Below are 45,908 nucleotides of genomic sequence, written 5' to 3'. Positions count from 1 at the left end.
GCAGCGAGCGAAGCTAAATGGACGGCGCGCCCCCAAGCCGAGGACCGCAGCGGAGTCGGCCCCCCCGGGGCCGACCGCCGGACTCGGCCCGCTGTGCCCGCAGCCCGAGCCGCTCGGGCGCTCCGCTTTCGGAACGTCCAGCGGCTCGACATCGAATGACCGCAACGGGCCGAGAACCGCGCACTGTTCCTAGGCCTTCAAGTACTCGGCCCGCGATTCCAGCCAGCGCTCGACATGCGCCCGCGCCACGGTCGGGTGCCGCTCCAGCAGCAGCGCCGCGCTGCGCCGCGCCTCGCGCAGCAGCGGTGCGTCTTCGGTCAGGTCGGCGAAGCGCAGCAGCGCGTCGCCGCTCTGGCGCGCGCCCATGAATTCGCCGGGGCCGCGGATCTCGAGGTCGCGGCGCGCGATCTCGAAGCCGTCCTGGGTCTCGGCCATCGCGCGCAGGCGCTCCTTGCCCGCCGGCGACAGCGGCGTGCCGTACAGCAGCACGCAGACGCTGGCGGCGGTGCCGCGGCCGACACGCCCGCGCAGCTGGTGCAGCTGCGCCAGGCCGAAGCGCTCGGCGTGCTCGATGACCATGAGGCTCGCGTTCGGCACGTCGACGCCGACCTCGATCACCGTCGTCGCCACCAGCACCGCCATCTCGCCGCCCTTGAACAGCGACATCACCGCCGACTTCTCGGCCGCCGGCATGCGCCCGTGCAGCAGGCCGACCATCCGGCCCGGCAGCGCGGCGCTGAGCTGCGCATGCGTCTCGGTGGCGTTCTTGAGGTCCAGCGTCTCCGATTCCTCGATCAGCGGGCAGACCCAGTAGACCTGCCGGCCCTGCGCCAGCTCGTCGCCGATGCGGGCGATCACGTCGGCGCGGCGGTTGTCGGCGAAGAGCTTGGTCAGCACCGGCGTGCGGCCCGGCGGCAGCTCGTCGATCGTGCTGACCTCGAGGTCGGCGAAGTAGGCCATCGCCAAGGTGCGCGGGATCGGCGTCGCGCTCATCATCAGCAGGTGCGGCTCGAGCTTCTGCGTCCCGTCGCCCTCGAGCTTGCGGCGCAGCTGCAGGCGCTGCGCGACGCCGAAGCGGTGCTGCTCGTCGATCACCGCGAGGCCGAGCCTGGCGAACTGCACGTCGTCCTGGATCACCGCGTGGGTGCCCACGACCAGCGCCGCCTCGCCCGACGCCACCCGCTCGACCATGCGCTGGCGCGCCTTGCCCTTGCGGCTGCCGGTGAGCCACGCGACACCGACGCCCAGCGGCTCCAGCCACTGCACCAGCTTCGCGAAATGCTGCTCGGCGAGGATCTCGGTCGGCGCCATCAGCGCGCATTGCCAGCCGGCGTCGATGGCCACCGCCGCGGCGAGGGCGGCGACCACGGTCTTGCCCGAGCCGACGTCGCCCTGCAGCAGCCGGTGCATCGGCTGCGGCCGGGCGATGTCGGCGGCGATCTCGTCGGCGACGCGCCGCTGCGCGCCGGTCAGCGCGAAGGGCAGCGCGGCCAGCAGCTTCTCGTGCAGCCCGCCGCGCGCGGCCTGCAGCGCCGGCGCCTTCAGCCGCGCGCGTTCGCGCTGCGCCTGCAGCTGTGACAGCTGCTGCGCCAGCAGCTCCTCGAACTTCAGCCGCTGCCACGCCGGGTGCTGCTTGTCCTCCAGTGCCGACAACGACGCGCCGGCCGGGGGGTGGTGCAGGCACTGCAGGGCTTCACGCAAGCTCGGCAGGTTCTCATGCCCCTGCGGCAGCGCCTCGGCCGGCAGCAGCTCGTGCAGCGGCGCGCGCTTCAGCGCGCTGGCCACGGCTTTTCGAAGGTAGGCCTGCGGCAGCTGCGCGCTGGTCGGGTAGACGGGCGTCAGCACGTCGGCCAGGGGCGCGCCGGGCTCGACCGTCTTGAAGGCCGGATGCACCATCTCCAGGCCGAAGAAACCGCCGCGCGGCTCGCCCCGTGCGCGGATGCGCGCACCGGGCTGCAGCGCCTTCTGGTGCGACGGGTAGAAGTGCAGGAAGCGCAGCACGATCACGTCGCCGTCGTCGTCGACCAGCCGCGCGACCAGCTGCCGCCGCGGCCGCAGCTCGATGCGCGCATCGCGCACCGTGGCTTCGATCTGCGCCGGCTCGCCGTCGCGCAGCTCGGCGACCGGCGTCAGCCGCGTCTCGTCCTCGTAGCGCAGCGGCAGGTGCAGCGCGAGGTCGATGTCGCGGTGCAGCCCCAGCTTCTCCATCGCGCGCTGCGGCGCCGACTTCGGCGGCGCCGCGGGCGGGCTGCTCTGGCTGCTGTCGGCCGGGGGCGCTTTGGGCATCAGCGCCCGCCCGGCCGCCCGAAGGGCGCTGAGTTCCCCTTGGGGGGAGCGAACGGCGTGAGCAGGGGGCAGACCATCCGGCGATTCTGCCGAAGCGCCCGCGACGGAACGTGGTGGTCAGTCGTGCCAGTGGCGCGGCTCGACGCCGTAGAAGCCGGCCAGCACCGCATACAGCGCCGGGTACTCGCCGCGCAGCAGCGCCGGCTGCTCGAAGAAGCGTTCGGTGGCCACCGCGAAGAACTCGGCTTCGTTCAGCGCCGCGTATTGCCCCAAGCAGCCCGGCTCGCCGCGCGCGAGGCCCTCGTGCAGCTGCGCCCAGGCGGCGCGGAACACCTGCTGCCACTGCGCCGCATGCGCGCGGCTCGGCAGCGCGGGCGCGCCGTTGGCCGGGCCGGTGGCCTGGTCGAGCTGGTGGGCGAACTCGTGCAGCACGACGTTCTCGCCGTCGTCCGGCACCGCGCCGCCGTCGCGCACCGCGTCCCACGACAGGATCACCTGGCCCTGCTGCCAGCTCTCGCCGGCGAGGTGGCGGCGCTCGTCCTGCACCACGCCGCCGGGCAGCGGCGCCGGGCGCTCGACGACGAAGTGGCCCGGGTACAGCAGCACCTGGCGCAGGTTGACAAAGCGGTCGGCGCGGCCGAACAGCAGCAGCGCGGCCTGCGCGGCGATCGTCACGCGCATCTCGTCGGTGACCACCAGCCCGCGGCAGCCGATGATCGGCACTTCGGCCAGGAAGGCCTGCACCTGGCCCTTCAGCTGCTGCTGCAGCGCCGGCGGCAGCCTGGCGACCAGCGGCACGCGCTTGCGCAGGATGCGGCGCCACGGCGCGGGGAAGGGCTGGGCGCGCCAGCGCGCGCGGCGCCAGCGCTCGAAGCGCCCCTGGAAGATCCACCACAGCACCAGCAGCGCGGCGGCGGCGGCCAGCATGGCCATCACCATGGAGCGTCCCCAAGCATTGATCGAATCTTGCACATGGATGCGTGCGTCCGATCTTTCAAGCCATGCGCGAGATCGCTATTTCGCCGGCTTCGCGAGCTTCGCCTGCTCGAGGTCCAGCGCGTCGATCGGGATGCGGCGCACCGCATCGCCGAGCGGCTTCAGCGAGTCGCCCGCGGCCTTCAGGTCGCCGGCGATCACGCCGCGCAGCTGGCCGGCCTGCCAGTGCTGCTTCGCGAAAGCCTGCACCTGCTCGGGCTTGACCGCCATGATCTCGTCGACCGTGCGCGACAGCTCCGCCAGCGGCCGTTCGAGCACCAGCTGCGACAGCACCAGCGAGGCCAGCCCGCCGGTGGTTTCCAGCCGGCGCGAGAAGCTGCCGACCAGCGTCGCCTGCCGTGCCGCGAGCTCGTCGGCCGACGGCGGGGCCTCGGCCAGCCGGGCGATCTCGCCGCGCAGCAGCTCCAGCACCTGCACGGCGGTCGGATGGTTGGTCTGCGTCGACGCATGCAGCATGCCGGCGTCGGGATGCACTTCGGTCTCGCTGAAGGCCCCGTAGCTCAAGCCCCGCTTGATGCGCACCTCCTGGTTCAGCCGCGCCGAGTAACCGCCGCCGAGCACCGCGTTGGCGACCTGGCCGATGCGGCGCTCGGCCGAGCGTGTCGCGACGAAGGGCGCCGTGACCATCACGCCGCTCTGGCCGCTGCCGGGCATGTCGATCAGGAGCAGCGGCTCGGGCAGGGGCTGCGGCGCGGTGGCCGGCGTCGCCGACGGCGCCGGCGCGTGCACGCGCCAGTCGCCGAAGAGGCGCTCGGCCAGCGCGCGGCCGCGGGTCTCGTCGACGTCGCCGGCCAGCACGACCACCGCGCGCTCGGGCCGGTACCACGCGGCATGGAAGGCCGCGACGTCGGCGCGTGTGATGCGCTTGAGCGTGGCCGGCGCGACGAGGCGGCCGTAGGCGCTGTCGCCCCAGAACTGGCGCCGGCCGGCGAGCACCGACACCTGCGCCGGATCGCCCAGCGTCACGCGCAGCGCATCGAGCGACTGCGCACGCGTGCGCTCGAGCTCGGCGGCGGCCAGTGTCGGCCGGCGCACGACGTCGGCCAGCAGCGCGGCCGCCGCATCCAGCTTCGGCGTGGTGACGGTCATCGACAGCGTCGACGAGTGCGCGCCGCTGCCGGCTTCCAGCGTCGTGCCCAGCGCTTCGGCCTGGCGCGCGAGCTCGGTCGCCGACACCGGCTTGCCGTGGCGCCGCGCGCCCTTGCCGAGCAGCGCGGCGGTCAGCGCCGCGGTGCCCGAGCGGCCCGCCGGGTCGAGCTCCGGCCCGGCCCGCACCAGCACGGCCAGCGTGACCACCGGCGCCTGGTGGCGCGGCGCGATCACCACCGTCACGCCGTTGGGCAGGCGGTGCTGGTGCAGCGGCGGCACGACCACCGGCCGCGGCGGTTGCGGCGGCGGGGGCGCGTCGACGCCCGGTGTCGCGCCGTGGGCAGCGCCCAGCAGGACCACGGCGGCGAGGGCCGCGAGACAACGTCGCATCACTTGCCGCCCTCCTGCGTGTAGTGGATCGTCACGCGCTTGCCGGCGAGCATCTGCTTCAGCACGCGCTGCACGTCGGCCGCGGTCACCGCCTGCAGGCGCTGCAGCTCGCGATCGGCATCGCGCGGATCGCCCCGTTGCAGCACGGCCTTGCCGATCGCACCGGCCTTGCCCTGCGGCGTCTGGCGGCCGACCAGCGCGGCGGTCAGCAGCTGCGTGCGCACCTTGTCGAGCTCGGCCGCGGCGATCGGGCCGGTCGCGAGCCGGCTGATCTCGCGCAGCAGCGCGGCCTCCAGCCGCGGCAGCGGCTCCTTGCTGGCGGCGATCGCGTAGGCGGCCAGCATGCCGGCGTCCGCGTACAGCTCGCTCGCGAAACCCACCGCCTGCGCGGCCTGCGCGCGGTAGACCAGCGCTTCGTTGAGCCGCGATGAATCGCCGGCCGACAGCAGGGCCGATGCGATGTCGTAGGCCGCCGCGTCGGCATGCGCCGCGTTCGGCCCCTGCCACAGCACCGCCACCGCCGGCAGCGGCACGTTCGGCCCGTGCATCGTCACGCGGCGGTCGGCGGCGCGTTGCGGCTCCTTCACCGTCACGCGCGGGATCGGTTCGGCCGGCGGCTTCAGCGGGCCGAAGTACTTGTCGACCCAGCCGTCGAACTGCGGCGGATCGAAGTCGCCGACGACGATCAGCACCGCGTTGTCGGGCCGGTAGTAGGTGGCGTGGAAACGCGTGACGTCGTCGAGCGTGGCGGCGGCGAGGTCCTCGATGCTGCCGACCACCGGGCGCCGGTACGGATGCAGGACGAACTGCTCCATCGGCAGCGCGTTGAACAGGCGCCCGTAGGGATCGGCCAGCACGCGCTGGCGCAGCTCTTCCTGCACGACGGCGCGCTCGCTGTCGAGGTTGGCCTGGTCGACGTTCAGGTTCGCCAGCCGCTCGGCCTCGGCCCACAGGATGCGTTCGAGGTGGTTCGACGGCACCTCGCTCTGGTAGGCCGTCATGTCCTCGGCGGTGAAGGCGTTGTTGTTGCCGCCGACGTCCTCGGTCAGGCGGTCGAACATCTCGTTGGGCATGTGGCGCGTGCTCTTGAACATCATGTGCTCGAAGAGGTGCGCGAAGCCCGAGCGGCCCTGCGGATCGTCCTTGCCGCCGACGCGGTACCAGACCTGCACGCTGACCGTCGCGCTGGCGCGGTCGGGCACGCTGACGACGTGCAGGCCGTTGGGCAGGCGGCGCTCGCGCAGCGCGAGCGGCGGCAGCGCGATCGGTGCCGCGGTTGTCGAGGCGAGGGACGCGGCGGGCGCCGCGCACAGCGGCAGCGGCGCGAGGCCGGCGCCGGCGAGTGCGATCCAGGCGCGGCGGTTCAGGAGGTGCGGCATGCGGCAGGTCGACGGAGCGCGAATAAGGCCGGCGGCCTTTCTATCACGCCACCGTCGCGGGGTGCTGCCGCGCCGGCAGGCCGCGTGCCCGCCAGGCTGCCGGCGGGCGTGCGCCGATCAGAAGCCTTCGAGCACGCCCTTGCCGATCGCCTGGCCGCTCTCGATCCACGCGTGCGCGGCCTTCAGGTTCGCCGCGTTGATCGTGCCGAGGCGGCGCGTCAGCGTCGTGCGCAGCTCGCCGGCGTCGACCGCGCGCGCGACCTCCGCCAGCAGCCGTCCCTGCTCGGCGACATCGGGCGTGCCGTGAAGCGACCGCGCGAACATCATCTCCCAGTGCAGCGACAGGCTCTTGCCCTTCAGCGGCCGCGCGTCGAGCGGGCCCTGCGGGTCGTCGATCAGCGCCAGCTTGCCGAAGGGCTTCAGCGCGTCGATGAGTGCCGGGTAGTGCTGGTCGGTCGCGGTCAGGCTGGCGACGAACGCCACGCTGTTCACGCCGCCGACGCCGATGCGGTCGAGCTCGGCCCGCAGGGGCTTGTGGTGGTCGACGATGTGGTGCGCGCCGAGCGTGCTCACCCAGTCGATCGTCTGCGGCCGCGACGCGGTGGCGATCACTTCCAGCTGCGTATAGCGCCGCGCCAGCTGGATCAGCACCGAGCCGACGCCGCCCGCCGCGCCGGTGACCAGCAGGCGCTGGCCGGCGCCGCCGCCTTGCGGCACGCCGAGGCGGTCGAACAGCATCTCCCACGCGGTGATCGTGGTCAGCGGCAGCGCGGCGGCGGCGCCGAAGTCCAGGCTGCGCGGTTTCTTCGAGACGATGCGGTGGTCGACCAGCTGGCGCTCGGCATTGCTGCCCGGGCGATCGATCGCACCGGCGTACCAGACCTCGTCGCCGGGCGCGAAGCCCTGCACGCCCGAGCCGACCGCACGCACGATGCCGGCGGCATCCCAGCCCAGCACCTTGGCCGCGCCGTCCTTCGGCGCGACGCCGGCGCGCACCTTGGTGTCGACCGGGTTGACCGACACCGCGCGCACCTCCACCAGGAGGTCTAGCGGGCCAGGCGCCGGCGGCTCCGGCAGATCGAGGTCGAGCAGCGCGCGCTCATCGGCGAGCGGCAGGTTCAGGTGGTAGCCGACGGCTTTCATCGCGGAGTCCTTTCGGGCAATTCGGTGATTCGATGGCCGTCACTGTGCCGGCGGCCCGGCATCGAAACCAGCCGTGCCAGACTGCGCCAGCGACAAACGGCATTTGTCGATCGAGGACTCGAATGGCGAAGACCACCGGCGCCGCGGCGTCCGTGCCGACCCCCGAGCTGGCGGCCCTGCGGCTGGCGCTGCGCGTGGCCGACCTGGGCGGCGTGGCCGCCGCCGCGCGCGAGGCGCAGCTGCTGCCGGCGACTGCCACCGCCGCGGTGCGGCGGCTGGAAACGCAGCTGGGCGTGCGCCTGTTCACCCGCTCCAGCCGCGCGCTGCGGCCGACGCCCGAAGGCGCGGCCTTCCTCGCGCGCAGCCGCGAGGCGCTGACCCTGATCGAGCAGGCGCTCGGCGAGCTGCACGCGCCGATGACGCAGGTGCGCGGCACGCTGCGGCTGAGCGTGTCGGTGGACCTCGGCACGCAGCTGATCCGGCCGCTGCTCGATGAGTTCCTCGATGCCCACCCGCAGCTGCAGCTGGAGCTGCGGGTCAGCGACCGCATCAGCGATCTCGGCCGCGAGCCGGTGGATGCCGCGCTGCGCTACGGCGTGCCGGCCCACGAGGGCCAGATCGTGCGCCACCTCGTCGACAACCGCGCGATCCTCGTCGCCGCGCCGTCGTACCTGAAGCGCGCCGGCACGCCGCGGCGCATCGAGGACCTGGCGCAGCACGAGGCGATCGACCTGCACATCGCCAGCCGCGCCGGCCAGCGCTGGCGCCTGCTCGATGGCGGCCGGCCGGTCGACGTGCACATGCGCTCGCGGCGCAGCGTCGACAACGGCCTCGTCGCACGGCTGTGGGCCATCGACGGGCTGGGCATCGCGTTGAAGTCCGAGCTCGATGTCGCCGCCGACCTCGCGGCGGGGCGGCTGGTGCGCGTGCTGCCGAAGGTCGAGACGCCACCGTACCCGCTGCAGCTGGTGCTGGCGCGCGTCACGCACCTGAGTGCGCGCATGCGGGCGCTGGGCGACTTCCTGCAGCCGCGGCTGGCGGCGCTGCTGGACCGGCGGCGCTGACGCCCGAAAGGCGCGGCTGTGCCAACGATGGGCGATCCCCCTGCTGACAAGCCGCTGTCAGCAGGACCGGCGCAGCATGCGCTCCTCGTTTTCAACCGCAGGAGCCCCTCATGACCACCGAAGCCGTCCACAACGCCATCAACTGGTTCGAGATCCCGGTGCGCGACCTCGAGCGCGCGCAAGCCTTCTACGAGAAGGTGCTGACGAAGCCGCTGCGCCGCGAGCAGATGGGGCCGCAGACGCTGGCGGTGCTGCCCTATGACCAGGCGGGGGTCGGCGGCGCGCTGCTGGCCGGCGCCGAAGCGCCCGAGCCCAGCGCCGTCGGCACGCTGATCTACCTGAACGCCGAGCCCTCGCTGGACGCGGCGCTCGAACGCGCCGTCGCCGCCGGCGGCCGCGTCGCGACGCCGCGCATCGAGCTGCCCGACGGCATGGGCGCCTTCGCGCACGTGATCGACACCGAGGGCAACCGCATCGGTCTGCACGCGATGCGCTGAAGCCGGGCACGGGCAGACGCGAACGCACGATGACGACGCTGACCGCCGCCGCCTGGGTCGACGTGCTGGCGCCTTCCGAAGAGGTGCTGCGCAGCGTCGACGCGCCGTGGTCGCGCGACGAGGCGCGCAACGAGCCGCTGCTGCAGGCGGCCGAGGCCAGCGCCGGCCGGGGCGACAATGACCGCCCCGACCTGGCCGCCCCCGTCCCGATGCGCCGTGCCGACCGCCTCTTCCAGCTGGTGCAACTGATCCGCGGCCGACGCCTGTCGACCGCGGCCTTCCTGGCCGAGCGGCTGCAGGTCTCGCTGCGCACCGTGTACCGCGATGTCGCCGACCTCGCGGCGCAGGGCGTGCCGATCGAGGGCGAAGCCGGCGTCGGCTACCGCATGCGATCGGGTTTCGACCTGCCCCCGCTGATGTTCACCGCCGACGAAGCCAAGGCCCTGGTGGCCGCCGTGCGGCTCGCACAGCCGCGCCTCGATGCGGCGCTGTCGCAGCAGGCGGACAGCGCGCTGTCGAAGATCCTGTCGGTGCTGCCGCCGGCCACGCGTGCGGCCGCCGAGAGCCTGGCGGTCTACGCGCCGTCGCTGGGCCTGGACGAAGCGACGCGCAGCCGCCTCGAAGCCGCCCGCGTGGCGACCGAGGGCCGCCGCAAGCTGCACCTGCGCTACGTCGATCTCAAGGACGCCGCGAGCGAACGCACCGTGCGCCCGCTGGGCTGCTTCTTCTGGGGCCAGGTGTGGACGCTGGCCGCGTGGTGCGAAGCGCGCAACGGCTTCCGCAGCTTCCGCGTCGACCGCATCGCCGAGCTGCAGGTGCTCGACGAGCGCTTCCGCGACGAGCCGGGGCAGACGCTGGCGGACATGTTCCGGGCGGTGGAGGCGGACCGGGGTTGAGGGCCGCGGTCCGCTGGCCGCTCACTTCGTCTGCAAGTGCGTGGCCAGGAACCTCTCCATGCGGGTGTAGAAGTCGTAGCGGTTCGCGGGCTTCGACCAGCCGTGGCCTTCCTCGGCGTACTGGATCCACTCGACATCGCGGTTTCCGGCCTTCTGCAGCGCATCGCGGAACCGGGTGCCGTGCTCCAGCGGCACGCGCCGGTCTTCGCCGCCGAAGGCCAGCAGCAGCGGTTGCTTCAGGCGATGCGCCTGCTTCAGGGGCGACGTGGCCTCCAGCTGCGCTGCGTCCTTGACCGGGTCACCGACCAGCACGGGCATGCCATGGTGCTTCCAGGTCTCCGACAGGTCGCTCCAGTGCAGGTCGTACATCAGCGCGATGTCGGTGACGGCCACCCAGGCGACGCCGCATCGGTACAGCGCGGGGTCCTTGATCAGGCCCATCAAGGTCGCATAGCCGCCGTAGCTGGCGCCGGCGATGCAGATGCGCCCGGCTTGCGCGAGCTTCTGGTCGATCGCCCAGTGCGCGGCGTCGGCCAGGTCGTCCTGCATGCCGAGGCCCCATTGCTTCCAGCCCGCGCGGAACAGCCGCTGGCCGTAACCTTCGCTGCCGCGGAACTCCGGCTCGAGCACCAGGTAGCCGCGCGAGGCCAGGAACTGCGGCAGCGGCTCCCACTGCCAGGACCCGCCGCGCAGGAAGGGCCCGCCGTGCACCAGCACCACCGTCGGCCACGGGCCCTTGCCGGCCGGGCGCGTCACGTGCAGCGGCACCATGAGGCCGTCGCGGGCCTTGATGCGCACGAAGTCGCGCTCGGCCATTAGGCTGGGGTCGATGCCGATCCTGGACTGCCCGACGCCGAAGTGCAGCTGGTCGTCGCTGCGGTTGAACAGCGAGTAGATCGGTGGCCTGCGATCCGAATAGGACGTGACCACCACCCAGGGCGAGCAGCCGCATGTCGCGACGTCGATCAGGTTCACGAAGCCAGGCATCTTCTGGTCGATGCGGGCCTGCAGCCGTTTCATGTCCTCGTCGAACCAGACCGTGTCGGTGGCATCGCCGACGTAGCGCACGCCCAGCAGCTTCTTCGCGCGGTGGTCGAAGATCGGATGGCCGATGAAGTCGAAGCCGGCCACGCCGACCAGCGGCCGGCTCTCCAGCCGTCCGGCCGCGCGGTCGAAGCGGAACAACGCGCTGGTGCGATCGGCGTCGTCACGCACCGCGGTGGCATAGACCTCGCCGTCGGGCCCCATCGTCAGCGGGTCGAATCCGCCGGGCCCGCCGCGGTAGCTGTCGAAGGTGCCGATGAGGGTCCACGGCGCGTCGGCATCGGCGCGCCAGTGGATCTGCGTCTGGCCGTCGACCTGGGCCGACACCATGCGCGGATGGCCGGCACCGTCGACGATCCATTCGCGCGTGCCGCGCGGATGGCCGCCGCTCAACGCCGAGGTGGTCTGGCCGGTGCGGGTGTTCAGCCGCAGCGGCACCGTGTCGATCAGCGCATTGCCGGGACCGTCGAAGTTTCCGCGCTCGACGATCACGTCGTCAGACCCGTCGTCGAGCACCCGCAGCAGCCGATGGTTGGGCAGCAGCTCGCGCGACGTCACCGCGGTGCCGGTGCCCGACTGGCGCCAGTCGCGCTGGATCAGCCGCCGCCGCTGGCTGCCGTCCCGGTCCACCGCATACAGGCCCGGCCAGCGCTGGTTCCACCACGACGCCTGGTTGTCACCGACGCTGAAGACCAGGCGCTCGTTGTTGACCCAGTGCACGTTGTGCACGTCGCCATCGACGAAGCCCGCGACGCCCCACATCCTGGCGGGCGGCCCGAACTCGAGGATGCCCAGCTCGCGGCGTCCGGTTTCAGGATTCGCGCGCAGCACCGCCGCGCGCCGGCCGTCCGGCGACAGCAGCGGCCGCGCCATCGATTCGGCGCCGAAGAACAGGTGCAGCGGCGGCGGCGAGGGCGCGGGCGCCGGTGCGGATGCGGCGGGTGTGGCGGGCGCGGCGGGCGCCACCGCGGGTTGCGCGTGGGCGCCGCCGGCCGGCGCCGAAAGGACCGCCGCGGCCAGAGCGCCGGCGACGAGGTGGCGATGCGGCTTCATCGCGCTTGCAGGTGCGTGGCCAGGAACTTCTCCATGCGCGCATAGAAGTCGTAGCGGTTCTCGGGCTTGAACCAGCCGTGGCCCTCTTCGTTGTAGACGATCCACTCGACGCGCTCGTTGGTTTTCTTCACCGCGTCGCGGAACTTCGTACCGTGGTCGATCGGCACGCGACGGTCGCCGCCGCCGAAGGCCAGCAGCAGCGGCTGCTTCAGGCGGTGCGCCTGCTTCAGCGGGGACGTGGCTTCGAGCTGCGCGGCATCCTTCTCCCGGTCGCCGATCAGCACCGGCATGCCGAAGCGGGTCCACGTCTCGCTGAAGTCGCTCCATGTGATGTCGTACATCAGGTTGATGTCCGTGACAGCGACCCAGGAGACGCCGCACCGGTAGAGGTCGGGATCACGGATCAGGCCCATCAGCGTCGCGTAGCCGCCGTAGCTGGCGCCAGCGATGCAGATGCGCTTGTCATCGGCAAGCTTCTCGCCGATGGCCCAGCGCGCGGCGTCGGCGACGTCGTCCTGCGCCTTCAGGCCCCACTGCTTCCAGCCGGCGCGGAACAGCCGCTCGCCGTAGCCGGTGCTGCCGCGGAACTCGGGCTCCAGCACGAGGTAGCCGCGGGAGGCGAGGAATTGCGAGTCGTCGGTCCACTCCCAGTGGCCGCCGCGTACCCACGGTCCGCCGTGCACCAGAACGACGGTCGGCCAAGGGCCCTTGCCCGCGGGCTTCGTGACGTGCAACGGGATCTGCTGCCCGTCGCGGGCCTTGAAGCGCACGAAGTCCCGCTCCGCCATGCGTTTCGCATCGATGGCCGGCTTCGACCGGCCGGCGAGCTGCAGCTGATCGGTCTCCCGGTCGTAGAGGAAGAACAGCGGCGGCTGCCGGTCCGACTGCGAGGTGATCACCATCCAGCGGGAGCAGCCGCATTCGGCGGCGGCGAGGCGGTTGACGAGGCCGGGCAGGCGCTTGTCGATCTTTTCCTGCAGCTGCCTGTGCGACGGGTCGAGCCACTCGGTGGCCGGCGCGTCGCTGGTGTAGTGCACGCCGAGCAGCTTGCCGGCGCGGCGGTCGAAGACCAGCTGGCCGTCGAAGTCGAAGCCGGCGACGCCGAGCAGCGGCTGGCTTTCCAGCTTCAAGGCTTGCTGGTCGAAGCGATAGAGGGCGCGCGTGCGTTCCGCATCGCCGCGGACCGCGCTGGCATAGATCACGCCATCGGGCCCGATCGTCTCGACGTCGAACTCGCCCGGGCCGCCGGCGAACGTCGGGTAGCTGGCGACCTGCCGCCACGGCGCGGCCGCGCCGGGACGCCAGTGCACCGTCGTCGTGCCCGAGGCCTCGGTGTAGAGCATCCGCGGCACCCCGCGCCCATCGACGACCCATCGCCGCGCACCGCCGGGGTGGCCCGGCTCGGCGGCCGACACCGCACGGCCGGTGACCGTGTCGAGGCGCAGCGGCGTGGTGTCGACGACCTCCCTGTAGTCGCGGTCGAAGTTGTAGCGCAGCACGACGACGTCGTTGCTGCCATCGCGCAGCACGCGCAGCAGCAGGTGGTTCGGGGCCAGTTCCCGAGAGTTGACTGCCGAGGGTTCTCGCAGGAAGTACGCCTGCCAGTCATTGCCCACCAGGCGGCGGCGCTCGGTGCCGTCCCGGTTCACCGCCCACAGTCCCGGGGCGCGCTGGTACGCCGCGGAGGCCAGGCTGTTGCTGAGCGAGAAGACCAGGCGATTGTCATTGACCCATCGTGCCTCCTCGACGTCGGCATCGCTGAAGCTGGCGATCAACGTCAATTTCATCGGCGGGCCGAACTCGAGCACACCGAGCCGCATGCGGCCGGACCGTTCGTCCGCGACCAGCACCGCGGCGCGCTGGCCGTCCGGCGACAGGACGGGCGTGGACATCGCGGGCGCACTGAAGAAGGCCTCGATCGGTACCGGGGCCGGCGTGTCAGCCGCCTGGGCGGTGGGTGCTGCCAGGCACGCCCAGGCACAGGCCAGCGCGCCGAGCCGGCGCCATGTCTTGCTGCTTGTCATCTTGTCTCCCTCGGTCTGTGGTGGCCGCTCACTTGGCCTGCAAGTGCGTCGCCAGGAACTTCTCCATCCTCGAGTAGAAGTCGTAGCGGTTCTCCGGCTTGATGAAGCCGTGCCCTTCGTTGGCGTACTCGATCCACTCGACCTGCTCATTGGTCTTCTTCACCGCATCGCGGAACTTCGTGCCGTGGGCAACCGGCACCCGCCGGTCGGCACTGCCGAAAGCCAGCAGCAGCGGCTGCTTGATGCGGTGCGCCTGCTTCAGCGGCGAGGTCGCTTCGAGCTGGGCGGCATCCTTGACCTGGTCGCCGATCAGCGCCGGCATGCCGTAGCGCTTCCAATGCTCGGGCAGGTCGCTCCAGCTGATGTCGTACATCAGGTCGATGTCGGTCACCGCCACCCAGGCGACGCCGCAGCGGTAGAGGTCCGGGTCGCGGACCAGACCCATCAGGGTCGAATAGCCGCCGTAACTGGCGCCGGCGATGCACATGCGCTTCGCGTCGGCCAACTTCTTGTCCACCGCCCAACGCGCCGCGTCGGCGACGTCGTCCTGCATCTTCAGGCCCCACTGCTTCAGGCCGGCTTCGAAGTGGCGCTGGCCGTAGCCTTCGCTGCCGCGGAACTCGGGCTCGATCACCAGATAGCCGCGCGACGCGAGGAATTGCGATTCCGCGGTCCACTGCCAGTCGCCGCCCCGTACCCACGGCCCGCCATGCACCAGCACGACCGTCGGCCAGGGGCCCTTGCCGGCCGGCTTCGTGACATGCACCGGGATCGACAGGCCGTCGCGCGACGTGATGCGCACGAAGTCGCGCTCGGCCATGCGGCGCGCATCGATGTCGGGCAGGGCCGTCCCGAGGCGCTCGAGCTTGTCGGTCTCGCGGTCGTACAGCAGGTAGACGCTCGGCTGGCGGTCCGAATACGCCTGCACGACGACCCAGCGCGAGCAGCCGCACTCGGGCACGTGCAGCAGGTTGACGTGTCCAGGCACCAGCTGGTCGATGCGTGCCTGGAGCTTCTTCGTGTCGTCGTCGAGCCAGACGATGCCGGTCGCGTCGCCGGTGATGCGCACGCCGATCAGCTTGCGCCGGCGGTGGTCGAAGATCGGCGCACCCGCGAAGTCGAAGCCGGCGACGCCGACGACGGGCTCGCTCTCCAGCTTCAGCGCCTGGCGGTCGAAGCGGTACAGGGCCGTCGTGCGCGCGGCGTCGCTGCGAGTGGCCGTGGCGTAGAGCTCGCCATCCGGCCCGATGGTCAGCGGCCTGAAGCCGCCGGCGCCGCCGCGGTAGGTGTCGAAGCTGCCGATGCGCTGCCAAGGTGCCTGGTCGTCGGCGCGCCAATGCATCACGGTGTTGCCACCTTCGCGTGCAAAGAGCAGACGTGGCGAGCCGTTCTGATCGACGACCCAGCGCTGCGGGTTGGCCGGGTAACCCGGTTCGGCCGCCGGCCGCGTCAGGCCGGTCACGGTGTTCAGGCGCAGCGGCGTCGTGTCCTGCACCTCGCGCCACTGGGCGTCGTAGTTGAAGCGCTGGATCACGACATCCGGGCTGCCATCGCGCAGCACGCGCAGCAGCAGGTGGTTCGGCGGCAGCTCGCGCGCCTGCGCGACCGTCGGCGCCAGGACGACGCCGCCGATGCGGCAGTCGTTCTTGACCAGGCGCTTCATGTTGCTGCCATCGTGATTGACGGCCCACAAGCCCGGGCAGGGGTTGAAGTACCAGGTCTCGCGGCTGTTGGTCAGCGAATACACCAGCCGTTCGTCGTTGACCCACTTCACGTCGATGACATCGGCGTCGTCGTAGCGGGCGGCCACGGCACCCTTGATCGACGTCCCGAGCTCGAGCACGACCAGGTCGTTGTGGCCCGTGCTCTCGTTGCCGACCAGCACCGCGGCCCGCTTGCCGTCGGGCGACAGCACCGGGTTCGACATCTTCGGCGTGCTGAAGAACGCCGGAATCGGCACGGGCGCCGGTGCCTGTGCCTGTTCCTGTGCCCAGGTAACCCCCGCGGTGCACAGGATGGCGAGCAGCGCCGCCGAGGCGCGACGCATCGTCTTGTTCATCTTTCAATCCTCCCTCGTCGACGGCGCCGACCTCATCCGGCGCCGGGCGGGAAGCTTATCGCGTCGGAAGGGCCGCCCGCCCCCGCGTTCAGGCGCCGCCGAACAGCCGCTTGAGCCAGGCGAAGAAGCGTGCGAGCACGCCGCCCGGTGCGGCCGCCACCGGCGCGGGCGCCACCTGGTAGCGTTCCTGCAGCCGCGTGGTGAACGTGGCGAAGAAGTCGGCGGCCATCTTCTGCGCCGCCAGGTCCACCAGCCGCGAGCCGATCTGCGCGATCTTGCCGCCGACGCTGGCGTTGGCGGTGTAGTGCAGGATGGTCTCGCGCGGGCCGACGGCTTCCAGCTTCACTTCGGCCGAGCCCTTGCCGTGGCCGGCCGCGCCGCCCTGGCCTTCGAAGCGCAGCGTGTACGAGGTCGGCGGTTGCAGGTTCTCCAGCTGCAGCTTGCCCTTGAACTTGGCCTTCACCGGGCCGATCGCGGCGGTGATCTGCAGCTCGTACTGGTTCAGGCCGATCGGCAGGATGCTCTCGCAGCCGGGGATGGCCGCCTGCAGCAGCGTGATGTCGTTCAGCGCCTCCCAGGCCTGGGCCTGGCTGACGGGCAGGGTCTGCTGGTTGGTGAGTTGCATGTGGCGCGTACTTCTGAAGTTAGGTGGAGTCAGTGCAGCCGGCGCGGGGCCGTGTCCATCTGGCGCAGCACCTGCACCAGCTCGGCCAGGCTCTGCAGATTGTGTGCCGGCAGGAAGCGGTCGACGTGCGGCAGCATCGCCTTGATGCCGCCGGCGCGCGGCTCGAAGCGTTCGAAGCGCAGCAGCGGGTTCAGCCAGATCAGGCGCCGGCAGCTCTTGCGCAGGCGCTCCATCTCGAAGGCGAGCGGCTGCGTGTCGCCGTGCTCCAGGCCGTCGCTGATCAAGAGCACCGTCGCGCGGCTGTTCAGCACGCGGCGCGCCCAGCGGCGGTTGAACTCCTGCAGGCTGGTGGTGATGCGGGTGCCGCCCGACCAGTCCTCCACCGCGCGCACGACCTGCGAGATCGCGAGGTCCGGATCGCGGCTCTTCAGCAGGCGCGTCGTGCGCGTCAGCCGCGTGCCGAAGACGAAGCTCTCGACACGCGCCTCGGCATGGCCCAGTGCATGCGCGAAGTGCAGCAGCATGCGCGAGTAGCGGCTCATCGAGCCGGAGATGTCGGCCAGCACGGTCAGCGGCGCCGGCCGCGTGCGTGCGCGGCGCCAGCGCATGTCCCACAGCTCGCCGCCGTGGCGGGCCATGGCCTGCAAGGTCGTGCGCCAGTCGGGGCGGCCGGGCGGCGCGGCCGGGCGTGTGCGGCGCGTCGGCAGCTGCTCGAACATCAGCGGCAGGTCGGCCAGCAGCCGTCGCGCCTGCAGCCATTCGTCGGCCGTCATCGTGTCGAAATCGGCCTTCTGCAGCAGCTCGCGGTCGTTCCAGGTCAATGCGGCGTCGAGCTCGATCTGCTGCTGCGGCTCATCCTCGGGCGGCGTCGGCGGCTGGTGCGGGAACAGCGCGTCGGCCAGGCGGCGGTTTTCGGGCGCCGGTGGCATGCCGTCCTTGACCTGCACCTTCGGCAGCAGCAGCGCGCGCATGCGGCCCAGCAGGTCGGGGTCGCGCCAGAACAGCACGAAGGCCTGGTCGAAGAGCTCGCGGTGCTCGATGCGGTCGAGCAGGCAGGCGGCGAGCACGGCATGGAAGTCGCGCTTCGATTCGAAGCCGGCGACCTGCAGCGCCTGCAGCGCGAGCTGCACGCGGTCGGTGCCCACCGGCAGGCCGGCGGCGCGCAGCACGCGCGCGAAGTGCATGACGTTCTCGGCGAGGTGGCCGGGAGTCTGGCGGGCGATCAGCATCGAAGCGTGGCTTCCCAAGCGGACGCCGCGGATCCGGCTCTGCCGGGCCGCTGGGGTCGCCCCCCGGGGGGAGAGGGCGAAGCCCGAGGGGGCATCGCCGAAGGCGCTTCGGGGGGGACCATTTACAGCGCCTGCGTGTCGCGCTTCACTTGTTCGAGCAGCCGCGCCGCTTCGCTGCCCTGCACCTTGGCGATGTCGTCCTGGTACTTCAGCAGCACGCCCAGCGTGTGCTGGATGACCTCGGGGTCGAGCACCAGCGCATCGAGCTCCATCAGCGCGCGCGCCCATTCGATGGTCTCGGCGATGCCGGGCAGCTTGTACAGCTCGATCTCGCGCAGGCCCTGCACGAAGGCGACGATCTGCCTCGCCAGCGCATCGGCGGCGCCGGGCACGCGGCGCTTGAGGATCTCCAGCTCGCGCGCGGCAGTCGGGAAGCCGACCCAGTGGTAGAGGCAGCGGCGCTTGACCGCATCGTGGATCTCGCGCGTGCGGTTCGACGTCAGCACGACGATCGGCGGCTCTTTCGCCTTCACCGTGCCGAGCTCGGGGATCGTGATCTGGAAGTCGGACAGCACTTCGAGCAGGAAGGCTTCGAAGGGCTCGTCGGCGCGGTCGAGCTCGTCGATCAGCAGCACCGGCGGCACCGGGTTGGCCGGGTCGATCGACTGCAGCAGCGCGCGCTTGGTCAGGAAGCGCTCGCTGAAGAGCTCCGACGCCAACGCATCGCGGCTGGTGGCGGTTCCTTCCGCGAGCCGGATCTCCATCATCTGTCGGCCGTAGTTCCACTCGTACGCGGCGCCCGCGAGATCCAGGCCTTCGTAGCACTGCAGCCGGATCAGCGGCCGCTGCAGCATCGTCGCCAGCGTGCGCGCGATCTCGGTCTTGCCGGTGCCGGGTTCGCCTTCGAGGAACAGCGGGCGCTTCAACTTCAGCGCGAGGTAGACGACGGTGGCCAGCTGGCGGTCGGGCACGTAGTCGTGCGCCAGCAGGCGGTTCGCGGTGTCGTCGATGCTGGTCGGCAGCGAGGGGGAATCGGCGATCGGGGCGATCGGGGCGATCGGGGCGGTCGGGTCGGTCACGGGCGTTCCAAGAAAAACGCCGCAGCGGCCTGCGGCGTTTCGATGATGGCATGGGCGGCGGCACGCACGTGTCGCCGCCGGCGCTTCAGCCGCGCTAGGACGCGGCCACCGCGCGCTGCGCCAGCACCGGGATCAGCGCCGCGCGGTACTCGGCCGAGCCGTGCAGGTCGCTGTTCAGGCCGTCGGCCGGGAAGCTCGCACCCTGCAGCGCGGCGCCGGACCAGTTCGACGCCAGCTTGGCCTCGATGTCCTTCGCGCGGAAGACGCAGGCGCCGGCGCCCGTCACCGCGACGCGCACGCCTTGCGGCCCCTTGCTGACGAACACGCCGACGATCGAGAAGCGGGACGCCGGCTGCTTGAACTTCTGCCACGCCGCCTTCTCGGGCACCGGGAAGCTGACCGCGGTGATGATCTCGCCTTCCTTCAGCGCGGTCTCGTACAGGCCGGTGAAGAAGGCGTCGGCGGCGATGGTGCGGGTGTTGGTGTGGATGGTCGCGCCCAGGCCCAGCACGGCGGCGGGGTAGCACGCGGCCGGGTCGTTGTTCGCCAGGCTGCCGCCCAGCGTGCCGCGGTTGCGCACCTGGCGGTCGCCGATGTGGCCGGCGAGGTCGGCGAGCGCGGGGATCGCCTTGGCGACGTCGGCGCTGGCGGCCACCTGCGCATGCGTGGTCATCGCGCCGATCTTGACGACGCCGCCGGACACCGAGATGCCCTTGAGCTCGGCGACCTGGCTCAGGTCGACCAGCGTTTCCGGCGCCGCGAGGCCGAGCTTCATCGCCGGCAGCAGCGATTGCCCGCCGGCGATGATCTTGGCGTTGGCGCCGGCCGCGGCACCGGCCGCGTCGGCGATCGACGCGGGGTTCGAATAAGCGAAGGCTTGCATCGAGTTCTCCTTCAGCGGTTCAGATTGGCATCGCGGGCGGCCTGCCACACGGTGTGCGGCGAGGCCGGCATCGGCACGTCCTTGACGCCCAGCGCATGGCAGATCGCGTTGATCACCGCCGGCGGCGAGCCGATGGCGCCGGCTTCGCCGCAGCCCTTGACGCCCAGCGGATTGTGCGTGCACGGCGTGCCCTTGACCGCCTCGACGGTGAAGCTGGGCAGGTCGTCGGCGCGCGGCATCGCGTAGTCCATGTAGCTGCCGGTCAGCAGCTGGCCGCTGTCGTTGTCGTAGACGCCGTGCTCCAGCAGCGCCTGGCCGATGCCCTGCGCGATGCCGCCGTGCACCTGGCCCTCGACGATCATCGGGTTGATCACGTTGCCGAAGTCGTCGCAGGCGGTGAAGCGGTCGATCTTGGTCGCGCCGGTGGCCGGGTCGATCTCGACCTCGCAGATGTAGGTGCCCGCGGGGTAGGTGAAGTTGCTCGGGTCGTAGAACGCGTTCTCGTTGAGGCCCGGCTCCAGCTTGTCGTGCGGGAAGTTGTGCGGCACGTAGGCGGTGAGCGCCACCGAGCCGAAGGGCACGGCCTTGTCGGTGCCGGCCACCTTGAACTGCCCGCCCTCGAACACGATGTCGGTGTCCGCGGCTTCCAGCAGGTGCGCGGCGATCTTCTTGCCCTTGGCGATGATCTTGTCGACCGCCTTGACGATCGCGGTGCCGCCGACGGCCAGCGAGCGGCTGCCGTAGGTGCCCATGCCGAACAGGATCTTGCCGGTGTCGCCGTGCTCGATGCTGATGTCCTCCATCGGCAGGCCGAGCCGGTCGGCCACCACCTGCGCGAAGGTCGTCTCGTGGCCCTGGCCGTGGCTGTGGCTGCCGGTGAAGATCGTCACCTTGCCGGTCGGATGCACGCGGACTTCACCGGCTTCGAACAGGCCCGCGCGGGCACCGAGGGCGCCGGCGACCGACGACGGCGCGATGCCGCAGGCCTCGATGTAGGCCGCGTAGCCGAGGCCACGCTTCAGGCCCTTCGCCTCGCTGGCGGCCTTGCGCGCCGCGAAGCCGCCGACGTCGGCCAGCTCGATCGCGCGGTTCATCGTCGCGTTGTAGTCGCCGGTGTCGTAGGTCAGGCCGACCGGGGACGCGTACGGGAACGTGGTGATGAAGTTGCGGCGGCGCAGCTCGGCCGGGTCGATCTTCATCTCGTGCGCTGCGGTCTCGACGATGCGTTCGAGCAGGTAGGTGGCCTCGGGGCGGCCGGCGCCGCGGTAGGCGTCGACCGGCGCGGTGTTCGAGAACACCGCGGTCACCTCGCACCAGATCTTCGGCGTCGTGTACTGGCCGGCCAGCAGGGTCGCGTGCAGGATGGTCGGGATGCAGGTCGAGAAGGTCGACAGGTAGGCGCCCAGGTTCGCCGTGGTGTCCGCGCGCAGCGCGAGGAACTTGCCGTCCTTGTCGAGCGCGAGCTTGGCGGTCGTCACGTGGTCGCGGCCGTGCGCGTCGGACAGGAAGGCTTCCGAGCGGTCGCAGGTCCACTTGATCGGCCGCTTGATCTGCTTCGACGCGAAGACCAGCGCCGTTTCCTCGCCGTAGAGGTAGATCTTCGAGCCGAAGCCGCCGCCGACGTCGGGCGCGACCACCCGCATCTTGTGCTCGGGGATGCCGAGCACGAAGGCGCACATCAAGAGGCGCTCGACGTGCGGGTTCTGGTTGCTGACGTACAGCGTGTAGCTGTCGGCATTGAAGTCGTAGGACGCGTTGGCCGCGCGCGGCTCCATCGCGTTCGGGATCAGCCGGTTGTTGCGGAAGGAAAGCGTCGTGACGTGCGCGGCGTTCTTGAACGCGGCGTCGGTGCCGTCCTTGTCGCCGATGCCCCAGTGGTAGCAGACGTTGCCCGGCGCCTCGTCATGCACCTTGGCCGCAGCGCCGGCCGCCTTCGCGGTGTCGATCACCGGCGTCAGCTCCTCGTAGTCGACCTCGATCTGCGCGGCGGCGTCCTTGGCCTGCTCCAGCGTCTCGGCGACGACCAGCGCCACGCGGTCGCCGACGTAGCGCACCTTGCCGTCGGCCAGCACCGGGTGCTTGGGCTCCTTCATCGGCGTCCCGTCGAGGCTGTTGATCAGCCAGCCGCAGGGCAGCCCGCCGACGGCCTTGAAATGCTCACCGGTGAAGATGCCGAGCACGCCCGGCGCCTTCGCGGCTTCGGTGGTGTCGAGCGACTTGATGCGGGCATGCGCATACGGCGAGCGCAGGAAGTAGCCGTAGCTCTGGTTCGGCAGCGTGATGTCGTCCGTGTACTGGCCGCGGCCGGTGAGGAAGCGCGCGTCCTCGCGCCGCTCGACCGACTGGCCGACGAATCCTTGGCGTGCGTTCATGGTGCGCTCCCGTTCACTTCATGGCCGCAGCGCCTTGCTGCACGGCCTTGACGATGTTGTGATAACCGGTGCAGCGGCACAGGTTGCCTTCGAGCGCCTCGCGCACCTGCGCCTCGCTCTTGCAGCCGTGGTGCTTCACCAGGTCGACCGCGCTCATCACCATGCCCGGCGTGCAGAAGCCGCACTGCAGGCCGTGGCAGGCGCGGAACGCGGCCTGCATCGGGTGCAGCGTGCCGTCGGCGGCGGCCAGGCCCTCGATGGTCGTCAGCTCGCGGCCGTTGGCCTGCACGGCCAGCATGCCGCAGCTCTTCACCGCGCGGCCGTCGATGTGCACCGTGCAGGCGCCGCACTGCGAGGTGTCGCAGCCGACGTGCGTGCCGGTCAGCCGCAAGGTCTCGCGGATGAACTCCACCAGCAGCGTCTGCGGCTGCACTTCCCGGGTCACGGACTGGCCGTTGACCGTCAATGTGATCGTCGTGCCCATGCGGTCTCCTCTGAAGTGACGACGCGCCGGCGTGGGAACCGCGGCGCATCGATGCAGCCGATCCTAGGACGCGGCGTTTGTCAGCGCAGCTATGGGCAAACCCTGAACGCGTGGGGCCTTGCCCGCTTGATGCGCGGCAAGCTGTTCCAGAGTGAAACACTCGCCCGCAGAGGCCCCCCAGAATCCGGGTTTCACCCGGGTCGATGACCGGGCGGCCGCTCGCTTACCGTCGGCCGAACGGTCGCACGCAAAGGACTCGAACGATGGACAACATCGACCTCAACATCTGGCGCCAGGTCTCGCAGTGGCGCGCCTCGGGCCACCGCGTCGTGCTGGGCACGATCACCCGCACCTGGGGCTCGGCGCCGCGGCCGCCCGGCTCGGCGGTGGCGATCCGCGACGACGGGCTGGTCGCCGGCTCGGTCTCCGGCGGCTGCATCGAGGACGACCTGATCGACAAGGCGCGCGAGGGCGTGCTCGCCGAAGGCGTGCCCAAGGTCGTGCGCTACGGCATCGATGCCGACGCCGCGCACCGCTTCGGCCTGCCCTGCGGCGGGCTGATCGAGCTGGTGCTGGAACCGGTGCTGCCGCGCACCCAGGTCGACGAGCTGCTGGCGCAGCTGGCGCGCGGCGAACGCGTGCGGCGCGTGCTGACCCTGGCCACCGGCGAGGTGGCGCTGCAGCCGGCCACCGAAACCGACGAGCTGGCGCTGACCGACACGACGCTCACCACCCACCACGGCCCGCACTGGCGGCTGATCCTGATCGGCGCCGGGCAGATGACGCAGTACCTCGCGCAGATGGCCGGCGCGCTCGGCTACCAGGTCATCGTCAACGACCCGCGCGAGGAATACGCCGAAGGCTTCGACATCCCCGGCGCCACCTTGCTGCGCACGATGCCCGACGACACCGTCACCGCGCTGAAGCCCGACGGCCACACCGCGGTGATCGCGCTGACGCACGACCCCAAGCTCGACGACCTGGCGCTGATGGAAGCGCTGAAGAGCGAGGCCTTCTACGTCGGCGCGATCGGCTCGCGCGTCAACCAGGCCAAGCGCAAGGAGCGGCTGACCGAGCACTTCGGGATGACGGCGGAACAGCTCTCGCGCCTGCATGGCCCGGTGGGACTGAAGAACGGCGCCCGCACGCCGCCGGAGATCGCCGTGAGCATCCTGGCGGAGTTGACCGCGGTGCGCTACGGGTACCGCATTCCCGAGCCGGTGGTGGTGAAGGAGCAGGCGAAGGTCGAGGCCGGCTGCGTCAGCTGAGGCCGCAGCCGCGGGCGCGGCGGCGCCCGCATCGGCACCCGCATCGGCTATCGTCCCGCCGCCCATGTCCGACGACTACCAGATCCCCATCCCCGCCTCGTACCACGCGCTGCATGCCGATGCCCGCGGGCGGCTGCAGCTGCCGCTGGCCGAGTTCCGCGCCCGCTACGAGCTGTGCGAGGACCTCGCGCAGCAGATGGTCGAGCGGGCGCAGGCGGCGCACCACGACCTCGGGCTGGCGGAGGACGACGTGCTGGCGCGCTGCCAGGCCGGCGTCGCCGAGCCCGCGGTGGGCCTGAACGAGCGCGAGGCGGCCTGGGTCACGCTGCGCCTGGCCGAGCTGCTCGGCTGGCCCCTGCCCGAGGCGCTGCTGGCGCAGCTGAGCCCGCCGCCGCCACGCTGAACACCGGCGCGCCGGATGCCCGGAGTCGGGGCGGCGCTTACTCGTGCACCACGACGCCCTCGATCGGGTCCACCGGCGCGGTCCAGGGCGCGCGCTCGATCATGCGGCGGGCGTCCGCGTAACCCGCCTCGCGCCGGGCGCGCACCCCGGCGGCGGTGAAGTCGATGTCCTTGGTGTGGTCTTCGCTCTCGAGCCGCGGCGCGACGAGGTGCGCCACGTGCATCGTCGTGCCGCAGCCCCAGCTCGCGAGCTCGCGCACCGCGGCGTCGGCCTGCTGGCGCGCCGGCAGCTGCTTCACCAGCTCGCGGATCACGTGGCGCAGCCGGTGGATCTGCTGCTGGCGCGCGATGTGGCTGTCGGCCCGGCTGGCGTACTGGATGTCCTTGTGGCGGCCCATCACCTGCCAGATCGATTCCGGCTCCGGCCCGCGCTGGTGCCAGACATTGACCGCGAAGATCAGCGAATCGCGCCGCGGGTTGTCGTCCAGCACCGCCTCGATCGGCGTGTTCGAGTAGATGCCGCCGTCCCAGTACGGCTGGCCGTCGATGCGCACCGCGGGGAAGGCCGGCGGCAGCGCGCCGGAGGCCATCACGTGCTCCAGGCCTATGCGCTCGTCGCGGCTGTCGAAGTAGCGCATCGTGCCGGTGCACGCATTCACCGCGCCCACCGTCAGCCGCGTCTTGCAGGCCTGCAGGTAGCCGAAGTCGACCAGTTCGCCCAGCGTGCGGCGCAGCGGCTCGGTGCTGTAGTAGGCCGCATGCTCGACGCCCAGCGCCGCATGCGCACCGCGCAGCGCGGCGCCGTTGGGCTCGAAGAAGGCCGGGATGCCGCGCATCACGGTGGTCATGTTGGCCAGCAGGTTGCCCATGCCGAGCCAGTCGAAGGGCCCCGAGATCAGCGACTGCTGCTCGACATGGCCCCAGAAGGCTTCCAGCTTTGCCAGCCGCTCGGCCGGTGGATTGCCGGTGATCAGCGCGGCATTGATCGCGCCGATCGAGGTGCCGATGACCCAGTCCGGCTCGATGCCGGCCTCGTGCATCGCCTGGTAGACGCCGACCTGGTAGGCGCCGAGCGCGCCGCCGCCCTGCAGCACCAGCACGACCTGGCCCGGCGGGGCGGCCGGCTTGCGGCGGTCGTCGCGCGCCAGCGATCTCAGCGGCGACGGTGAAGCGCCCGCCGCCGTGTCGGAGGTGATCGGTTGCGGGCTGGTCTTCACATGTGCTCCATCATCGTCTCGGGCTTGCGATCGTTGACGATGTCGGCGATCGTCAGGTGCACCGGCTGGCTGCCCGAGTTCTTCCACCAGTGCTGCGTGCCGAGCGCCTCGCGCGCGACCTCGCCGGCGCGGTGCAGGATCGGCACCGCGCACTGGCTCGAATGTTCGTGGATCTCGCCGGCCGTGACCATGATCAGCGCCGGCCGGTCGGCGTGGCTGTGCAGCGGCACGATACCGCCCGGCTGGATCACCATGTGGCGCAGGCGCAGCCGGCGCTGCGCCAGCTTGACGTTTTCCTTCGACAGGTCGATGGCTGCCAGCTCGTCGTCGGTGACGCCGACCGGCGCGGTCGCGGCGCCGGTCAGCGGGTTGGCCATGCGCTGGCCGGCGGGGCATTCGCCGGCCTGGGCCGTGGTGGCCAGCAGCGAGGCGAACAGCAGGGTGGCGGAAGCGGTGAGCGATTTCATGGGAGGAGTCCTCGAGGTTGAAGGGAGGGGGACAGGGGCGCTGCCGCCCCGGGAGAAGCTGACGGTCACTGCGCCGTCCAGCCGCCCTCGATGGGCAGCACGGCGCCGGTGATCGACGCGGCGTCCTCGGCGCAGAGGAACGCGGTCAGCGCCGCGACCTGCTCCACCGTGACGAAGCGCTTGGTCGGCTGCGCGGCCAGCAGCACGTCGCGGATGACTTCCTGCTGCGTGATGCCGCGCGCCTTCGCGGTGTCGGGGATCTGCTGCTCGACCAGCGGCGTCAGCACGTAGCCCGGGCACACCGCGTTGACGGTGATGCCGGCCTCGGCCACTTCGAGCGCCACGGCCTTCGTGAAGCCGGCGATGCCGTGCTTGGCGGTGACGTAGGCCGACTTGTACTTGCTGGCCACCAGCGCATGCGCCGACGCGATGTTGACGATGCGGCCGAAGCCCTTGCGCTTCATCGCCGGCAGCGCCAGCCGCACGGTGTGGAAGGCGGCCGACAGGTTGATCGCCAGGATCGCGTACCACTTGTCGACCGGGAACTCGTCGACCGGCGCGACATGCTGGATGCCGGCGTTGTTCACCAGGATGTCGATGCTGCCGAACTCGGCCAGCGCGCGGCCCATCATGTCCTCGATCGCCTCCGGGCGTGCCATGTCGGCGCCGTCGTGGCGCACCTGCACGCCGTGGGCCTCGGCGAGCTCGGCGCGCAGCCGGTCGATCGCGGCGCGCTCGCCGAAGCCGTTGAGCACGATGTGCGCGCCCTGCGCGGCCAGCGTGCGGGCGATGCCCAGGCCGATGCCCGAGGTCGAGCCGGTGATGAGCGCGGTCTTGCCGATGAACATGAGGAACTCCGGGGCGGGTGCAAAGCTGCGATGGCCGCAAATCTAGGCAGCACCGGCGGCGGCGTGAAATCGCTTCGGCAGATCGGCCGATGCGCGGCGGTTATCGCGCGGCGTGTAAGGACCGAGGGGGGTGGCGCGACGCACGCGCATGGAGCTCTACCAGATCCGCTACTTCCTCGCGGTGGCCGAGACGCTGAACTTCACGCGCGCGTCGGAGCGTGCCTACGTCAGCCAGCCGGCGCTGACCAAGGCCATCCAGCGACTGGAGGAGACGCTGGGCGGGCGGCTGTTCGACCGCGGCAACAGCGGCGTGCAGCTGACCGTGCTGGGGCAGGCGATGCTGCCGCACCTGCGCGAGCTGCACGACGGCGCGCGCCAGGCGCGCGAGCATGCGCGCCGGCTCGCGCGCGGCCGGCACGAGGTGGTGCGCGTCGGCGTGATGTGCACGATCGACTTCGAACAGGTGCTGCCCGGCTTCGCCGACGCGCAGGACGGCCACACCGCGGTGGCCCTGAAGTTCCGCGAAGGCAACCTCGAGGCGCTGACCGATGCGCTCGACCGCGGCGACATCGACCTCGGCCTGATGTGCTCGCCGCACGAGATCCCGCGGCGCTTCGAGGCGACGCCGCTGTTCGACGAGGACTACGTGGTGGCGATCGGCGACGACCACCGCTTCAACGGCCGCGAGGCGATCGCGCTCGGCGAGCTGCACCGCGAGCACTACTGCGAGCGCATGAGCTGCGAGTTCACGCACCACATCGAGCGCCTGCTCGACGAGCGCGGCGTGCAGGTGCAGGTGGTGCAGCAGTCGCACCGCGAGGACTGGATCCAGGCGCTGGTGCGCGCGAACTTCGGCGTCGCATTCATGCCGCTGTCGATCGCCCGCGCGGCGGGGCTGGCGCATGTGCGCACCGCCGACTGCCCGATCGTGCGGCGGGTGCAGATGCTGCGGCTGGCCGATCAGGCGCCGACCGCGGCGCAGCAGGCGGTGATCGTCGCGCTGCGTGCGCGCGACTGGACCGGCGCCGCCGCCGAGCCGGCGGCCGCGTGAGCGCCGGCTCGGCGACCGCCGGTCAGTTCGCGCTCGGGAAGAACAGCTGCTCGCCGCCGATGCGGTAGTCGGCGATCGCCGCCTGGCCGGCCGGCGAGGTGACCCAGTCGGCGAACTGCTGCGCCAGCGCCTGCTTCACATGCGGATGTTTCGCCGGGTTCACGACGATCACCGCGTAGGGGTTGAACAGCTGGCGGTCGCCTTCGACCAGCAGCGCCAGCCCGGCGCGGTTGCGGAAGCTGAGCCAGGTGCCGCGGTCGGCCAGCACATAGGCGTCCAGGGACGCGGCCATGTTCAGCGCCGGGCCCATGCCGCAGCCGCATTCCTTGTAGCCGGCCGGCCGGGTGGTGGCGAGGTCGATGCCGGCGCTTTTCCAGCTGCGCAGCTCGGCCGCATGCGTGCCGCTGCGGTCGCCGCGCGAGATGAAGCCGGCGTTCGCCGCCGCCAGCTTCTGCAGCGCCGCGGCGATGTCGCGTCCGCGCGCCTTCGCCGGGTCGGCGGCGGGACCGATCAGCACGAAGTCGTTGTACATCACCGCCTTGCGCGCCAGGCCCCAGCCCTCGGCGACGAACTTCTCCTCGGCCGCCGGGTCGTGCACGAAGACCACGTCGGCATCGCCGCGGCGCGCGAGGTCCAGCGCCTGGCCGGTACCGAGCGCGACGACGCGCACGTCGATGCCGGTGGCGGCCTTGAAGCGCGGCAGCAGGTGGCCGAACAGGCCCGACTGCTCGGTCGAGGTCGTCGAGGACAGCACGAGCACGCGCTCCTGCGCGATGGCGGCAACGGCGGCCAGCAGGATCGACAACACGCCAAGAACGCGTCCGAGCGTCCGTCGCAGGGCCATGGCTGGTCTCCTTTCAGTTCATGCGGCGGGCAAACCGACTTCGACGCGCGCGACGAAGGCGCTGCCGCGGCCGGGCTCGCTGTGGACCTCGACGTCGCCGCCCATCATGCGGCACAGGTGCCGGCACAGGGCCAGCCCGAGGCCGGTGCCGCCGTGCGGCTGCGCGACGCGCGCAGCGGCCTGGCCGAAGGGCTGGAACAGGGACTCGATCTGCTCCGCGCTGAGGCCGATGCCGGTGTCGCGCACCACCATTCGCAGCAGGCCGCCGCGCGCGCTGACACCCCCATCGACCGCGAGCCCGATGTCGAGCAGGATGCTGCCGTGGTGGGTGAACCTGCAGGCGTTCGAGAGCAGCTTCAGCAGCACCTGGCGGAGCTTGGCCCGGTCGCCGTGCACGCGGTCGATGGCGGCATCGAGGCGCACCTCGAAGCGGTTGCCGTTCCCGGCCGCCAGCGGATCGACGAGGTCGCGCACTTCGGCGGCCAGCTCGTACAGGCTGAAGCTTTCCTCGAAGAGCGCCATCTTCCCGGCCTGGATCTTCGACAGGTCGAGCGCCGAGTCGATCAAGGCCAGCAGCTGCCTTCCGGCGACGTCGATCTTGCGCAGGTCGGGCAGCAGCGCGGGGGCGAGCTCCTGCAGCGCCGCGCTGCGGCCGATGATGGCGTTGAGCGGCGTGCGCAGCTCGTCCGACATGCTGGCGAGGAAGTCGGACTTCTGGCGGCTGGCCTCCTCGATCACGCGGGTGCGCTCGCGCACGCGTTGCTCGGTCAGCGCATCGGCAAGATCGCGGTTCTCGAAGCGCATGCGGACCGAGTCGACCAGCATGCGATGCGACTTGTGCGCGAATGCCAGCATCAGCGCGGTGATGATCGCGGCGGTGACGGCCGCCAGCCGGGCGTGCACCGTCGGCTGCAGCGCAGCCGGCACGATGAACATCAGCGCCAGCGGCAGGTTCAACGCATAGGTCGCCGGCAGGAAGCTCGCGCTGCCCATCGAGAAGCTGACCAGCACGGCCATCGCGATGCACAGCAGCACCGCGACGCGATCGGTCTCCGGGCCCATGAACACCGGGTGCAGCGAGCCCCACGCGATGCTGGTGGCCAGCGCCATCACGACCAGCGAGCGTGTGGTGCGCTGGCGCGTGGCGGCAGTCAGCCGCCCCGGCTCGAGCGCCTGTCGCGGCAGCAGCAACTGCAGCGACAGCACCGCCGCGATCACCGCCGCCTGCAGCCAGTACGCCAGCGGCGGCCATTGCTGCGGGAACAGCGCGATGCCGATGATCGCCAGGGCGCCGATGCCGGTCGCGATGCCGATGCGGGCGTTGCGGTCGAGCAGTTCGACGCAACGAACGAAGACCTCGGCCTCGCGCGACGGCGTGCCGGCGTCGGCGGTGCGACGGGGCAGGACGGCGTCCGGCAGCGAGGACATGCGTGCAAGGGTACCCGAGCCCTGCCCCCGTCGCGCGGTCGCCGCATCGCCTTGCGGCATCATCCGTCCTTCCGCCTTCCGCCTTCCGCCTTCCGCCTTCCGCCTTCCGCCTTCCGCCTTCCGCCCTTGCGATGATCCAGCTGCACTACAACCCCGGCAGCGCCAACATGGCGCCGCACGTCGTGCTCCACGAGCTCGGCCTGCCTTTCGAACTGGTCCTGGTCGAGACCGAGAAGCAGGCGCACAAGACCGGCGACTACCTGAAGCTGAACCCGAACGGCCTGGTGCCGGTGCTGGTCGACGGCGACCTGGTGCTCTACGAAGCGGCCGCCATCTGCATGCACCTGGCCGACCGCGTGCCCGCCGCCGGCCTGGCGCCGGCGCTCGGCACGGCCGAGCGCGCGCACTACTACAAGTGGATGGTGTGGCTGACGAACACGCTGCAGGCGACGCTGATCCACTACTTCTACAACGAGCGCATGGTGGCCCCCGGCAACGCCGCCGGCGCCGCCGAGGTCAAGCACGCCGCGCAGCTGAAGACCGGTGCGCTGCTGGAGCAGATCGAGGCCCAGCTCGCCGGCCACGGCCAGCCCTGGCTGCTCGGCGAGGCCTACAGCGCGGTCGACGCCTACTGCTTCATGCTCTGCCGCTGGACGCGCAACTTCGCCGGCCCGGCCGCCGCGCCGGCGCGCACGAAGCCGGCGATCGCCGCCTACATGGAGCGCATGATGGCGCGGCCGGCGGTGCAGAAGATGGTTGCGGCGGAGGGGCTGCAGCCGCCGCTGTACTGAGGCGCGTGCCGTCGCACGCGGCGGCTACAGCTGGCCGCTCACGCGCAACTTCTCCAGCCGCAGCGCGATCGTCTGCTGCAGATCGCTGATGCGCCGCTGCAGCACCTGCCGCTGCTCGGCATCGGTCGTCGTCGCGAGCGCCTGGCGCAGCCGGCCGAGCTGCTGCATCAGCTCGACCTCGGCCGGCACGACGCCGGCGTCCTTCAGGATCTTGAACGGCAGCCGGAACTCGGGCGGGGTTTGATCCCAGCCGTCGTCCTGCACCATGGGCTTGCCGTAGCTGGGGGCCGAACGCAGCTCGCCGCTGCGCTCGCTGTCGCGCAGGCGCTGCGCGATGTGCTCGTCGAGGGTCGCCATGCCCTGCAGCCTACGCCTCGTGGCGCGCCGACCGAATCCCTCGGTTTATCGACCTCCGTAGCCGGTCACGACAGCTTGTACGTCTGCAGGTGGATGCTGGTTTCGGTGGCGCCGATGCCCTTGATCAGCCGCAGCCGCTCCAGCACCTCGGCCAGCTCCTGCAGGCTCGACGAGCGCAACTCGGCCAGCAGGTCCCAGCGGCCGTTGGTGTCGTGGATCGCGGCGATGCCGGGCTCGCCGAGCAGGATGGCGATGACCTTGCGCGTCTGGTTGCCTTCGACCGCGATGCTGGTCCACGCGGTGATCTGGTCGGGCTGCGTGTCGGGCCGCAGCTTGACCGTGTAGCCGACGATGACACCGGCGTCCTCGAGCTTGGCAATCCGGTTGGTCACCGTGCCGCGCGAGACGCCGAGCTTGTACGCGAGCGTCGCGACGCTGGCCCGCGCATCGGCGCGCAGCAGCGCGATCAGTTGCTGGTCGAGGCTGTCCATTTCGCCATAGTGTCAATCAAGCCTGTCGAAATGACAAGCTTCTGATGAAAGCGAAGCAGAGTTGCCCGTTTTCATTGCCGCGGGGGCCTCGAACAATGCCGACATCCCAAAACGGTCCAGCCCCAGGAGCCCCGAAATGACCACCTTGCTGACCACCCACGACATTGCCCGCATCGTCGCGGAGCGTGGCCTGCCGGCCGTGCTGCAGCAGCTGTCCCGGTACATCGAAACCGACTTCCGCCGCTGGCCGGCGTTCGACAAGACCGCCCGCGTAGCCAGCCATTCCGACGACGGCGTGATCGAGCTGATGCCGATCGCCGATGCGTCGCTCTACAGCTTCAAGTACGTCAACGGCCACCCGAAGAACACCCGCGCCGGCCTGCCCACCGTGATGGCCTTCGGCGTGCTGGCCGACGTCGCCACCGGCACGCCGCAGCTGCTGTCGGAGCTGACCTTGACCACCGCGATGCGCACCGCCGCGACCTCGGTGATGGCCGCCCGGGCGCTGGCCCGCCGCGACAGCCGCACGATGGCGCTGATCGGCAACGGCGCACAGAGCGAGTTCCAGGCGCTGGCCTTCCACCACCTGATGGGCATCAGCGAGATCCGCCTCTTCGACGTCGACCCCGACGCCACCGCCAAGCTGCTGCGCAACCTGTCCGGCGTGCACGGGCTGCGGCTGATCGTCTGCGCCTCGACCGCCGACGCGGTGAAGGGCGCTGACATCGTCACCACCGTCACCGCCGACAAGACCAACGCGACCATCATCACCCCCGAGATGATCGAGCCCGGCATGCACATCAACGGCGTCGGCGGCGACTGCCCCGGCAAGACCGAGCTGCACCCCGACGTGCTGCGTGGCGCGCGCGTCTTCGTCGAGTACGAGCCGCAGAGCCGCATCGAGGGCGACCTGCAGCAGCTGCCGGCCGACTTCCCGGCCACCGAGCTGTGGCGCGTGCTGGCCGGCGACGCGCCGGGCCGCAGCGGCGCCGACGACGTCACGGTGTTCGATTCGGTCGGCTTCGCGCTGGAGGACTACTCGGCGCTGCGCTTCCTGCGCGACGAGGCCGAGACGCTGGGCCTGGGCACGGCGATCGACCTGATCCCGACGATGGCGGATCCGAAGAACCTGTTCGGCCAGCTGGCGCCCGCGCCGGCCGCCACGCGCCGGCCGCTGCTCGTCGCCGCCTGAACCGCGCTATCCGACCCCGCGCCGTCCGGCCCCGCGCCGGACCCGGGGTGGGGCGGCGTGTCGCTCCAGTAGCATCCCGACATGGATCAAGGCGGGACGCAGCACTGGCGCTGGACGCTGCCCGCGGGCGGCGCCAGCAACGACCAGCGCGCGCTCGATGCGCGCTGGTCGGCGCTGGCCGCCCGCGGCGGCTGGCAGACGGAGGTGCTCGGCACGGTCGGTGCCGATGCGCTGCGACTGCTGACCCGGCCCGCCGGTGTCGATGGCGCGCCGCGGCTGCTGATCGCCGCCGGCTTTCACGGTGAAGAGCCGGCCGGCGTCTGGGGGCTGCTCGAGTTCTTCGAGCGCGCCGACGCCACGTTGCTCGACCGGCTGAACCTCGCCTTGCTGCCGCTGGTCAACGCCAGCGGCTTCCGGGCCGGGCGTCGCTTCAACGACTGGGGCGAGAACCCGAACCGCGGCTTCAGCGGCGCCGCGGCCAGCGACGCGGTGGCGCCGTCGCACGAGGGCCGGCTGCTGCTGCAGCACGCGGCGCGCCTGCGTGCGCTCGGCGCCGACGGCGTGCTGAGCTGCCACGAGGACGTCAAGCAGGCGCAGCACGGCTATGTCTACAGCCTGGAGCGCAGCGCGGCGCCGGGCGCCTTCAGCCGCGCGCTGCTGGCGGCCAATGCGCGGGCCTTCCCGGTGCTGCCGGACGGTGACGTCGACGGCCACCCGGTGCGCGACGGCATCGTCTTCAACAACTACGACGGCTCGTTCGAGGCCTGGATGATGGAGTGTGGCGTCGCCCGCGCGGCCTGCGTCGAGACGCCCGGCCAGGCGCCGATCGGCGAGCGCATCGCCGCGCAGTCGGCGATGGTCGAGACCTTCATCCGCTTCCCGCTGGCCGCTTCATGAGGGGGGCGAACGGAGCGCCGTTCCCCGGCTTTGCCGGGGCGCTGTGGCTGGTGCTGGCCTCGATGGTGCTCGAGCTGCTGTGTGCCGCGCTGCTGCAGCGCGTGCCCGGCCTGGGCGACGCCGAGCGCGCGGCGCTGGCACGCCTGGTCGCCAACGGCGCACTCTTCACCGGCCTGGTCGCGTTCACGAAACTGCACTACCGCGCGCTGTTCCACGACGCGCCGTCCAGCGTCGGCGCGACCTTGGGCCTGACCCTGCTGCCGGTGCTGGCGCTGGTGCCCGGGCTGGTGGTGGTCGAGAACTGGGTCGGCCAGTGGCTGACGGCGCTGGTGCCGCTGTCGGCCTGGGAGGCGCGCGCCTTCTCCGAGATGGCGCGGCCCGAGCTGCCGGTTTTGGTGATGTTGTGCGCGCTGGCGCCGGTGCTCGAGGAGATGCTGTTCCGCGGCGTGATCCTGCGCGCCTTCCTGCAGCGTTACCCGCGCGGCATCGCGATCGTGCACTCCGCCGGCATCTTCGGCCTCGCGCACATGAACCTCTACCAGTTCGTCGCCGCGTTCACGATCGGCCTGCTGGCCGGCTGGCTCTACGAGCGCACACGGTCGCTGTGGCCCTGCATCGCGCTGCACGCGGCCTACAACGGCAGCATCGCGCTGCTGGAAAGCGGCGCAGCCGACAAGGCGCCGGACAGCGTGCCGCTGGCGGCCTTGGCGACGGCGCTGCTGGCCGCGTGGTTCTTGAAGCGCTGGCTGCAGCCGGCGCGCGCAGGTTGATCGGCTCGAGGATCCGCAAGTCATTGCGGACGCTGTGCCTCGGGTCCGATGAAGAGCCAGTCGCGGTAGCTCTTCCGCTCGCCCTCGAGGTGCCCGAGATCGCGATCGAAGCTCGCGCTCTTCAAGGGAGTGCCAGCTGCCGCACTGTGAATCGCCACGATGCCTTGAGGGCTGCGCACGACCATCCAGTCGCGCTTTCCTGTGAGAGGGTCATGGGGCAGCCGCCGCAGATGGCGGATCGTTGCGGGGTGGCGCGGATCGCGAAGCAGATCGTCCAGGGTGCGCGGCGCGCGCGGGGCGCCCGGAGGACTGGTGGCGGCAAAACTTCTCAGAGCGTTCTGGAACTCGATGCCCACGGCGAGCAGTTCCTGCTCCGCATCGTGCCGTGACAGCGCGGCTCCAGCCTTCACCGCATACGCGGACCCGATGCTGATCACCGCGATCACCAGCATCAGGCCGACATATGCCACACCGCGAGGAGGGTGCCGAAGCGGCGACGCGCTGCCTACCATGTCTGAAAAGGCCGACCATCGCGCCCCTGGCCGGATGCGCTGCTGCGCAGGTCGGCCACCTGCCCCTTGCTACCGTCCTCCGGCGGGACGAGGACCCAACTGCTTGCCGAGTCTGTCATCGGATCGATGGGGATGGCGGTGAGGTACTTGCGTGCCACCAGCTCCTCCAATGCATCGGGATACCGCCCGGTGTCCGCCCTGAACTTGCCGAGCGCCTCGCGGCTCGCACGCAGGTTCTCGCGCAGCACGGTCTCCTTGGCATGGTCCACGCTGTGAAAGTAGCGTGGCACCGCGAGCGTGAGCAGCAACGCCAGGATCGCGAGCACCACCAGCAATTCGATCAGGGTGTAGCCCTCGGCGGGATTGGTCCGGTGGCGCACGCGAGTCACCACTCGTGGTACGGCACGCCGTTCAGGCCAACCGATCTCGACTTCGATCGCACGTCGTAGACGTCGTCGCCTTCCTTCGGGTCGTCCGCCTCGCTGTCATAGGCGCGCAGCTGCCACGTCGACTCCGCTCGAAGCGACGCATGCTCTGCCAGAGGGTCGCCGGGCACGCGCCGCAGAAAGAAGATCTTTCGGCGCCGCGGGTCGGCCTGATCTTCCTCGCCTTCGACCAATCGGGCCAGCGTCGGGGGGTAGCCGCTGCTGCCGGCCGACTTGCGAATTCTCCCTTGATCGGAAGCGCGCTTGTAGGCATCGATCGCGGTTCGAATCTCGCGCAACGCGAGGCGAAGCTCGCGCTCCTTCGCGCGCTGATCGGTCACCCGCGCCACCGGCGCGACGAGCACAGCCAGCAGCGCGAGGATGGCGAGCGTGATCAGCAACTCGACGAGGGTGAATCCGCGCGTTCGTCCAGGCGTCACGGTCGCACCTCGATCATCAAGGGCGCGGGCGGCGTTGCCGTCACCGCGCTGAGCTTGCCGCCCTCAAGCGCGACGGTCAGCAGGCGCACCGGCACAGCCGCAGCCGCGGCCAACGCGCGGAATGCGACGCTCAGCACCTGGCCGCTGCCTGCCACGCCCTCGATGTCCTCACGTCGGGCCGTCACGAGCACCTGCCCGGAAGGGTCGATGCGGTGCTCGAAATAGGTCCTTGCACCGCCGCGCGCGAGGAAGTCGCCTTCCTTCACTTCGACGACCTCGAACAGCTTCGGGTCGAAGCCCAGCGCTAGGGGGATGCCGACGATCGGCTTGCGCGAGTCGACGACGACTCCGACGCTGACGATCTGTCCTGCGCGAGTCGAAGCGGGAGCGTCCCACCGAACGTCCGCGTCACTCGCCGGAGCGGGCGCTGCCACCAGTCGCGCCTCGATGGGCGACGGTGCGGCGCTCTGCGGGGCGGGGGATGCGCCTGTACCGGACGGGGTCAACTCGGGAGAGCCTGCAGGCCCATCGCCACGGCTGCGCAAGCCCGCCTCGGTGCCAGATTCGAATTCGAGCAGGCCCGCGTCGGGACGCTCGACATTGCGCAGCAACCGCGGCGTGATCGACAGGACGATTTCTGTCTTGACCGTCTCGTCGTTCCCGGCCCCGAAGAGCTTCCCCAGCAGCGGGGCGCTGCCGAGCAAGGGAATCTTGCTGGCCGAGCGCCGGTCCTCGTCGTTGATGAGGCCGGCGAGCACCTGGTTCTCGCCATCGCGCAGGCGCAGCACCGTTGCGGCGCTGCGGGTCCCGATCTGGAAGGCCAGGGTGCCCGACTTGTTCTGCACTTGGTTGACGATGCTGCTGACCTCGAGGGCCAGCTTGAGCGCGATCTGGTTGTCGGCGAACACGGTCGGCTCGACCTCCAGCTTGAGGCCCACGTCGAGATAAGTCACCGAGTCGGAAACGAAACCCGTCGAGTTCGATGTCGTCGTGATGTTCGGCACCCGGTCGCCGATCAGGATGCGCGCCTTCTCGCGGCTCTTGGCGCGAATCTTCGGATTGGCCAGGATGTTCGTCACCGCATCGTCACGGCGAGCGGAAGCCGTGAGCGGGCTCACCGTGACGCCGATGGCCGCACCATTCAGATTGCGCAGCTCGCGCAGCGTCACCTGGCCGCCGGCGGACTTGCTCAAGGGCGTGAAGCTCACCTGGTCTGGCCAACGCACGCCGAGGTTCAGCAGTTCGGAACGTTTGACTTCCAGCACCTCGACCTCGAGCATGACCTCCGGTTCAGGCAGGTCCAGCAGGGCGACCATGCGATCGACGAGGCGGACCGCATCGATCGAGTCGCGGACGATCATCACGTTGAGCCGCTCGTCGACGACGACATCCTTGACCTTCAGGATGGTCTTGACCGAATTGGCCACCGACTTCGCCTCGCCGTTCGCGAGGTAGTAACTGCGCACGGTGAGGGGCTGGTAGTCCTTTTGTTTGGCGGGCGTGTCCGGGTAGATCAGCACCGAGTTCGCATCGAGGACGCGCTGCGCCAGCTGGTTGCTGACCAGCAACCGCGCGACCGCCGCTTCCACGGTGCTGTTGCGCAGGAACAGCGACACCTTCTGGTCGGTGCGCACGTCCTTGTCGAACACGAAGTTCAGGCCCGCCGTCTTTGCGAGGACTTCGAACACGGTCTTGAGCGGCGCTTCCTTGAACTCCAGGCTGACGGCCTTGCGGTAGGCCGTGCCGAGCATCGCATCCTGGCTAGGCCGCACATCGAGCGCCTCGATCTGCTTCTGCAGCCGGAGTGCGTCGGGGTGGTGGGGACTTTCGGCCAACACGGCGCGCAGCGCGGTCCGGGCGGCATCCGGGTTCTTGCGCTGAATCTGGGCGCTCGCCTGCTGCAGCAGGCCGGACCATATCCGCTCGCGCTCGGTCGCCTTCAGTCCAAGGATGGCGGGCTCGTTGCCGGGTTCGATGTTCAAGGCCTGTCGGTACAGCTGATCGGCCGAATCGAACGCGCCGTTGCGTCGTTCACCCTGGGCATGCGCCAGCAAGCCTTCGACCACGCCGACCCTGAGCTTCTGCCACGCCAGCCGACCCTCGGCTGAGCGCGAGTCCGCGTCGGCCGCCCGCTTCAGCCGGGAGAGCGCCTCGGCCGGGCGGCCTTGCGCCAGCAGGTCCTGGGCCTCGCGCTGCGCACTTGGGCTCGTGCAGGCCGTCAGCAGCGCCAGCACGCCAGTCGCGAGCGCCGCGAGGGCAAGGCGCGCGGGTGTCGCCGCGTCATTCCAGGTCAATCGGCGTCCCCAATGGCGAGTTGATGCAGGTGGCGCATCGGGAGGTACATCATCGTCAGCACGGGTGGTGCAATCTTGATCACCTGGTATTCCTGCTCCACGGTGTGTCCTTCTCCCAATACGAAGGTGGCGTTGCCTTTGGACAGGAAGACCTGCCACACATGGCCGTCGCGTTGTTTGCCCACATAGGCGAACGGGAATTCCGGCGGCGGCGCTGGCGTCGGTGGCGGCGACGGCGCCATCGCCGGCGGCGGTGGGGCCCAGCTTCTTCCGCTCAGCAGGTTGGGGTGGCTTGTGCGGTCTACATTGGCGCGCGCGGGATACAGCAGACCCCGGTCGAGCAGCCGGGGAGTCGGGTGCTCCTGGGTCCGAGCCGGCATGGCCGGCCGGGGGGCCGGAATCGCGGGCAGCGCGGACACCACCTCGTGTCGCGGAGCCGGGGGATCCGAAAAGACGACCAGGGCAGCCGCACCAGCCAGCACGATCATCAGCATCCGCAGGCGCGTCAAGGCTGTGCCTCCGGCGCAGGGCCGGCTTCAGACGCAAACCATGCGCCGAACCCCAGCACGACATGCGCCTGCTCGTGTGCCGATGTCTCGCGCTTCACGCTCAGATGGTTGAGCGCGACATTCGGGTGCTTGCGAAGCACCGACTCGATGAATCCGCGTACGGCAGGGTAGGGCCCCTGCACGGGCAGCGTGAGCGAGACGTGCAGCCACCGCGGTCCCGCATCTTCGATACCGTGCTGGAAGGTCGATCGCTCCAGTTGAAGTCCTTCTCGTTGTGCCAGCTCGAACAGCTCGCCGACGAGCGCATTGGCGGCCGACACTGGCGGAAGCACTGCCTGCACCTGCGCGATGCGTTGGCGTGTCGGGTCTGACTGCGCGATTGCGACGTCGCCGACAGGCACGGGACGCGACAGGCGCTGCTGCAACTGATCGAGTGCCGCACGCTCTGACGTCATGCGCATCCAGTGAATGCTTGCAGCGGCGGCCAGGACAATGACGATCACCGGGGGAGCCCACCCCCAGCGTTGCAGGGCGGTTTCGACCCGCAGACGCGGGTGGGCGCCGCGGGGTGTGCGCTGCATCACGGGGACGGCCGCATCGCGGCCGAAAGGGTGAAGCGAAGCGGCTTCGCGCTGTCGCGATCGTTCGTCTCGTGCTTCAGCACGTGCACGTCGTGAAGCTGTGAAGACCTGCTCAAGGCATCGGTGTAGCGCAGCAGGGCAGCTGCGTCGCGGACCTCGACGCTGAGGCCCAGCGCGCTTGCCGACGGGCGCGGTTCGATCTCCAGGATGGCCACGTCCGGTGGCGTCAGGCGTTCCAACTCGTCGAGCAGGCCATGCCAATCGAAGTTCAGCTGGGCCACCACGCGCGCCAGTGCCGTCCGCTGCTGATTCGACAAAGGAGCGGCCGGCTTCGGCGAGGCTTGCGCGAGTGTCGCGCTCCTTGCGGTGAGCGTGCGCTCCAGATCGGCGCGCTCCTGCGCTGCGCCGTACCAGGCCCAGCCCTGCCAGGATGCCAGGGCCAATGAAGCGCACAGTCCCATGCCGTATGCGAAGCGTCGCAGCGGTGTCGTGCCGTCGCCCCAGGCGCTGAAGGTGACATCGTTCGATGCGAGCGCGTCGATGAATCGCGGCGTCGGCCGTGGCGAAGCCAACCCGGCGAGCGCGGCGAACGAGGCGGCGCTTGCTTCCAGACCGGGCGGAAGGTCGGTCATCGCAGCGTGTCGACTCACGCCCTCGCGATCCAGTTCGAGCTGCCTGGTGGCGACGGTGTCGAAAACGGTGATCGGCTGCACCTCGCTTGCGGTTGACAGCCCCGCGCGGGCGAGTTCCGCCGCAATGATCGCCTCGGGATGCGCTGGGTGCAGGCGCAACGAACGCACCGCCAGCGGACGCCGGCCATTTAGCCGCCACACGAGCGCGGTTCGATCGTCGGATCTGCAGATGACGACCTCGGCATGGCCGCGGCGCGGCTGGTCCCACCATCGGAACAACCGGATCGAAGCGGGCACCAGTGCACGGACCGGCAATCGCAGCCGAACGCGCATGGTGCGCGCATCGTCGACGACGGCTGCCGGTAACGCGAAGCACACGCTGGCGTTGCCACTGCGCCAGTCGGCCCGCAGCACCGAGGTCTCGAGGCTGCTGCCGAAAAGCTCTTCGTGGCGCAGACGAGCATAGGCCTGCAGCTCGCTCAGCGATGCGGTTCCGGGCGGCGCGTGGACCAGCCAACAGCGCACGAGCTCGTCGCTGGCCGTGACGCTGAGCGGCATCGTGCGCAACAGCGAGGCAAGCTGCGAATCCGCATTCAGCCAGCAACCGATCTGCTCCGAAGCTTCTCCCGGTCGGCAGGCGGCGCCGCGCCACTGCAACGGGGCCGCATGCCCGACACGCCAGAGCAGGCAGACCTCGTTCGCCGAGAGTCCGATGGCCGCGGCCGCACCGCGCCGGGCACTACGCCGAAAGAGTGACACGGCGCACCTCCTCGAGCGTGGTGAGGCCCTGCGACACGAGATCGAGCCCGGCTTCGAACAGCGTGCGCGTTCCGCTTGCCCGCGCGGCTTCCCGGATCTGTCGCACGGGCTGCTTGGCCAGCACCAGTTCGCGAATGTCGTCGCGCATCAACAGCAGCTCGGCGACGGCGCGCCGGCCACGATAGCCCGTACCGCGGCATTCGCCGCAGCCCTTGCCGCGCCGGAAGTCGAATTCGGCCAGCGACGTGGGATCGACGCCACAACGCCGAACGACATCGAGATCCGGCGCGCAGGGCTCGCTGCAATGCGAGCAGTTGATGCGCATCAGCCGCTGCGCCCAGATCGCATTGAGCGCGGACGATAGCGAATAGGGATCCAGGCCCATGTGGGTGAAGCGGCCGAAGACGTCGAAGACGCTGTTGGCATGCACCGTGGACAGCACGAGGTGGCCGGTGAGTGCCGATTGCACGGCGATCTCGGCGGTTTCCCGGTCTCGAATTTCGCCGACCATGATCTTGTCGGGATCGTGGCGCAGGATCGAGCGCAGGCCGCGTGCGAAGGTGAGCCCTTTCTTGTCGTTGACGGGGATCTGGAGGATGCCCGGGATCTGATACTCGACCGGGTCCTCGATGGTGACGATCTTGTCGCGGCCGGTGTGCATTTCGGTCAGGGCCGCGTAGAGCGTGGTCGTCTTCCCGGAGCCTGTCGGACCGGTGACCAGCACCATGCCGTAGGCGGCTTCGACCAGCGTGCGCAGTGCTTGGGCGGCTGCTGGAGCGAAGCCGAGGGATTCGATGTTCAAGCGGCCGTGTCGCGTCACCATCGCCTGCTTGTCGAGCACGCGGATGACGGCGTCCTCGCCGTGTACGCTGGGCATGATCGAGACGCGCAGGTCGATCTCCCGACGTTGCGCGACAACACGAAAGCTGCCGTCCTGTGGGACCCGACGTTCTGCAATGTCGAGCTCGGCCAGCACCTTCAGGCGCGAGATCGCCTGCTCGGCCAGCGCCACGCCGGTGACTTGCATCACCGGATCGAGCACGCCATCGATCCGGTATTTGACCGCTAGGCCGTCCAGCGTGGCTTCGAGATGCACATCGCTTGCACAGAGTTTGAGTGCGTCGTAGAGCACCGAATCGACCAGTTGCACGACCGGACTGGCGGCTTCGCTGATGCCTTCCAAGGTCAGCGACTCACCGGCGCCCGCCGCGGCTACCGCATCGACGCCGGGTTGAACGATGCTGTCGGTCGCTCGCGCGGCGAGCTCGTGGCGGCCCAGCAAGGCATGGAGGTCCGACGGTGCGCAGACATGCCAGTGCAGCGGACGATCGGCCTGTGCCTCCGCCCAGATCAGCACATCGTCGTCGAATGGATCGACCAGAGCGCCGAGCAGGCCATCATCCGATTCGCCGCAGCGCATCACGATGCACTGACGCGCCTGTGCCTTGACCAGCGGCACGAGATCGAATGCCGGCTGCCACTGCATCATCTGGCTCATCGTAGCGACCGGCCAGCGCATGCTCGCTGCCATGCAGCTCGTCACATGCGACTCGCCGCATCCCAGCGCTTCTGCGAGCGTCGTGACCCATCCTCGTCCGCGGGCACGTGCGGCGAGCAGCTGATCGACGGCGATCGTGGGTTCACTTCCGATCATTGGAACGAGCTGGCGAGGTCGAAGATGGGCATGTAGAGCAGCAGCACGATCGCGCCGATGACGACGCCGATGACGGCCATCAGTGCTGGTTCGAACGCACGCGTGAAGCGTTCGATCCAGCGCGCCGTCTCGCCTTCGTGGAACAGCGCGGCTCGGCGAAGCATGGCGCCGAGCTGGCCGGTCTGCTCCCCGACCCGAAGAAGCCGCAGGACGACGGGCATCGTGAGCTGTTCGTGCTCGAGCGCGACAGACAGCGCCTGGCCCTCGGACACCATGAGTCGCAGGCGTTCGATGCGCGCGCCGTCGACCAGCCCAACAGATTGCAGGATCTGCAGGGCCTGGTTGATGGACATACCGCCTTCGAGCAGCACGCCTAGCGTGAGGTATAGCCGCGCGAGCGTCACCTGACGCACGCGTTCGCCGATCCATGGCAGGCGCGAGGCCCAGGCACCGAGTCCGCCGCCTCGCCGCAGCCGGAAGACGGACTGCACGAGCATCACGGCCGCCACTGCCCCCGCGACAGCCATCCAGGGGCCGTGGGCCGCCGCCAAGCGTCCCCAATCCAGCAGCAGTTGCGACGCCCACGGCAACGACCTGCCGGTGCCCTGGTACACCCCTGCGAACTTCGGCACGACATAGGCCAGCAGGAACATGGTCACCGCGCCGCCGACCAGCAGCAGTATGGCCGGATAGACCGAAGCGCTAATGACGCGGGCCCGGACTGCGTCGGTGCGCGTCTGGTACTCGATGTACCTGATCAGCGCCTCGGGTAGATTGCTCGTGCGCTCGGCGGCGCCGATCATCGCCACGAACAAGGGCGGAAACACATCCGCCTGCTGCTGCAGCGCGACGGAGAACTTGTGGCCGGACCGCAGGTCATTGGCGATCCTTTCCAGGACCGCGCGCGAATGCGGCTCGCCCTTCTCGAGAAGCGCTTCGATAGAGGCGATCACGCTCAGCCCTGCTTCGAGGAGCGCCAACATCTCCTGCGCGAACAGAAGCACCGCGAAGCGCCGGGCATTGGCCGCCGACCACGGTGTACCGCGGCCGGCGGGCGACAAGGACACGACGCGCATGCCCTGATTGACCAGCGATCGCTGCGCCTCTTCGGCGCCGGAGGCCTCGAGCAGCAGCGTCGTCATTCGCTGTGTGCCGTCGATGACCCTTGCGCGGTACTGCATGAAGTCCCCGTCGCTTCAGAAGCTCGCGATGTCCGCGGCATCGCCTTCTCCGCCAGGCTGGCCATCCTTTCCCAGCGAAAGCACTTCGACCTCTGTCTTCGTGCCCGGCAGGCGGTATTGATAGGGGAACCCCCAGGGATCGCGCGGCACCGCCTTCTGCAAGTACGGTCCGTTCCACTTCGCGAGCGCGGCCGGCTTGTCGACCAGCACTGCAAGTCCTTCCTCCATGCTGGGATAGCGGCCCACATCGAGCCGGAATGCATCCAGCGCCTTCATCAGGGCCTCGACCTGCGCCTTGGCCACACCACGCTCCGACCGGCCGATCTGCGAGAAATAGCGCGGGCCGACATAGGCTGCCAGCAGGCCGATGATGGCGATCACGACCAGAAGCTCGAGCAGGGTGAATCCCTGATGATGGGTTGATGTCGTGACACGACGCGCTGACTTCGTCACTCTCTTCCCCCGCTCTGATGCTGGCGGGCATTCGACCCGCTCAACGATTCGAGGAATACCAACAGGTCACTCTTTTCCGCCGGCGTCAGGATGACGGGCCGAGTGCTTTCGATGCTTCGGTAGTAGAGCTCGATGTCGACGGCCTCGGCGAGCGTCGCAACACTGCCGTCGTGCATGTACGGTGCGGTCAAGGCGACATTGCGCAGGCTCGGCGTCTTGAACTTGCCGATGTCGGCGGGGTCGAGGGTGACGACGAACCGCCCCAAGGCGGCGATGTCGGCATCGGCCAAGAGTTCGTGGCCCGGCGTATTGCCTGCTTCGCGCGCCGCGGTCAGACGCATCGCGAGCTGCGGCAACTTACGCTGTACATCGCGCAGGCCAACTCCCAAGGCGTGAAAGCCATGGTCCGTGAGCAATGCCTTTCCGCCCTCCGCGACGTGGCAGCGTGTGCATTGAGCTCGACCGCTGAAGATCTGCCAGCCGTGCAGCGCTTGCGGCGTGATGGCATGCGCGTCGCCTGATAGGTAGCGGTCGAACGGCGACTCGCCGTCATCCAGCGTTCGCTGGAAGGCGGCCAGCGCTGCGGAGATGCGCTCCAGCGTGATCGGCCCTTTGGAGTCGACGAATGCGCGTTCGAATTGCGCGACGTACCCTGCGTCGCGATTCAAGAGCGTCAGGATCGCACCGGTATCCGTGAGTCCGTGTTCGAGGGGATTAAGCAAGGGGTCGAGCGCCTGCGATTCGAGCGTTGTTCGCCGACCGTCCCAGAACAACAGCCGCTGGCTGGACACGCCAAGCAGACTCGGCGTGTTGCGCGTGCCTTCCCGACTTTCGACGCCAACGGCCAATCGCCTGCCGTCGGAGAATGCATGCTGCGGTTGATGACAGGACGCGCAAGAGACGCGGGCGTCGCTGCTGAGACGGGCGTCAAAGAAGAGGCGTTTGCCGAGTTCGGCCTGCGCGGATGGCATGCCCCTTGCGCCCGTCGGCGCCTGCCCCTCGCCGGCGCCACAGACGCTCGCAACGAGTAGCGCCCCGAGCGTCATCCATCGGCAGGCCGCTTTCACACTTCCCCTCCCTTGATCTTGCAGCGCCTTCGTGGGCGGTTTGAATGCGGGCGCAAGTGTGCGCATCAATCCGCCAGTTGGCAAGCGGGCTGTGTCCGAATCTTCGCCATGAGGCTCCCCCTAGTCTGAAGCCGGTGTCCCCTTAGCATGAACCAACGTGGCCGACTACATTGCGCGTCAGCCGATGCAAATGCGGCATTGCGGGGGAGGAGAGGGTGCTTCGCACAGGCCGAAGCGCCCGCGGTTGTTCGCACTTCCCGTCTTGCAGACAAGTACCAGGGAGGTGTGATGTTCAACCATCACAAGGAAGCGCTCGCCGCGCTCCTTTCGCTCGGATGTGCCGCAGGCGGCTTCCTCGAAGCGTTCGTGCTGTGTTCTGCAAGGTATGCGATCGTCGGCTCGAGGCGCGCCTTGATGCTGCTATTGGCAATCGCGAGCGTCCACGTCGCGGCACAGCAGGTCAAGTACGTTTACGACGAAGCCGGGCGGCTGGTCGAAGTTGTGGCGCCCAACGGGGAAGTGGCGCGCTACGCATACGATCCGGCTGGCAACATCAAGAGCATCAGGCGTTTCGGCGCTAGTGCGCTGTCGATCGCCGAGTTCACTCCGAACCAGGCCCCGCCCGGCGCAACTGTCAATGTGCATGGTTCGGGATTCAGCGCGACGCCAGCGCAGAACGCCGTGAAGTTCAACGGGCAGGCGGCGGTCGTGTCGTCTTCCACGTCAACCCAGTTGACCGTGACCGTACCGGCTGGCGCGACGACGGGGCCGATCTCCGTCACCGTC

General features: G+C 70.2%; 43 protein-coding genes (1 of these 43 only partly in view). 11 read left to right on the top strand and 32 right to left on the bottom strand.

Features of this window, described 5'->3' with window-relative positions; all coding sequences use genetic code 11:
- Positions 1-189: 189 nt before the first annotated feature.
- From recG to P1K89_RS10235, 5 genes are all read right to left on the bottom strand, one after another.
- On the bottom strand, positions 190-2,286 hold the full coding sequence (gene recG / locus P1K89_RS10255; protein WP_284616273.1) for an ATP-dependent DNA helicase RecG: 2,097 nt from the start codon (positions 2,284-2,286) through the stop codon (positions 190-192).
- Positions 2,287-2,403: 117 nt separating this feature from the next.
- The gene (locus P1K89_RS10250; RefSeq protein ID WP_284616272.1) at positions 2,404-3,219 is read right to left on the bottom strand and encodes a M90 family metallopeptidase; all 816 of its coding nucleotides are present in this window, start codon (positions 3,217-3,219) and stop codon (positions 2,404-2,406) included.
- 81 nt (positions 3,220-3,300) lie between these two features.
- A complete protein-coding gene (locus tag P1K89_RS10245; RefSeq protein WP_284616271.1) occupies positions 3,301-4,761 on the bottom strand; it encodes a M16 family metallopeptidase in 1,461 nt (486 codons plus the stop codon).
- Positions 4,761-6,140 (bottom strand): M16 family metallopeptidase, encoded by a 1,380-nt coding sequence (locus P1K89_RS10240; protein ID WP_284616270.1) that lies wholly within the window; start codon positions 6,138-6,140, stop codon positions 4,761-4,763. Before P1K89_RS10240 ends, P1K89_RS10245 begins: the two co-directional genes overlap by 1 nt.
- A 117-nt stretch (positions 6,141-6,257) precedes the next feature.
- The gene (locus P1K89_RS10235) at positions 6,258-7,283 is read right to left on the bottom strand and encodes a zinc-binding alcohol dehydrogenase family protein (protein ID WP_284616269.1); all 1,026 of its coding nucleotides are present in this window, start codon (positions 7,281-7,283) and stop codon (positions 6,258-6,260) included.
- A gap of 122 nt (positions 7,284-7,405) precedes the next feature.
- Here P1K89_RS10235 and P1K89_RS10230 point away from each other — a divergent pair, with 122 nt between their 5' ends.
- From P1K89_RS10230 to P1K89_RS10220, 3 genes are all read left to right on the top strand, one after another.
- Positions 7,406-8,347, top strand: a complete 942-nt coding sequence (locus P1K89_RS10230) for a LysR family transcriptional regulator (RefSeq protein WP_284616268.1) — start codon at positions 7,406-7,408, stop codon at positions 8,345-8,347.
- 110 nt (positions 8,348-8,457) lie between these two features.
- A complete protein-coding gene (locus P1K89_RS10225; RefSeq protein ID WP_284616267.1) occupies positions 8,458-8,844 on the top strand; it encodes a VOC family protein in 387 nt (128 codons plus the stop codon).
- Between the two features lie 209 nt (positions 8,845-9,053).
- Positions 9,054-9,740 carry a helix-turn-helix transcriptional regulator gene (locus P1K89_RS10220; protein WP_284616352.1) on the top strand — a complete coding sequence of 229 codons (687 nt, stop codon included), beginning with the start codon at positions 9,054-9,056 and terminating at the stop codon, positions 9,738-9,740.
- A 21-nt stretch (positions 9,741-9,761) separates the two neighbouring features.
- On the opposite strand, the gene P1K89_RS10215 is transcribed toward P1K89_RS10220, so the two are convergent.
- The 9 genes from P1K89_RS10215 to P1K89_RS10175 form a co-directional block, all read right to left on the bottom strand.
- The gene (locus P1K89_RS10215; protein ID WP_284616266.1) at positions 9,762-11,837 is read right to left on the bottom strand and encodes an alpha/beta hydrolase family protein; all 2,076 of its coding nucleotides are present in this window, start codon (positions 11,835-11,837) and stop codon (positions 9,762-9,764) included.
- Positions 11,834-13,861 carry an alpha/beta hydrolase family protein gene (locus P1K89_RS10210; RefSeq protein WP_284616265.1) on the bottom strand — a complete coding sequence of 676 codons (2,028 nt, stop codon included), beginning with the start codon at positions 13,859-13,861 and terminating at the stop codon, positions 11,834-11,836. The genes P1K89_RS10215 and P1K89_RS10210 overlap by 4 nt, the downstream gene beginning before the upstream one ends.
- 28 nt (positions 13,862-13,889) lie before the next feature.
- The gene (locus P1K89_RS10205) at positions 13,890-15,920 is read right to left on the bottom strand and encodes a S9 family peptidase (protein WP_284616264.1); all 2,031 of its coding nucleotides are present in this window, start codon (positions 15,918-15,920) and stop codon (positions 13,890-13,892) included.
- Between the two features lie 88 nt (positions 15,921-16,008).
- Positions 16,009-16,545: an SRPBCC family protein gene (locus P1K89_RS10200; RefSeq protein WP_284616263.1), complete on the bottom strand. Its 537-nt coding sequence runs from the start codon at positions 16,543-16,545 to the stop codon at positions 16,009-16,011.
- A gap of 29 nt (positions 16,546-16,574) precedes the next feature.
- Positions 16,575-17,774: a vWA domain-containing protein gene (locus P1K89_RS10195; protein ID WP_284616262.1), complete on the bottom strand. Its 1,200-nt coding sequence runs from the start codon at positions 17,772-17,774 to the stop codon at positions 16,575-16,577.
- 122 nt (positions 17,775-17,896) lie between these two features.
- Entirely contained in the window at positions 17,897-18,796 is a 900-nt protein-coding gene (locus P1K89_RS10190; RefSeq protein ID WP_284616351.1) for an AAA family ATPase, read from the bottom strand.
- 151 nt (positions 18,797-18,947) lie between these two features.
- Positions 18,948-19,736: an FAD binding domain-containing protein gene (locus P1K89_RS10185; RefSeq protein WP_284616261.1), complete on the bottom strand. Its 789-nt coding sequence runs from the start codon at positions 19,734-19,736 to the stop codon at positions 18,948-18,950.
- A gap of 11 nt (positions 19,737-19,747) precedes the next feature.
- Positions 19,748-22,108: a xanthine dehydrogenase family protein molybdopterin-binding subunit gene (locus tag P1K89_RS10180; RefSeq protein WP_284616260.1), complete on the bottom strand. Its 2,361-nt coding sequence runs from the start codon at positions 22,106-22,108 to the stop codon at positions 19,748-19,750.
- Between the two features lie 13 nt (positions 22,109-22,121).
- On the bottom strand, positions 22,122-22,592 hold the full coding sequence (locus P1K89_RS10175; protein ID WP_284616259.1) for a (2Fe-2S)-binding protein: 471 nt from the start codon (positions 22,590-22,592) through the stop codon (positions 22,122-22,124).
- A gap of 263 nt (positions 22,593-22,855) precedes the next feature.
- Here P1K89_RS10175 and P1K89_RS10170 point away from each other — a divergent pair, with 263 nt between their 5' ends.
- Both P1K89_RS10170 and P1K89_RS10165 read left to right on the top strand, forming a co-directional pair.
- Complete coding sequence (locus tag P1K89_RS10170; RefSeq protein WP_284616258.1) at positions 22,856-23,860, top strand: XdhC family protein; 1,005 nt, start codon at positions 22,856-22,858, stop codon at positions 23,858-23,860.
- A 64-nt stretch (positions 23,861-23,924) separates the two neighbouring features.
- On the top strand, positions 23,925-24,263 hold the full coding sequence (locus P1K89_RS10165) for a hypothetical protein (RefSeq protein WP_284616257.1): 339 nt from the start codon (positions 23,925-23,927) through the stop codon (positions 24,261-24,263).
- Positions 24,264-24,300: 37 nt separating this feature from the next.
- Here the strand turns inward: P1K89_RS10165 and P1K89_RS10160 are convergent, their stop codons facing one another.
- From P1K89_RS10160 to P1K89_RS10150, 3 genes are all read right to left on the bottom strand, one after another.
- Entirely contained in the window at positions 24,301-25,410 is a 1,110-nt protein-coding gene (locus P1K89_RS10160) for a patatin-like phospholipase family protein (RefSeq protein ID WP_284616350.1), read from the bottom strand.
- A gap of 65 nt (positions 25,411-25,475) precedes the next feature.
- Entirely contained in the window at positions 25,476-25,946 is a 471-nt protein-coding gene (locus tag P1K89_RS10155; RefSeq protein WP_284616256.1) for a cupin domain-containing protein, read from the bottom strand.
- 65 nt (positions 25,947-26,011) lie between these two features.
- Positions 26,012-26,794 (bottom strand): 3-hydroxybutyrate dehydrogenase, encoded by a 783-nt coding sequence (locus P1K89_RS10150; protein ID WP_284616255.1) that lies wholly within the window; start codon positions 26,792-26,794, stop codon positions 26,012-26,014.
- Between the two features lie 130 nt (positions 26,795-26,924).
- Here P1K89_RS10150 and P1K89_RS10145 point away from each other — a divergent pair, with 130 nt between their 5' ends.
- Complete coding sequence (locus tag P1K89_RS10145; RefSeq protein ID WP_284616254.1) at positions 26,925-27,845, top strand: LysR family transcriptional regulator; 921 nt, start codon at positions 26,925-26,927, stop codon at positions 27,843-27,845.
- 22 nt (positions 27,846-27,867) lie between these two features.
- Here the strand turns inward: P1K89_RS10145 and P1K89_RS10140 are convergent, their stop codons facing one another.
- Both P1K89_RS10140 and P1K89_RS10135 read right to left on the bottom strand, forming a co-directional pair.
- Entirely contained in the window at positions 27,868-28,689 is an 822-nt protein-coding gene (locus P1K89_RS10140) for an ABC transporter substrate-binding protein (RefSeq protein WP_284616253.1), read from the bottom strand.
- A gap of 18 nt (positions 28,690-28,707) precedes the next feature.
- Entirely contained in the window at positions 28,708-30,117 is a 1,410-nt protein-coding gene (locus P1K89_RS10135; protein ID WP_284616252.1) for a sensor histidine kinase, read from the bottom strand.
- A gap of 131 nt (positions 30,118-30,248) precedes the next feature.
- On the opposite strand from P1K89_RS10135, the gene P1K89_RS10130 reads away from it, so the two are divergent.
- Positions 30,249-30,908, top strand: a complete 660-nt coding sequence (locus P1K89_RS10130; RefSeq protein WP_284616251.1) for a glutathione S-transferase family protein — start codon at positions 30,249-30,251, stop codon at positions 30,906-30,908.
- 24 nt (positions 30,909-30,932) lie between these two features.
- On the opposite strand, the gene P1K89_RS10125 is transcribed toward P1K89_RS10130, so the two are convergent.
- Both P1K89_RS10125 and P1K89_RS10120 read right to left on the bottom strand, forming a co-directional pair.
- The gene (locus tag P1K89_RS10125) at positions 30,933-31,265 is read right to left on the bottom strand and encodes a DnaJ family domain-containing protein (protein WP_284616250.1); all 333 of its coding nucleotides are present in this window, start codon (positions 31,263-31,265) and stop codon (positions 30,933-30,935) included.
- Positions 31,266-31,330: 65 nt separating this feature from the next.
- Positions 31,331-31,756: an Lrp/AsnC family transcriptional regulator gene (locus tag P1K89_RS10120; RefSeq protein ID WP_284616249.1), complete on the bottom strand. Its 426-nt coding sequence runs from the start codon at positions 31,754-31,756 to the stop codon at positions 31,331-31,333.
- A gap of 136 nt (positions 31,757-31,892) precedes the next feature.
- Here P1K89_RS10120 and ocd point away from each other — a divergent pair, with 136 nt between their 5' ends.
- The 3 genes from ocd (at position 31,893) to P1K89_RS10105 (ending at position 34,615) form a co-directional block, all read left to right on the top strand.
- The gene (ocd, locus tag P1K89_RS10115) at positions 31,893-32,948 is read left to right on the top strand and encodes an ornithine cyclodeaminase (RefSeq protein WP_284616248.1); all 1,056 of its coding nucleotides are present in this window, start codon (positions 31,893-31,895) and stop codon (positions 32,946-32,948) included.
- An 81-nt stretch (positions 32,949-33,029) separates the two neighbouring features.
- The gene (locus tag P1K89_RS10110) at positions 33,030-33,845 is read left to right on the top strand and encodes a M14 family metallopeptidase (RefSeq protein ID WP_284616247.1); all 816 of its coding nucleotides are present in this window, start codon (positions 33,030-33,032) and stop codon (positions 33,843-33,845) included.
- On the top strand, positions 33,842-34,615 hold the full coding sequence (locus P1K89_RS10105) for a CPBP family intramembrane glutamic endopeptidase (protein ID WP_284616246.1): 774 nt from the start codon (positions 33,842-33,844) through the stop codon (positions 34,613-34,615). The genes P1K89_RS10110 and P1K89_RS10105 overlap by 4 nt, the downstream gene beginning before the upstream one ends.
- A gap of 20 nt (positions 34,616-34,635) precedes the next feature.
- On the opposite strand, the gene P1K89_RS10100 is transcribed toward P1K89_RS10105, so the two are convergent.
- From P1K89_RS10100 to P1K89_RS10050, 11 genes are read right to left on the bottom strand one after another with little or no spacing between them, the layout of a single operon-like run.
- A complete protein-coding gene (locus P1K89_RS10100; protein ID WP_284616245.1) occupies positions 34,636-35,067 on the bottom strand; it encodes a type II secretion system protein in 432 nt (143 codons plus the stop codon).
- A gap of 53 nt (positions 35,068-35,120) precedes the next feature.
- Positions 35,121-35,507 (bottom strand): prepilin-type N-terminal cleavage/methylation domain-containing protein, encoded by a 387-nt coding sequence (locus P1K89_RS10095; protein WP_284616244.1) that lies wholly within the window; start codon positions 35,505-35,507, stop codon positions 35,121-35,123.
- 5 nt (positions 35,508-35,512) lie between these two features.
- Complete coding sequence (locus tag P1K89_RS10090; RefSeq protein WP_284616243.1) at positions 35,513-35,992, bottom strand: prepilin-type N-terminal cleavage/methylation domain-containing protein; 480 nt, start codon at positions 35,990-35,992, stop codon at positions 35,513-35,515.
- A complete protein-coding gene (locus P1K89_RS10085) occupies positions 35,989-38,286 on the bottom strand; it encodes a secretin GspD/PilQ domain-containing protein (RefSeq protein ID WP_284616242.1) in 2,298 nt (765 codons plus the stop codon). Before P1K89_RS10085 ends, P1K89_RS10090 begins: the two co-directional genes overlap by 4 nt.
- Complete coding sequence (locus P1K89_RS10080; RefSeq protein ID WP_284616241.1) at positions 38,283-38,795, bottom strand: hypothetical protein; 513 nt, start codon at positions 38,793-38,795, stop codon at positions 38,283-38,285. The genes P1K89_RS10085 and P1K89_RS10080 overlap by 4 nt, the downstream gene beginning before the upstream one ends.
- The gene (locus P1K89_RS10075) at positions 38,792-39,376 is read right to left on the bottom strand and encodes a GspMb/PilO family protein (protein WP_284616240.1); all 585 of its coding nucleotides are present in this window, start codon (positions 39,374-39,376) and stop codon (positions 38,792-38,794) included. Before P1K89_RS10075 ends, P1K89_RS10080 begins: the two co-directional genes overlap by 4 nt.
- Positions 39,376-40,767, bottom strand: coding sequence for a PilN domain-containing protein (locus tag P1K89_RS10070; RefSeq protein ID WP_284616239.1), 1,392 nt, complete (start codon positions 40,765-40,767; stop codon positions 39,376-39,378). The genes P1K89_RS10075 and P1K89_RS10070 overlap by 1 nt, the downstream gene beginning before the upstream one ends.
- Complete coding sequence (locus P1K89_RS10065; RefSeq protein ID WP_284616238.1) at positions 40,748-42,421, bottom strand: GspE/PulE family protein; 1,674 nt, start codon at positions 42,419-42,421, stop codon at positions 40,748-40,750. The genes P1K89_RS10070 and P1K89_RS10065 overlap by 20 nt, the downstream gene beginning before the upstream one ends.
- Positions 42,418-43,563, bottom strand: coding sequence for a type II secretion system F family protein (locus P1K89_RS10060; protein WP_284616237.1), 1,146 nt, complete (start codon positions 43,561-43,563; stop codon positions 42,418-42,420). Before P1K89_RS10060 ends, P1K89_RS10065 begins: the two co-directional genes overlap by 4 nt.
- A gap of 54 nt (positions 43,564-43,617) precedes the next feature.
- On the bottom strand, positions 43,618-44,055 hold the full coding sequence (gene gspG / locus P1K89_RS10055; RefSeq protein WP_284616236.1) for a type II secretion system major pseudopilin GspG: 438 nt from the start codon (positions 44,053-44,055) through the stop codon (positions 43,618-43,620).
- Entirely contained in the window at positions 44,052-45,026 is a 975-nt protein-coding gene (locus P1K89_RS10050; protein WP_284616235.1) for a cytochrome-c peroxidase, read from the bottom strand. The genes gspG and P1K89_RS10050 overlap by 4 nt, the downstream gene beginning before the upstream one ends.
- A 384-nt stretch (positions 45,027-45,410) precedes the next feature.
- Between P1K89_RS10050 and P1K89_RS10045 the strand changes: the two genes are divergently transcribed.
- A protein-coding gene (locus P1K89_RS10045; RefSeq protein ID WP_284616234.1) for an IPT/TIG domain-containing protein crosses the window boundary here: on the top strand, positions 45,411-45,908 show its beginning. The gene runs 5,166 nt beyond the window's last position; the window shows 498 of its 5,664 coding nt (coding positions 1-498); its start codon is at positions 45,411-45,413; its stop codon lies off the right edge, out of view.

The organism is Aquabacterium humicola, assembly GCF_030167915.1.
Lineage (GTDB): Bacteria > Pseudomonadota > Gammaproteobacteria > Burkholderiales > Burkholderiaceae_C > Pseudaquabacterium > Pseudaquabacterium humicola.
Note: the sequence above shows the minus strand (reverse complement) of the source record. Positions and strands in the feature narration are given on the sequence as shown.

Excerpts from the sequence above, each read along its gene's own strand:
- P1K89_RS10240 (WP_284616270.1), bottom strand. The coding sequence starts at position 6,140 with ATGCCGCACCTCCTGAACCGCCGCGCCTGGATCGCACTCGCCGGCGCC.
- P1K89_RS10105 (WP_284616246.1), top strand. The coding sequence starts at position 33,842 with ATGAGGGGGGCGAACGGAGCGCCGTTCCCCGGCTTTGCCGGGGCGCTG.
- P1K89_RS10230 (WP_284616268.1), top strand. The coding sequence starts at position 7,406 with ATGGCGAAGACCACCGGCGCCGCGGCGTCCGTGCCGACCCCCGAGCTG.
- P1K89_RS10130 (WP_284616251.1), top strand. The coding sequence starts at position 30,249 with ATGATCCAGCTGCACTACAACCCCGGCAGCGCCAACATGGCGCCGCAC.
- P1K89_RS10210 (WP_284616265.1), bottom strand. The coding sequence starts at position 13,861 with ATGACAAGCAGCAAGACATGGCGCCGGCTCGGCGCGCTGGCCTGTGCC.
- P1K89_RS10165 (WP_284616257.1), top strand. The coding sequence starts at position 23,925 with ATGTCCGACGACTACCAGATCCCCATCCCCGCCTCGTACCACGCGCTG.
- P1K89_RS10220 (WP_284616352.1), top strand. The coding sequence starts at position 9,054 with ATGCGCCGTGCCGACCGCCTCTTCCAGCTGGTGCAACTGATCCGCGGC.
- P1K89_RS10100 (WP_284616245.1), bottom strand. The coding sequence starts at position 35,067 with ATGCTGGTGATCGCGGTGATCAGCATCGGGTCCGCGTATGCGGTGAAG.
- P1K89_RS10050 (WP_284616235.1), bottom strand. The coding sequence starts at position 45,026 with ATGCCATCCGCGCAGGCCGAACTCGGCAAACGCCTCTTCTTTGACGCC.
- P1K89_RS10245 (WP_284616271.1), bottom strand. The coding sequence starts at position 4,761 with ATGCGACGTTGTCTCGCGGCCCTCGCCGCCGTGGTCCTGCTGGGCGCT.
- P1K89_RS10065 (WP_284616238.1), bottom strand. The coding sequence starts at position 42,421 with ATGATCGGAAGTGAACCCACGATCGCCGTCGATCAGCTGCTCGCCGCA.
- P1K89_RS10150 (WP_284616255.1), bottom strand. The coding sequence starts at position 26,794 with ATGTTCATCGGCAAGACCGCGCTCATCACCGGCTCGACCTCGGGCATC.
- P1K89_RS10195 (WP_284616262.1), bottom strand. The coding sequence starts at position 17,774 with ATGCTGATCGCCCGCCAGACTCCCGGCCACCTCGCCGAGAACGTCATG.
- P1K89_RS10135 (WP_284616252.1), bottom strand. The coding sequence starts at position 30,117 with ATGTCCTCGCTGCCGGACGCCGTCCTGCCCCGTCGCACCGCCGACGCC.
- P1K89_RS10175 (WP_284616259.1), bottom strand. The coding sequence starts at position 22,592 with ATGGGCACGACGATCACATTGACGGTCAACGGCCAGTCCGTGACCCGG.
- P1K89_RS10235 (WP_284616269.1), bottom strand. The coding sequence starts at position 7,283 with ATGAAAGCCGTCGGCTACCACCTGAACCTGCCGCTCGCCGATGAGCGC.
- P1K89_RS10140 (WP_284616253.1), bottom strand. The coding sequence starts at position 28,689 with ATGGCCCTGCGACGGACGCTCGGACGCGTTCTTGGCGTGTTGTCGATC.
- P1K89_RS10215 (WP_284616266.1), bottom strand. The coding sequence starts at position 11,837 with ATGAAGCCGCATCGCCACCTCGTCGCCGGCGCTCTGGCCGCGGCGGTC.
- P1K89_RS10125 (WP_284616250.1), bottom strand. The coding sequence starts at position 31,265 with ATGGCGACCCTCGACGAGCACATCGCGCAGCGCCTGCGCGACAGCGAG.
- P1K89_RS10075 (WP_284616240.1), bottom strand. The coding sequence starts at position 39,376 with ATGCAGCGCACACCCCGCGGCGCCCACCCGCGTCTGCGGGTCGAAACC.
- P1K89_RS10060 (WP_284616237.1), bottom strand. The coding sequence starts at position 43,563 with ATGACGACGCTGCTGCTCGAGGCCTCCGGCGCCGAAGAGGCGCAGCGA.
- recG (WP_284616273.1), bottom strand. The coding sequence starts at position 2,286 with ATGCCCAAAGCGCCCCCGGCCGACAGCAGCCAGAGCAGCCCGCCCGCG.
- P1K89_RS10205 (WP_284616264.1), bottom strand. The coding sequence starts at position 15,920 with ATGAACAAGACGATGCGTCGCGCCTCGGCGGCGCTGCTCGCCATCCTG.
- P1K89_RS10110 (WP_284616247.1), top strand. The coding sequence starts at position 33,030 with ATGGATCAAGGCGGGACGCAGCACTGGCGCTGGACGCTGCCCGCGGGC.
- ocd (WP_284616248.1), top strand. The coding sequence starts at position 31,893 with ATGACCACCTTGCTGACCACCCACGACATTGCCCGCATCGTCGCGGAG.
- P1K89_RS10120 (WP_284616249.1), bottom strand. The coding sequence starts at position 31,756 with ATGGACAGCCTCGACCAGCAACTGATCGCGCTGCTGCGCGCCGATGCG.
- P1K89_RS10225 (WP_284616267.1), top strand. The coding sequence starts at position 8,458 with ATGACCACCGAAGCCGTCCACAACGCCATCAACTGGTTCGAGATCCCG.
- P1K89_RS10185 (WP_284616261.1), bottom strand. The coding sequence starts at position 19,736 with ATGCAAGCCTTCGCTTATTCGAACCCCGCGTCGATCGCCGACGCGGCC.
- P1K89_RS10250 (WP_284616272.1), bottom strand. The coding sequence starts at position 3,219 with ATGGCCATGCTGGCCGCCGCCGCCGCGCTGCTGGTGCTGTGGTGGATC.
- P1K89_RS10180 (WP_284616260.1), bottom strand. The coding sequence starts at position 22,108 with ATGAACGCACGCCAAGGATTCGTCGGCCAGTCGGTCGAGCGGCGCGAG.
- P1K89_RS10170 (WP_284616258.1), top strand. The coding sequence starts at position 22,856 with ATGGACAACATCGACCTCAACATCTGGCGCCAGGTCTCGCAGTGGCGC.
- P1K89_RS10200 (WP_284616263.1), bottom strand. The coding sequence starts at position 16,545 with ATGCAACTCACCAACCAGCAGACCCTGCCCGTCAGCCAGGCCCAGGCC.
- P1K89_RS10155 (WP_284616256.1), bottom strand. The coding sequence starts at position 25,946 with ATGAAATCGCTCACCGCTTCCGCCACCCTGCTGTTCGCCTCGCTGCTG.